49 protein-coding genes are annotated in these 57,206 nt (G+C 71.8%); 31 read left to right on the plus strand and 18 right to left on the minus strand.

All coding sequences use genetic code 11. The features are described from left to right. Nucleotides 1-161: 161 nt before the first annotated feature. The 6 genes from AC507J_RS25285 to AC507J_RS25310 form a co-directional block, all read right to left on the minus strand. Nucleotides 162-2,009, minus strand: coding sequence for a thiamine pyrophosphate-requiring protein (locus AC507J_RS25285; protein ID WP_496291696.1), 1,848 nt, complete (start codon nucleotides 2,007-2,009; stop codon nucleotides 162-164). A gap of 96 nt (nucleotides 2,010-2,105) precedes the next feature. Further along, on the minus strand, nucleotides 2,106-2,939 hold the full coding sequence (locus tag AC507J_RS25290) for an IclR family transcriptional regulator (protein ID WP_496291697.1): 834 nt from the start codon (nucleotides 2,937-2,939) through the stop codon (nucleotides 2,106-2,108). Nucleotides 2,940-2,967: 28 nt separating this feature from the next. Further along, entirely contained in the window at nucleotides 2,968-3,456 is a 489-nt protein-coding gene (locus AC507J_RS25295) for a RidA family protein (protein WP_496291698.1), read from the minus strand. Next, the gene (locus AC507J_RS25300) at nucleotides 3,453-4,289 is read right to left on the minus strand and encodes a creatininase family protein (protein ID WP_496291699.1); all 837 of its coding nucleotides are present in this window, start codon (nucleotides 4,287-4,289) and stop codon (nucleotides 3,453-3,455) included. The genes AC507J_RS25295 and AC507J_RS25300 overlap by 4 nt, the downstream gene beginning before the upstream one ends. Beyond that, nucleotides 4,286-5,350, minus strand: a complete 1,065-nt coding sequence (locus AC507J_RS25305; RefSeq protein WP_496291700.1) for a pyridoxal-phosphate dependent enzyme — start codon at nucleotides 5,348-5,350, stop codon at nucleotides 4,286-4,288. The genes AC507J_RS25300 and AC507J_RS25305 overlap by 4 nt, the downstream gene beginning before the upstream one ends. A 1-nt stretch (nucleotide 5,351) precedes the next feature. Further along, nucleotides 5,352-6,008, minus strand: coding sequence for an RraA family protein (locus AC507J_RS25310; protein WP_496291702.1), 657 nt, complete (start codon nucleotides 6,006-6,008; stop codon nucleotides 5,352-5,354). A gap of 220 nt (nucleotides 6,009-6,228) precedes the next feature. On the opposite strand from AC507J_RS25310, the gene AC507J_RS25315 reads away from it, so the two are divergent. From AC507J_RS25315 to AC507J_RS25370, 12 genes are all read left to right on the plus strand, one after another. Then, nucleotides 6,229-7,218: a Gfo/Idh/MocA family protein gene (locus AC507J_RS25315; protein ID WP_496291704.1), complete on the plus strand. Its 990-nt coding sequence runs from the start codon at nucleotides 6,229-6,231 to the stop codon at nucleotides 7,216-7,218. After that, complete coding sequence (locus tag AC507J_RS25320; RefSeq protein ID WP_496291706.1) at nucleotides 7,215-8,651, plus strand: aldehyde dehydrogenase family protein; 1,437 nt, start codon at nucleotides 7,215-7,217, stop codon at nucleotides 8,649-8,651. Before AC507J_RS25315 ends, AC507J_RS25320 begins: the two co-directional genes overlap by 4 nt. Nucleotides 8,652-8,685: 34 nt before the next feature. Beyond that, nucleotides 8,686-9,609 carry a nickel ABC transporter permease gene (nikB, locus tag AC507J_RS25325; protein ID WP_496291708.1) on the plus strand — a complete coding sequence of 308 codons (924 nt, stop codon included), beginning with the start codon at nucleotides 8,686-8,688 and terminating at the stop codon, nucleotides 9,607-9,609. Continuing rightward, entirely contained in the window at nucleotides 9,609-10,487 is an 879-nt protein-coding gene (locus tag AC507J_RS25330; RefSeq protein WP_496291710.1) for an ABC transporter permease, read from the plus strand. Before nikB ends, AC507J_RS25330 begins: the two co-directional genes overlap by 1 nt. 42 nt (nucleotides 10,488-10,529) lie before the next feature. After that, on the plus strand, nucleotides 10,530-12,047 hold the full coding sequence (locus tag AC507J_RS25335) for an ABC transporter substrate-binding protein (protein WP_496291712.1): 1,518 nt from the start codon (nucleotides 10,530-10,532) through the stop codon (nucleotides 12,045-12,047). 39 nt (nucleotides 12,048-12,086) lie between these two features. After that, on the plus strand, nucleotides 12,087-13,076 hold the full coding sequence (locus AC507J_RS25340; RefSeq protein WP_496291715.1) for an ABC transporter ATP-binding protein: 990 nt from the start codon (nucleotides 12,087-12,089) through the stop codon (nucleotides 13,074-13,076). Beyond that, nucleotides 13,069-14,070, plus strand: a complete 1,002-nt coding sequence (locus tag AC507J_RS25345; RefSeq protein WP_496291717.1) for an ABC transporter ATP-binding protein — start codon at nucleotides 13,069-13,071, stop codon at nucleotides 14,068-14,070. Before AC507J_RS25340 ends, AC507J_RS25345 begins: the two co-directional genes overlap by 8 nt. Further along, the gene (locus AC507J_RS25350) at nucleotides 14,067-14,840 is read left to right on the plus strand and encodes an SDR family NAD(P)-dependent oxidoreductase (protein WP_496291719.1); all 774 of its coding nucleotides are present in this window, start codon (nucleotides 14,067-14,069) and stop codon (nucleotides 14,838-14,840) included. Before AC507J_RS25345 ends, AC507J_RS25350 begins: the two co-directional genes overlap by 4 nt. Further along, nucleotides 14,840-15,646, plus strand: coding sequence for an SMP-30/gluconolactonase/LRE family protein (locus tag AC507J_RS25355; RefSeq protein WP_496291721.1), 807 nt, complete (start codon nucleotides 14,840-14,842; stop codon nucleotides 15,644-15,646). Before AC507J_RS25350 ends, AC507J_RS25355 begins: the two co-directional genes overlap by 1 nt. 100 nt (nucleotides 15,647-15,746) lie before the next feature. Then, a complete protein-coding gene (locus tag AC507J_RS25360; RefSeq protein ID WP_496291723.1) occupies nucleotides 15,747-15,923 on the plus strand; it encodes a hypothetical protein in 177 nt (58 codons plus the stop codon). Between the two features lie 108 nt (nucleotides 15,924-16,031). After that, complete coding sequence (sigJ, locus tag AC507J_RS25365; RefSeq protein ID WP_496291725.1) at nucleotides 16,032-16,973, plus strand: RNA polymerase sigma factor SigJ; 942 nt, start codon at nucleotides 16,032-16,034, stop codon at nucleotides 16,971-16,973. An 82-nt stretch (nucleotides 16,974-17,055) separates the two neighbouring features. Further along, nucleotides 17,056-18,261: an NAD(P)/FAD-dependent oxidoreductase gene (locus AC507J_RS25370; RefSeq protein ID WP_496291727.1), complete on the plus strand. Its 1,206-nt coding sequence runs from the start codon at nucleotides 17,056-17,058 to the stop codon at nucleotides 18,259-18,261. 30 nt (nucleotides 18,262-18,291) lie between these two features. Here the strand turns inward: AC507J_RS25370 and AC507J_RS25375 are convergent, their stop codons facing one another. After that, the gene (locus AC507J_RS25375; RefSeq protein ID WP_496291729.1) at nucleotides 18,292-18,672 is read right to left on the minus strand and encodes a DoxX family protein; all 381 of its coding nucleotides are present in this window, start codon (nucleotides 18,670-18,672) and stop codon (nucleotides 18,292-18,294) included. A 77-nt stretch (nucleotides 18,673-18,749) separates the two neighbouring features. On the opposite strand from AC507J_RS25375, the gene AC507J_RS25380 reads away from it, so the two are divergent. The 4 genes from AC507J_RS25380 (at nucleotide 18,750) to AC507J_RS25395 (ending at nucleotide 24,074) form a co-directional block, all read left to right on the plus strand. Then, the gene (locus tag AC507J_RS25380) at nucleotides 18,750-19,625 is read left to right on the plus strand and encodes a sigma-70 family RNA polymerase sigma factor (RefSeq protein WP_496291731.1); all 876 of its coding nucleotides are present in this window, start codon (nucleotides 18,750-18,752) and stop codon (nucleotides 19,623-19,625) included. A 349-nt stretch (nucleotides 19,626-19,974) separates the two neighbouring features. Next, nucleotides 19,975-21,327 carry a CE1 family esterase gene (locus AC507J_RS25385; RefSeq protein WP_496291733.1) on the plus strand — a complete coding sequence of 451 codons (1,353 nt, stop codon included), beginning with the start codon at nucleotides 19,975-19,977 and terminating at the stop codon, nucleotides 21,325-21,327. 160 nt (nucleotides 21,328-21,487) lie between these two features. Further along, complete coding sequence (locus tag AC507J_RS25390; protein ID WP_496291736.1) at nucleotides 21,488-22,297, plus strand: TrmH family RNA methyltransferase; 810 nt, start codon at nucleotides 21,488-21,490, stop codon at nucleotides 22,295-22,297. Nucleotides 22,298-22,358: 61 nt separating this feature from the next. Further along, a complete protein-coding gene (locus AC507J_RS25395) occupies nucleotides 22,359-24,074 on the plus strand; it encodes a PucR family transcriptional regulator (RefSeq protein ID WP_496291738.1) in 1,716 nt (571 codons plus the stop codon). Between the two features lie 111 nt (nucleotides 24,075-24,185). Here the strand turns inward: AC507J_RS25395 and AC507J_RS25400 are convergent, their stop codons facing one another. Beyond that, nucleotides 24,186-25,538, minus strand: a complete 1,353-nt coding sequence (locus AC507J_RS25400; protein ID WP_496291739.1) for a MurL-like N-terminal domain-containing — start codon at nucleotides 25,536-25,538, stop codon at nucleotides 24,186-24,188. Between the two features lie 120 nt (nucleotides 25,539-25,658). On the opposite strand from AC507J_RS25400, the gene murD reads away from it, so the two are divergent. Continuing rightward, a complete protein-coding gene (gene murD, locus AC507J_RS25405) occupies nucleotides 25,659-27,008 on the plus strand; it encodes a UDP-N-acetylmuramoyl-L-alanine--D-glutamate ligase (RefSeq protein WP_496291741.1) in 1,350 nt (449 codons plus the stop codon). 56 nt (nucleotides 27,009-27,064) lie between these two features. Here murD and AC507J_RS25410 read toward each other — a convergent pair whose 3' ends face one another. Genes AC507J_RS25410 through AC507J_RS25420 form a run of 3 tightly spaced genes read right to left on the minus strand, consistent with a single transcriptional unit; the run spans nucleotide 27,065 to nucleotide 29,820 of the window. Continuing rightward, complete coding sequence (locus AC507J_RS25410; protein ID WP_496291744.1) at nucleotides 27,065-28,654, minus strand: MDR family MFS transporter; 1,590 nt, start codon at nucleotides 28,652-28,654, stop codon at nucleotides 27,065-27,067. Between the two features lie 21 nt (nucleotides 28,655-28,675). Beyond that, nucleotides 28,676-29,272: a TetR family transcriptional regulator gene (locus AC507J_RS25415; RefSeq protein ID WP_496291746.1), complete on the minus strand. Its 597-nt coding sequence runs from the start codon at nucleotides 29,270-29,272 to the stop codon at nucleotides 28,676-28,678. Between the two features lie 53 nt (nucleotides 29,273-29,325). Then, nucleotides 29,326-29,820: a MarR family winged helix-turn-helix transcriptional regulator gene (locus AC507J_RS25420; RefSeq protein WP_496291748.1), complete on the minus strand. Its 495-nt coding sequence runs from the start codon at nucleotides 29,818-29,820 to the stop codon at nucleotides 29,326-29,328. Nucleotides 29,821-29,928: 108 nt separating this feature from the next. On the opposite strand from AC507J_RS25420, the gene AC507J_RS25425 reads away from it, so the two are divergent. The 5 genes from AC507J_RS25425 to AC507J_RS25445 all read left to right on the plus strand — a co-directional run bounded on the left by AC507J_RS25425 (nucleotide 29,929) and on the right by AC507J_RS25445 (nucleotide 35,289). Beyond that, nucleotides 29,929-30,576: a ferredoxin--NADP reductase gene (locus AC507J_RS25425; protein WP_496291750.1), complete on the plus strand. Its 648-nt coding sequence runs from the start codon at nucleotides 29,929-29,931 to the stop codon at nucleotides 30,574-30,576. Nucleotides 30,577-30,721: 145 nt separating this feature from the next. Further along, nucleotides 30,722-31,579, plus strand: coding sequence for a hypothetical protein (locus AC507J_RS25430; protein WP_496291752.1), 858 nt, complete (start codon nucleotides 30,722-30,724; stop codon nucleotides 31,577-31,579). Between the two features lie 9 nt (nucleotides 31,580-31,588). Further along, a complete protein-coding gene (locus tag AC507J_RS25435; protein ID WP_496291754.1) occupies nucleotides 31,589-32,392 on the plus strand; it encodes a hypothetical protein in 804 nt (267 codons plus the stop codon). Between the two features lie 105 nt (nucleotides 32,393-32,497). Then, entirely contained in the window at nucleotides 32,498-33,802 is a 1,305-nt protein-coding gene (locus tag AC507J_RS25440; protein ID WP_496291756.1) for an aspartate aminotransferase family protein, read from the plus strand. After that, complete coding sequence (locus AC507J_RS25445) at nucleotides 33,799-35,289, plus strand: CoA-acylating methylmalonate-semialdehyde dehydrogenase (RefSeq protein WP_496291758.1); 1,491 nt, start codon at nucleotides 33,799-33,801, stop codon at nucleotides 35,287-35,289. Before AC507J_RS25440 ends, AC507J_RS25445 begins: the two co-directional genes overlap by 4 nt. On the opposite strand, the gene AC507J_RS25450 is transcribed toward AC507J_RS25445, so the two are convergent. From AC507J_RS25450 to AC507J_RS25465, 4 genes are read right to left on the minus strand one after another with little or no spacing between them, the layout of a single operon-like run. Then, nucleotides 35,261-36,694, minus strand: a complete 1,434-nt coding sequence (locus AC507J_RS25450; RefSeq protein ID WP_496291760.1) for an acyltransferase family protein — start codon at nucleotides 36,692-36,694, stop codon at nucleotides 35,261-35,263. The genes AC507J_RS25445 and AC507J_RS25450 overlap by 29 nt on opposite strands. Beyond that, nucleotides 36,648-40,697, minus strand: a complete 4,050-nt coding sequence (locus AC507J_RS25455; protein ID WP_496291762.1) for a S1 family serine peptidase — start codon at nucleotides 40,695-40,697, stop codon at nucleotides 36,648-36,650. The genes AC507J_RS25450 and AC507J_RS25455 overlap by 47 nt, the downstream gene beginning before the upstream one ends. Next, on the minus strand, nucleotides 40,694-41,563 hold the full coding sequence (locus AC507J_RS25460) for a pentapeptide repeat-containing protein (RefSeq protein WP_496291764.1): 870 nt from the start codon (nucleotides 41,561-41,563) through the stop codon (nucleotides 40,694-40,696). Before AC507J_RS25460 ends, AC507J_RS25455 begins: the two co-directional genes overlap by 4 nt. Beyond that, a complete protein-coding gene (locus AC507J_RS25465; protein ID WP_496291766.1) occupies nucleotides 41,553-41,921 on the minus strand; it encodes a hypothetical protein in 369 nt (122 codons plus the stop codon). Before AC507J_RS25465 ends, AC507J_RS25460 begins: the two co-directional genes overlap by 11 nt. Before the next feature lie 347 nt (nucleotides 41,922-42,268). Here AC507J_RS25465 and AC507J_RS25470 point away from each other — a divergent pair, with 347 nt between their 5' ends. The 7 genes from AC507J_RS25470 (at nucleotide 42,269) to AC507J_RS25500 (ending at nucleotide 51,313) form a co-directional block, all read left to right on the plus strand. Continuing rightward, the gene (locus tag AC507J_RS25470) at nucleotides 42,269-43,231 is read left to right on the plus strand and encodes a MurR/RpiR family transcriptional regulator (RefSeq protein ID WP_496291768.1); all 963 of its coding nucleotides are present in this window, start codon (nucleotides 42,269-42,271) and stop codon (nucleotides 43,229-43,231) included. Beyond that, nucleotides 43,228-43,977, plus strand: coding sequence for a sugar isomerase domain-containing protein (locus tag AC507J_RS25475; RefSeq protein ID WP_496291770.1), 750 nt, complete (start codon nucleotides 43,228-43,230; stop codon nucleotides 43,975-43,977). The genes AC507J_RS25470 and AC507J_RS25475 overlap by 4 nt, the downstream gene beginning before the upstream one ends. 25 nt (nucleotides 43,978-44,002) lie before the next feature. Next, nucleotides 44,003-45,436: an N-acetylglucosamine/diacetylchitobiose ABC transporter substrate-binding protein gene (gene ngcE, locus AC507J_RS25480; protein ID WP_496291772.1), complete on the plus strand. Its 1,434-nt coding sequence runs from the start codon at nucleotides 44,003-44,005 to the stop codon at nucleotides 45,434-45,436. A gap of 29 nt (nucleotides 45,437-45,465) precedes the next feature. Next, nucleotides 45,466-46,377 carry a carbohydrate ABC transporter permease gene (locus tag AC507J_RS25485; protein WP_496291774.1) on the plus strand — a complete coding sequence of 304 codons (912 nt, stop codon included), beginning with the start codon at nucleotides 45,466-45,468 and terminating at the stop codon, nucleotides 46,375-46,377. A 13-nt stretch (nucleotides 46,378-46,390) separates the two neighbouring features. After that, complete coding sequence (locus AC507J_RS25490) at nucleotides 46,391-47,323, plus strand: carbohydrate ABC transporter permease (RefSeq protein WP_496291776.1); 933 nt, start codon at nucleotides 46,391-46,393, stop codon at nucleotides 47,321-47,323. Between the two features lie 123 nt (nucleotides 47,324-47,446). Next, entirely contained in the window at nucleotides 47,447-49,120 is a 1,674-nt protein-coding gene (locus AC507J_RS25495; protein ID WP_496291778.1) for a bifunctional 3'-5' exonuclease/DNA polymerase, read from the plus strand. A gap of 105 nt (nucleotides 49,121-49,225) precedes the next feature. Continuing rightward, nucleotides 49,226-51,313 (plus strand): xanthine dehydrogenase family protein molybdopterin-binding subunit, encoded by a 2,088-nt coding sequence (locus AC507J_RS25500; protein ID WP_496291780.1) that lies wholly within the window; start codon nucleotides 49,226-49,228, stop codon nucleotides 51,311-51,313. A gap of 162 nt (nucleotides 51,314-51,475) precedes the next feature. Here AC507J_RS25500 and AC507J_RS25505 read toward each other — a convergent pair whose 3' ends face one another. The 3 genes from AC507J_RS25505 to AC507J_RS25515 are packed head-to-tail and all read right to left on the minus strand — an operon-like array spanning nucleotide 51,476 to nucleotide 55,130. Next, nucleotides 51,476-53,578 carry a xanthine dehydrogenase family protein molybdopterin-binding subunit gene (locus AC507J_RS25505; protein WP_496291782.1) on the minus strand — a complete coding sequence of 701 codons (2,103 nt, stop codon included), beginning with the start codon at nucleotides 53,576-53,578 and terminating at the stop codon, nucleotides 51,476-51,478. Continuing rightward, nucleotides 53,575-54,561, minus strand: a complete 987-nt coding sequence (locus AC507J_RS25510) for an FAD binding domain-containing protein (RefSeq protein WP_496291784.1) — start codon at nucleotides 54,559-54,561, stop codon at nucleotides 53,575-53,577. Before AC507J_RS25510 ends, AC507J_RS25505 begins: the two co-directional genes overlap by 4 nt. Further along, nucleotides 54,558-55,130 carry a (2Fe-2S)-binding protein gene (locus AC507J_RS25515; protein WP_496291785.1) on the minus strand — a complete coding sequence of 191 codons (573 nt, stop codon included), beginning with the start codon at nucleotides 55,128-55,130 and terminating at the stop codon, nucleotides 54,558-54,560. Before AC507J_RS25515 ends, AC507J_RS25510 begins: the two co-directional genes overlap by 4 nt. Nucleotides 55,131-55,253: 123 nt before the next feature. On the opposite strand from AC507J_RS25515, the gene AC507J_RS25520 reads away from it, so the two are divergent. Continuing rightward, nucleotides 55,254-56,249, plus strand: a complete 996-nt coding sequence (locus AC507J_RS25520) for an XdhC family protein (RefSeq protein ID WP_496291787.1) — start codon at nucleotides 55,254-55,256, stop codon at nucleotides 56,247-56,249. A gap of 134 nt (nucleotides 56,250-56,383) precedes the next feature. After that, entirely contained in the window at nucleotides 56,384-57,121 is a 738-nt protein-coding gene (locus AC507J_RS25525; protein WP_496291789.1) for a polysaccharide deacetylase family protein, read from the plus strand. Nucleotides 57,122-57,206 lie beyond the last annotated feature (85 nt).

Consider the following 57,206-nt stretch of genomic DNA (forward strand, 5'->3'; position numbering starts at 1 on the left):
CCTCACCACCTACCGCCCCCGCCGCTAACCACCCACTCACCCCCGCCCCCCTACTTCCGCCGATCTTGCACTTTTCGTCGTCTCATATCGGGCTTATCGCCCGAATCAGCGACCGAAAGTGCAAGATCGCCGGTGGGTGGGGTGGGTGGGTGGGTGGGTGGTTAGCGGCGGGGGCGGTAGGTGGTGAGGGCGGTGGGGAGGCCGCGGCGGATGATGCCGGCCCAGTCGGTGTCGCCGCGCAGTACCGCGGCGGCGGTCTTGCGGGCCTGGTCGGCGGTGAAGTGGGGCGGCATCATCAGCTCGGCGGGATCCACCAGGGCGTTGATCACCGTGGGGCGATCGGCGCTCAGCGCCCGGTCCCAGGCCTCGGGCACCTGATCCGGGTGGTCGACCAGTTCGCCGCGTAGCCCGAGCACCTCGGCCCAACGGTGGTAGCCGATGTCGGGCAGCTGCTGGCTGTCCGGGAACATCGGCGTGCCCTCGGTGGAGCGCTGCTCCCAGCTGACGAACGCCAGGTCCCGGTTGTTGAGCACCAGCACCACGAAGCGCGGGTCGCGCCAGCCCTGCCAGTACTTCGCCACCGTGATCAGCTCGTTGACCCCGTTCATCTGCATCGCCCCGTCGCCGATCAGGGCCACCAGCGGGCGGTCCGGGTGGGCGAACTTCGCGGCCAGCGCGTACGGCATGGCGCCGCCCATGGAGAGCAGGGTGCCCGAGAGGCTGGCCAGCATCCCCGGGCGGACCTTGATGTGCCGGGAGTACCAGGCGGTGGTGGTGCCGCAGTCGACGGTGAGCATGACGTCGTCGGGCAGCCGCTCGCTGAGGCTGGCGAAGAGCAGTTGCGGGTTGACCGGGTCGGCGGCCTGCTCGGCCAGCTCCCGCTGCGACTGCCGCCAGGCGGCGGTGGCCCCGGCGATGGTCTGCCGCCAGCGGGTCGGTCCCGGCCCCGGTCCCAGCTCGGCGAGCAGGGCGCGCAGGGTGGGCGCGGCGTCGCCGGTCAGGTTCACCTCGGTCGGGTAGCGCAGGCCCAGTTGGGTGCCGTCGTGGTCGATCTGCACCGCCCGCGCCTGGCCGGGCGGCGGATAGAACTCCGAGTACGGCATGTTGCTGCCCACGATGAGCAGCCGGTCGCACTGCTTCATCAGCTGCCAGCTGGGGCGGGTGCCGAGCAGGCCGATGGCGCCGGTGACCCAGGGCTCCCGGTGGTCCACGACGGTGAAGCCGAGCAGCGCGGTGGCCACCCCCGCGCCGAGCCGGTGGGCGATCTCGCGTACCTCCGTCTCGGCGCCGAGCGCGCCCTGGCCGACAAGCATGGCCACCCGCTCACCGCCGCGCAGCACTTCGGCGGCGTGCCGGACGTCGGCTGCCGGCGGCACGGTCGGTCCACTGCTCGGCACGGTGCTGGTGTGGTAGAAGCCGTGCGCGTGTGGCGGGTTGGGCATCGCGTCGAGGTCCTGCACGTCCAGCGGAAGGACCAGCGCGGTGACGGTACGCCGGGCCAGCGCGGTCCGGCAGGCCCGGTCGACCAGGTGTCCGACCTGGGCGGGGTGGTCGAGCTGGGCCAGGAACGCCGCCGCGACGTCCTTGTAGAGGGCGAGCAGGTCCACCTCCTGGTAGTAGCCGCCACCCTCGGCGGTGAGTGCGGTGTGCCCGACCAGCGCGACCACCGGCTGATGGTCCAGTTTTGCGTCGTAGAGCCCGTTGAGCGCGTGGATGGCCCCGGGCCCGCTGGTCACCAGGACAGCGCCGATCGGCCCGCCGCCGTACTTCACGTGCGCCGACGCGGCGAAGCCGGCGGTCTCCTCGTGCCGGACCTGGATGAACTGCGCCCGTTCGTGGGTACGTTGCAGCGCGGAGGTCATGCCGTTGATGCCGTCGCCCGGGTAGCCGAAGTATCGGCTGACGCCCCAGCAGGCCAGCCGTTGCACGATGTGGTCCGCGACGGTGGCGTTGCGGGGCAGGGGCCACGGGTCGACTGGCACGGAGCTGCCGGCGGGATTTGTGCTCACCTGATTCGCCTTCCGGGCTGCCAAACGAGGTGGCCCGGCATTCCCGCCCCGCACCGGACAAAACCACGCATCCGGCCCGCCGGCCGGGTGGGGTGGTCAGCGCTGGGTGAGGATGGCGCGGGCGGGGCCGTGGTGCCCGAGCGCGACGCTCACCGCGTCGGCTGCCTCGATGACCGCGGTGGAGAGTTCCGCCTCCCGGACCGCCAGGTTGATCGCGGAGAGCGGACCGGAGACGGAGAGGGCGGCCACGATCTCGCCGGCGGCGTTGCGGATGGGCGCGGCGAGGCAGGCCCGGCCGAGGGCGAGTTCCTCCACCTCGGTCGAGTAGCCCCGGGCCGCGCTCAGCGTCAGCTCGGCGTCGAGCCGCTCGTGGTCGGTGATGGTCCGGTTGGTGAACCCGACCAGGGCGGTACCCAGCAGTTGCCGGCGCTGCTGCGGCTCAACCCCGAGCAGCAGCGCTTTGCCCAGGCCGGTGGCGTGCAGCGGGATCGACTGGCCGATCAGGGTGAACGCGCGGGGAGCGAAGCGGCCCTCGAAGTTGCCCAGGTAGAACCCGTGCTCGGCGCGACGGACGGCGAGGTTCACCCCGAGGTTGAGTTCCGCGGCGAGATTCTGGGCGGTCTGCCGGGCGGCGCGGTAGACCGGGGACTGGTTCAGGGCCACTCCGCCGAGGGTCACCGTCTTGAGGCCCAACCGGTAGAGGTTGGAGATCGGATCGCGCTCCACCAGGCCGAGGGACTCCAGCGTGCTCAGCAGGCGGGAGGCGGTGGAGGCGCCGAGGCCGGTCTGCCGCGCCACGTCGGTCACCCGCAACTCCGGGCGCCCGAGCAGGAAGGCGTCCAGGATCGCCACTGCTCGCAGAATGCTCTGGTTTGATCCGTTGTCGGAAGTCACGTGCGTCCTCTGAATATCGCGTTGCGGTACCGACACTCTAGCGCTCAGTGCGCAGATCTCGGTTTCAGCCCTCGGTGCCTTTTGTCCGTATCCGGGCAGTCAGCTGGACGGAGACCGGAACGTCGAACGGCAGTGACGAGTGGCCCACCGCCGACCGGGCGTGCCGGCCCCGCTCGCCGAACACGTCCCGGAGCAGCTCCGAACCGGCGTCGGCGACCACCACGTGCTCGGTGAAGCCGGCGGTGGCGTTGATAGCCACGGTGAGGACCAGCAGGTGCTCCACCTCGTCGAGGGAGCCGGCGGCGGCCCGCAGGCTGGCGAGCAGGTTCAGCACGGACTGCCGTACCGCCGCTCTGCCCTGCTCGACGGTCAGCCCGGCACCGAGCTTTCCGGTCGGAAGCGGCGCTCCGGGCCGGGCCGGGCCGTGTCCGGAGAGCACGGCCAGGTCACCACTGACCACAATGGTGTCGTACGCGCCCGAGGCCGTTCGGGGCGGCGGAAGGGTGATCCCGAGGTCGGCGAGCCGCTGCTCGGGGGAGCGGTCGAGGCTCATCCGCGCCGCCCCCAGTCCGGCGTGATCGCGGCGGCCCGCTCGGCACCGGTAGCACCGGCGGTCGGCGCCTGGGCGAGGTGCTCGATCAGGGTCACCGTCCGGTCCCGGACCGCCTCGAAGAGTTGGCGGCCCTTCGCCACGTCGTGCCGGGCCGGATCGCCCAGCGCGCCGTTGGTGCTGAACTCGGCCAGCGACCGGGGCGTGAACCCGCCGACCGCGCGATCCGGAATGGCCTGACCCCGCAGCAGCTCGTGGGCCGAGTCGAGCAGCGGAGCGGGCCCGCCCAGCTCCTCGCTTACCACCACGTCCGGTACCAGGTGCAGGGCCAGGCTCGTCTCCACCTCGCAGGCGTGTCCGTACAGCTCGGACTGGGCGATGTCCACCACCACGTCGCGCCCCATCATGGACCAGTGCACGACCGCCACGGTGTGCCCGGTGCGCTGCCGGTACTCGGTCAGGAACGCGGGCAGGAAGGCGAGGTTGCCGCCGTGGCCGTTCATGATGACGAACCGTTCCAGGCCGTGTTGGCTCAGGCTGCCCAGGTAGTCCTCCAGCAGGGCGCAGAGGGTGCTCACCCGGGCGGTGAGGGTGCCGGGGAAGTCCATGTGGTGGGGGGAGAAGCCGACCGCGATCGGTGGCGTCATCAGCGCCGTGCCGCCGGCGGCGGCGACCACCTCTTCGGCCAGCCGTTCCGCGATCCGGTAGTCGATGCCGGCCTTGAGCGCGGGGCCGTGCTGCTCGGTGGCGCCGAACGGGATGACGCCGACCCGGGCCCTGGTCAACGCCTGCTGGACCTGCGGCCAGGTCATGTGATGCAGCCGGTACTCGCTCATCGTGGTGCTCCTTCGTCGGGGTACGGGCGGGAGGGGCCGTCGGCCGAGGGTGGAAACGAATGCGGGGCGAAGACGTTGGGTGAGCCGCCGGTGTGCAGGAACAGCCACGAACCGGGGCGCTCGTCGGCGAGCAGTGCCGCCATCGCCTTGCTGTTGTAGGTCAGGTCGAGAAAGGAGCCGCTGGCTCGCGCGGTGGCCCGTTGGGCGGCCACGGCCGCCCGGGTGGGCACCCCGTGACCGCCGCCGAGTTGCTGGTCGGTGACCTCCAGCGGGACCTGGTCGATCAGGTCGGTGGCGAGACCGGCCCGGTCCAGGGCTGCTGCGGCGCGGTCCCGGACCAACGACCGCAGCCGGGCCGCCGGGGCGAGCGCGGAGGCGACGACGAGGCCGACCGTGGCGCGGCGGGCGGCCAGCGCGGCCAGTACGCCACCGGCGGTGTTGCCGGCGCCGCCGGCCAGCATGATCCGGTCCGGTGCCGTGCCGCCGAGGGCGTCGGCGAGTTCGTCCACGACGGCGGTGGTGGCCAGCGCGCAGAGGGTGCTGCCGGGCGCGGTCCGGACGTCGACTACGGCGGCCCTCCGCCCGCTGGCCCCGACCTCGTCGGCGATGGCGGCCATGGTCCGGCCCTGCTCGGGATCGAACGCGTCGGTGGTGGCGAGCCAGTGCAGCCGGGCCGCGGTGAGTTCGTAGAGCACCTGGTTGCGGCTCGGTTCGGTGGGTGGCGCACCGCGCAGTACGAGGTGCACGTCGAGGCCGGCGGCGCGGGCGGCGGCGGCCACCACCCGGCAGAGGTTGGAATGCGGCCCGGCCGAGGTGATGACGGTGTCCGCGCCGGCGGAACGGGCCTCGCCGAGCAGCACGTCGACCTGGCGCACCTTGTTGCCGCCGAAGGCGAACCCACCGTGCTCCTCGGCGATCACCACCCGGTTGCCGGCCGGATGCAGGGTGGGTGCCGGCCAGCAGGTCACCGGCCAGCGGTGGATCCCGACCCGGGGCAGCGCCCGTACGGTGTCGGTGAGCCCAGGCTCCGGGCGTCCCCAGTCTGCTGCGCTCCGGACCATGTCAGAACCGGTCGTACTGCTGATAGAGGGCGCCCACCGACTCGCCGGCGCGGACCCGCTGCCGGATCTCCGTCTCGGTGCGGACCGTCGCCTCGGCCTCGACGAGCACGTCCAGGGCGATCTCGCGGGGCACGACGACCACGCCGTCGCTGTCGCCGACGATGATGTCGCCCGGATGCACCCGCACGCCCCCGCAGACCACCGGGGACTGCATGTCGACGACGTTCCAGCGGCCCTTGGCGTCCCGGGCGCTGCGGAACCGGTTGAAGACCGGGAACTTCAGCGACAGGATCGCGCCGGTGTCGCGTACGCCGCCGTCGATGACCGCGCCGAGCGCACCGCGCGCCATGGCGCCGTTGGTCAGCAACTCGCCCCAGTGGCCGACCGTGCGGTCACCGGCGCAGTCGAGGACCGCGACCTCACCCGCGGAGAGTTCGTCGATCATCCGGGCACCCAGCCGTACGGAACGGTCGGTGCTGCGCTCGGGACGGCCGAGCGCGGTGAAGGCCACGCCCGCGACGGTCATGTCCAGCGTCATAGGCAGCACATCGGTCATCACCTGGTGCCAGAGGCCGGCATCGTCCAGCGCGTCGGCGATCGCCGCCACGTAGAGCTTGCCGAAGCGGCGGCAGATCTCGTCGACCGGCGGGGTTTCCATCGAACTCCATTCATAGATTGGAAGATGATTGCAGTGACAGTACATCAGGTTCCAATGGCAGAACATCCCTTGCAGCCAGTGGAATGTGCTGGTAGGAATCCCTGCAACAGGTTGCGCGGGCTGCATCGAAGTCGAGCCGAGAGACCGGCACCAGCCGGGACGGGTCCGGCACCGGCGCGCGTGGTCGGCCCGGGAGGACCGCGAGAGGACAGGAGAGGCGATGCTCAGAGCGGCAGTCGTGGGAATGGGCTGGATGGGCCAGCTGCACGCCGGGATCTACCACCAGCATCCGGGCGTCGACCTGGTCGGTCTGGTCGAGCCGGATCCCGCCGCGGAGCAGGGGCTCCGCGACCGGTTCGGGGTGCCCGTCCACCGCGACGTCGACGAGCTGCTCGACCGGGTCGACGTGGTGAGCGTCTGTACCCCGGACCACCTGCATCCGCAGACCACCATCCCGTTCCTGCGGGCCGGTGCGCGGGTGCTGGTCGAGAAGCCGCTGGCGACCAGCTCCACCGACGCCCAACTGATCCTCGACGCCCGCCCCGACCCGCAGGCGCTCTCGGTGGGCCACATCCTGCGTTTCGATCCCCGGGTGATCCGCGCCCGCGAACTGGTCCGCTCCGGCGAACTCGGTCCGCTGTGGCATGTGGACGTCTGGCGCGACACCACCCGGACGGTCGCCGTACGACCCTCGGAGCGCACCAGCGTGGCCTGGTTCCTCGGCATCCACGACGCCGACCTGGTCCGCTTCGTCACCGGGCTGACCGCGATCCGGGTGTCCGCCCTCGGCCGGGCCGTGCTCTCGGCACACCCCGACGCGGTCTACGCCACCGTCCGCTACGACGGTGACGTCATCGGCTCGATGGAGAACAACTGGACCCTGCCGGACGGGCGGCCCAACCGGGCCCTGGCCGGCCTGCGCGTGGTCGGCGAGCACGGCTCCGTCGAGATCGACCTTGGGCACGTGGACCTGCTGCACGCCACCGCGGGGAGCGCGGTCAACGGCGACACCCGCAACTGGCCCAGCCGCACAGCCACCGGCGTGTCAAACATCCGTACCGAGGTCGAGGAGTTCGTCCGGGCCGCCGCCGACGGTGCGCCGGCACCGGTGCCCGGCGAGGAGGGACTCGCCGCGGTCCGGGTGGTCGAGATGATCCACGCCTCGCTCGCGGCGGACGGTGCGCCGGTCGGCGCCGGAGCCGTTCGGTGACCGGGGCCGTCCGCTCCTGGCTCGGCGACCGGCACGCCGAACCGACCGACTCGCGCTACCTGGTGCGCAGCCCGGTCGACGGTGACGTCGTCGCCGAGGTGCACCGCGCCACACCGGCCACCGTGGACGCCGCCGTCCAGGCAGCCACCGCCGCCGTCGCCGCCGATCGGCGCAGCAGCCCCTACGAGCGACGGGACCGGTGCCGGGCGATCGCCGATCGGCTGGTCGCCCGGCGGGCGGAGATCGCCACCCTGGTCACCGCCGAGACCGGCCGCACCTACCAGGGCACCCTGGCCGAGGTGGAGAAGGCCGCCGACGGCTTCCGGCTCGCCGGTGAGGAGGCAATACGGCTCGCCGGCACCACCCCGCCGGTCGCCGCCACCGAGAAGCTGGTGCTGACCCGCTGGCGGCCGACCGGGGTCTGGGCGGTCGTCACGCCCTGGAACTTCCCGGTGAACATCCCGGTCGAGTACCTCGGCCCGCTGGTCGCCACCGGCAACGCCGCCGTCTGGAAGCCGGCACCCACCACGGTCGCCTCCGCCAGTGTCGTGCTGGAGTGCCTGGTCGAGGCGGGCCTGCCCGACGGGCAGGTGACCCTGGTCGCCACGGACGACAACGAGGTCGCCGGTCACCTGGTCGGCCACCCGGGGGTGGTGGGCGTCGGGCTGACCGGCAGCACCGCCACCGGCCGGGCGGTCAGCCGGCTGGCGGCCGGCAAGCGACTCCTGCTCGAACTCGGCGGCAACGGCCCGATCATCGTGTACGCCGACGCCGACCTGGCGCACGCCGCGGACGCGGTGGCCCAGTCCTGCTTCACCGCGTCCGGGCAGATCTGTAGCGCGGGCGGACGGATCCTGGCCGAACCGGCCATCGCCGGCCCGCTCGCCGAGGCGGTGGCGGCCCGGGCCGCGCAGTACCCCACCGGTGACCCGTACCAGCCGGCCACCGTGCTCGGACCGGTCCACCTGGCCGAGCTGGCCACCCGGTTCGAGGAGCAGATCGCGGCGGCGACCCGGGGCGGCGGGCGGGTGCTCACCGGCGGGCGTCACCTGCCCGGCTTTCCCACCGGGCAGTACCTTCCGGCCACAGTGGTCGGTGACGTCGCGGTCGAGGCCGCGCTGAGCCGGCAGGAATCCTTCGCCCCCGTCGCCCCGATCGTGCCGCTGCCCGCGACCGAGCTGGTGAACGAGGCGAACCGGGGTGGCTACGGGCTCTCCACCGCCGTGTTCACCGCCGACCTGGGTCGTGCCCTCGACGCCGTCGCCGATCTCGAATTCGGCAGCGTCGTGGTCAACGACCGCTCCACCTACTGGGAGCTGCACCTGCCCTTCGGCGGCTGGGAGGGGAAGGAGTCCGGCACCGGGCGGGTGGGCGTACCGGCGGTCGTCCGCGCCGTCTGCCAGCAACAGACCCTCTCCCTGGCCCGCCCGTGAGCCCGCCCCGACAGAGCCGGAAGGTGGTGCTGAATTGATCAACTACACGGTACGCAGACTGCTGCTCGCGGTGGTCATCCTCTGGGGCGCGCTCACCCTGGTCTTCGCGGTGGTCCGGCTGGTGCCGGGCGACCCGGTCAGCGTCATCCTCGGCCCCGACGCCACCGCCGACGAGGTCGCCGAGGCGCGCCGGGAACTGGGCCTTGAACGCAACATCCTGGTCCAGTACGCCGGCTTCCTGGCCCGGGTGGTGCAGTTCGACTTCGGCCGCTCCTTCCGGCACAACAGCGACGCCTTCCAGATGGTCATCGACCGGCTGCCCGCCACCGTCACGCTGGCACTCACCGCGATCTGCATCGCGCTGGTGGCCAGCTTCCTGCTCGGCATCGCCGCGGCGCTGCGTCCGCGCGGCATCGCGGACCGGGCGATCTCGGTGCTCTCGCTCGTCGGCCAGTCGCTGCCCAACTTCTGGGTCGGCATCATCCTGCTGCTGATCTTCGCCCGGCACCTGAACTGGCTGCCCAGCGCCGGGAACAGCAGCCCGCAGCACCTGATCCTGCCGGCGGTGACGCTGGCGCTTCCCTTCACCAGCATCCTGGTCCGGCTGATCCGTTCCGGGCTGCTGGAGGTCCTCGGCGAGGGCTACATCCAGACCGCCCGGGCCAAGGGCCTGCGGGAGAGCGTCGTGCTCTTCCGGCACGCCCTGCGCAACATGTTGATCCCGGTGGTCACGGTCGCCGGGTTGCAACTCGGTGCGCTGCTCGGTGGCACGGTCGTGGTCGAGGAGGTCTTCTCCTGGCCCGGCCTGGGCCGGTTGCTCGTGGACGCGATCGGCAACCGGGACTACACGGTGATCCAGGCGAGCATCGCCTTCATCACCACCGCCTTCGTCCTGGTGAACCTCGTCGTGGACCTGCTCTACGCGTACATCGACCCTCGCGTGCGGGTGGTGAACTGATGGCCGACGCCACCTCGACCACGGCCCTGCGGACCCGGGCCCGGCGCCGGCCACCGGCCCTGCTGTTCCGGTTCTGCCTGGGCATCATCGGCCTGGCTGTGCTGGCCGGCGTGATCGGACCGTTCCTGGTTCCGTTCGACATCACCGAGACCAACATCGCCGACCGGTTGCAGCCGCCAGGTGCCGTGCTCTCCGACGGCTCCCGCGCCTGGTTCGGCACGGACGACGTCGGGCGCGGCATGCTCGGCCAGATCTTCATCGGCGCCCGGGTCTCCCTGCTGGTGGGGCTGGCGACCCTGCTGCTCTCCGGACTCTTCGGCACCGCCGTCGGCGTGGTCGCCGGCTTCGTCGGCGGCTGGGTGGACGGCCTGCTCATGCGGTTGGCCGACATCCAGCTCGCCTTCCCCTCCATCCTGTTGGCCATCCTCATCGCGGCGCTGCTCGGGCCAAGCCTGATCAACGTCATCGCGGTGCTGGCGGTGACCATCTGGGTGGTCTTCGCCCGGGTGGCCAGGGCACAGACCCTGGCCGTACGCAACCGGGAGTACGTCGACGCGAGCCGGGTGCTGGGCGCCCGGCCGCTCTTCCTGATCTGGCGGTGCATCCTGCCCGCCTGTGCCGCGCCGCTGCTGGTGGTCGCCACCGTGGAACTCGGCATGGTGATCATCACCGAGGCCGCGTTGAGCTTCCTCGGGCTCGGCACTCCGACCGCGACCCCGAGCTGGGGACTGACCATCGCCAACGGCCGGGGCTACGTGGCCGACGCCTGGTGGATCTCGACCCTGCCCGGAATTGCACTCTCCCTGCTCGTCGTCGCCTGCGGGGTGGTCGGCGACGAACTCCGCGACCGGCTCGATCCGCACCTGAAGCACCGGTGAGTTCGCGGCCGACCGTCCTGAGTCGAATGATGGAGGAGACACATGACATGGATAGGCAGAGCACGCCGGCGGTTGCTTGCCGGCCTGCTCGCGATGACCGTCGTCGGTTCGGCCGCCGCCTGCGGTGGCGGCTCCGCTGACGCCGAACAGGACCCGGTGCTGCGGGTCGGCATGCCGCTGCGGATGCTCTCGGTCGACCCGCACGGCACCGCCATCTCCGACCGCAGCACCCTGACCCTGGCGCTGCACCTGTTCGATCCGCTGGTCGCCTCCTCGGGCGGCGAGATCACCGGCCGGCTCGCCGAGAGCTGGGAGAACGTCGACGACACGACCATCCGGTTCACCCTGCGCGAGGGGGTCACCTTCCACGACGGGTCGCCGCTGACCAGCGCCGACGTCAAAGCCTCGTTCGACCGGCTCTTCGCGGCGAGCACCGCCCTCGCGCCGCTGTGGGCCACCATCGAGCAGGTGAACGCCCCCGACGACCGCACCGTCGAGATCGTCACGAGTCGGGCGACCGGTTCGCTGCTGACCAACCTGTCGATGGCGTACGTCGGCAGCAAGGCCCAGATCGACTCGGGCGAGATCGAGAGCGCACCGGTCGGCACCGGAGCCTTCAAGCTGGAGGAGTTCCGGTCCGGAGAACGGGCCGTCATGGTCGCCAACGAGTCCTACTGGGACGGTGCGCCGCAGTACGAGCGGCTGGAGTTCCAGGAGATCTCCGAGGACGCCGCCCGGCTGACCGCCCTGCGTACCGGCGAGATCGACGTCACCTACGCCCTGCCGCCGGACCAGCTCGACCAGGTGCGCGGCTTCGACGGGGTGACCGTGGAGAGCGGCCCGAGCGCCACGTTCTACGTCATCTGGGTCAACAACGCCCGCAAGCCGATGGACGACCCAAGGGTCCGGCAGGCGCTCTGGCACGCCGTGGACTTCGCCTCCATCCAGGAGAACCTCTTCGGCGAGAGCGCCGTGCTGGCCCGGGCGCCGGTGCCGCAACCGGTCTTCGGCGCGGCCGAACTGCCCGGCTACACGTACGACCAGCAGCGGGCCCGGGAGCTGTTGGCGCAGGCCGGCTACCCGGACGGCTTCAACACCAGCATCCAGTGGAGTGCGAACTGCTGCGCCAACATCCGGCCGCTGGTCCAGGCGATCCTGAGCGCCTGGAAGGAGATCGGGGTGACCGTCGAGATGCAGGAGAAGGAGGCCGGGCAGTGGCTCGACGACCTGCTCGCCCTCGACTGGGACATGAACATCCAGGACGGCGTGGTGGTGACCCAGGACGCCGAGTTCGTCCTCGGCCGGCTCTACACCTGCGCGGCCAAGCGGCTCGGCTACTGCAACGAGGAGTACGACCGGGTGATCGCCGACGCCTCGGCGGAACTGGACCCGCAGGAGCGGGAACGCAAGCTCCAGCGGGCGCAGGAGATCCTCTGGGCCGACGCGCCCGGGGCGTGGCCGTTCGAGCTGACCGCCTCGGCCGCCTGGCGGGACCGGGTCAGTGGCTTCGGTCCGCCGCCGACAAACGTGCCCGACTTCCGTGGCGTGACGCTGAACTGACCTGACGGCCGGGTGCGCCGGCCGACGAGGAGGCACCTGATGTCCCTGCTGTCCCTGCGTGACGTCGTCGTGGAGTTCGACTCCCGGGTTGGTCCGGTGCGGGCTCTGGACGGGGTCAGCCTGGACGTCGCCGAGGGGGAGACGCTCGCGTTGCTTGGTGAGTCCGGCAGCGGCAAGAGCGTCACCGCGCAGGCCATCCTCGGCCTGCTGCCCCGGCCCGCGGGCCGGCTCGCCGGCGGCCGGATCACCTTCGACGGTACGGAGCTGACCACCGCGTCGGCCCGGCGGATGCGGGCCGTCCGTGGCGGGGAGATCAGCATGGTCTTCCAGGATCCGCTCTCCTCGCTCAACCCGGTGCACCCGATCGGTCGGCAGATCGGTGAGACGCTGCGGGTGCACCGTGGTCTCTCCAAGGCCAAGGCCCGCGCCGAAGCACTGGATCTGATGCGCCGGGTCGGTATCCCCGACCCGGCGCGCCGGATCGACGACTACCCGCACCAGCTCTCCGGCGGAATGCGACAGCGGATCATGATCGCCATCGCGATCGCCCTGAGCCCGCGGTTGATCATCGCCGACGAGCCGACCACCGCCCTGGACGTCACCGTCCAGGCGCAGATCCTGCAACTCCTGGCCGACCTGCAACGCGACTACCGGATGGCGCTCATCCTGATCAGTCATGACCTGGGCGTCGTCGCCGCGCACGCCAGCCGGATCGCGGTCATGTACGCGGGCCGCATCGTGGAGACCGGCCCGCTGCGTCAGGTGTACGAGAATCCGGCCCACCCGTACACCCGCAGTCTGCTGCGGTCGGTGCCGACGCTCACCGCGCCGACCGCGCGGCTCACCCCGATCCCGGGCGTACCGCCCTCGCCGGAGGCCCTGCCCAGCGGCTGCCCGTTCCACCCCCGGTGCTCGTGGCGCGTCGACCGGTGCACCGAGCAGCGGCCGGCGTTGGCAGCCCTGCCGGTCGTCGAAGGTCCCGGTCGGGCCGCCGCCTGCCACCGGTCCGAGGAGGTACGCGATGCCTGAGTCCACCGCACCGGCGCTGCTTGAGGTCGACGACCTGCGGGTGCACTACCCGATCCGGTCAAGCGTGCTGCGCCGGACGGTCGGCCACGTCCGCGCCGTCGACGGGCTCTCCTTCCGGATCGGCGCTGGCCAGACGCTCGCCCTGGTCGGCGAGTCGGGGTGTGGGAAGACCTCGACCGCCCGGGCCCTGATCGGGCTGGAACGCGCCACCGGCGGCAGCATCCGGTTCAACGGCGAGGACCTGCGCGGGCTCAGTGCGGCCGAGCGTCGGCAGCTCACCCGGCAGGTGCAGTACGTCTTCCAGGACCCGTACGCCTCGCTGAACCCGCGGCTGACGGTCCGGGAGATCCTCCGCGAGGGCTGGCTGATCCACCGGGACCTGGTGCCGCGCCGAGAGCAGACCGACGAGGTGGTCCGGCTGCTGGAGCAGGTGGGGCTGACCGCCGCCCACGCCGACCGCTACCCGCACCAGTTCTCCGGCGGGCAGCGGCAGCGCATCGGCATCGCCCGGGCGTTGTCGATGCGACCGCAACTGATCATCTGCGACGAGCCGGTCTCCGCGCTGGACGTCTCGATCCAGGCGCAGATCCTCAACCTGCTCGCCGACCTGCGGGCCGAACTCGGACTCTCCTACCTGTTCATCTCGCACGACCTGCACGTGGTGCGGCACGTCAGTGACCAGGTGGCGGTGATGTACCTGGGCACCATCGTGGAGCAGGGGCCGGTGAGCGAGGTGTTCGAACGACCGGCTCACCCGTACACCCGGGCGTTGCTCTCGGCGGCACCGGACCCGTTCCCGTGGCGGCAGCAGGGGCCGGAGCCGATCGTGCTCACCGGCGACCTGCCCTCCCCGGCGGACCCGCCGTCCGGCTGTCCCTTCCGGACCCGGTGCTGGCTGGCCCGACCCAAGTGCGCCGAGCACCGCCCGGAGCTGCTCGGGACGGAACACCTGTGGGCCTGCCCGGTCGTGGCCGGGCCGGTGGCGCGGCGATGAGCCGGCGGGTCCTGGTCACCGGCGCCGCCGGAGCGATCGGCGGTGCCCTGGTCACCGCCTTCCGCGCCCGGGGCTGGCGGGTCGCCGGGCTCGACCGGCGACCGCCCGTCTCGCCGGCCACGCCGGAACTGATCTGGCTGGCCGCCGACCTGACCGACGAGCCGGCGGTCGACGCCGCGGTCGACCGGGTCCGGTCCGCGTGGGGCGGGCTGGACGTCCTGGTCAACAACGCCGCGGTCGGCCCACCCCGGGCACCGGTACGCCGCGAGACGGTGGACCATCTGCGGTCCGTGCTCGAGGTGAACCTGGTAGCCCCGCTCGGCCTGGTCCAGGCGGCGCTGCCCCTGCTCGCCGCCGGGGACGCGCCCGCGATCGTGCAGCTCTCCTCGATCGGTGCGACCAGGGCGTTCCGGGGCAACGCCGGATACGTGGCGAGCAAGGGCGCGATCGAGGCGTTGACCCGGGCCCTCGCGCTGGACCTGGCGGGACGCGGCATCCGGGTCAACGCGGTCGCCCCCGCGATGGTCCAGACGCCGGGCTGGGACAGCGCCGGCCCGGCCGAGTCGGACCGCCGGCGCGGCCTGGTGCCGCTCGGTCGTCCGGGGACCCTGGCGGAGGTCGCCGCCGTGGTGACCTTCCTCGCCGGCCCGGAGTCCAGCTACGTCACCGGCGTGGTACTGCCGGTCGACGGCGGGTTGGGCGCCCAGGCGTACAGCCCGGTCGAGGAGCCCGGCGTCGCCGCCACGATCGATCCATCAACGGGGGACTGATGCGGGTCAGCACGCTCGCCCGGATGCTGCCCCACCCCGAGACGGTCTGTGTCGGGGCGGACGGTTTCCTCTACGCCGGACTCGCCCTCGACAGCCCGCAGGGGCGGGGCCCGGTGGTCCGGATCGACCCGGAGAACGGGTCGGCGCGGTGGTTCACCGACACGGGCGGGCGGGTGCTCGGGCTCTGCCGGGCCGGTGACGGCCTCGTGGGCTGCGACGTGGCGCGGGCGGAACTGGTCCGGATAGGTCCCGACGGTGCGGTGACGGCGCGGATCGGCGCGGCCGGCGGCCGACCCCTGCAACGCCCGAACGGTTGCGTCGTCGACGCGGCTGGCGGGGTCTGGTTCACCGACTCCGGCACCGCCACCGCCGGGGAGCCGACCGGGTCGGTCTGCTATGTCGGCCCGGGGGAGGACGCCGGCTGCCGGGTCGCCGCAGCCGGCCTGGTCTATCCGAACGGGATCGGGGTCAGCCCGGACGGGTCGGTGCTGTACGTCTCCCTGACCCGGGACAACGCGCTGATCGCCTTCGACGTCGTGGGACCGGGCCGGTTGGCGGGCCGTCGGTTGGTCGCCGACGACCTGGCCGACGGGCCGGACGGGCTCTCGGTCGCCCCGGACGGCAGCTGCTATCTGGCGGTGACCCGACGCAGCCGGATACTCCGGATCACCCCGGACGGGCGGGTCGGCACCCTGATCGAGGCCCCGGAGCTGCTGCGGATGCCCTCCCACGCGGCGCTGCACGGTCACCGCATCCTGGTTCCCTCCCTGTTCGGCGACACCATCACCGCCATCGATCTGGACTAGATTTTCCGGCGCCGAGGGGACCCGCGAGCCGCGTTGGGTACGTCTGTTGTCGCCCGAGCGACGACAGACGTACCCAGAGAGCTTTTTGCGGGAGGCCGACGTGCGTGTTCCGTGGTTCCAGTGCCCGACGGCGGTGCGGCCGGTGCTGCCCCGCCGCGAACCCGGTGCGCACCTGCCGGACTGGCTGCGGCGGCCGACCCGGCCGGCGCCCCGGCGCTGGGCGGTCGGCTGGCTGACGCCGGGGCAGCAGTGGCGGGCCGGCGGCGGACGCTGCTGACCAGGCACCCGACCGGTCCGGACGCTGCCGATCCGCCCGGTCGGCACCCGGCCGGTCCGGACGGGCCTGGTCGGTGTGCGGCTTTCGCCTGTGGACGACACTCGAACCATGGCGCTCAGTCCGCACGACGTCGACCTGTTCGAGCAAGCCCGGCCCCGGCTGGAGGCGGTGGCCTACCGCCTGCTGGGCTCTGCCAGCGACGCCGAGGACGCGGTCCAGGACACGTTCCTGCGCTGGCAGGCAGCCGACCGGGTACGCGTCGAGAAGCCCGTGGCCTGGCTGACGAGGGTGCTCACCAACCTGTGCCTGAACCAGCTCACCTCGGCACGCGCCAGGCGGGAGAGCTACGTGGGCGTGTGGCTGCCCGAGCCGCTGCTCGCCGGGGACCGGATGCTCGGCCCGGTCGACACCGCCGAGCAGCGGGAATCGGTCTCGACCGCGGTGCTCACCCTGCTGGAACGACTCTCCGCCCACGAGCGCGCGGTGTACGTGCTGCGCGCGGCCTTCGGCTACTCGCACGCCGAGATCGCGGAGATCCTCGACCTCACCGAGTCGAACTGCCAGCAGCTCTACCGGCGCGCCAAGCAGCACGTCAGCACGGACCGCGCGCGGGTTCAGGTCGACGCGGCCGCCGCGCGCGCGATCGCCGAGGAGTTCCTCGCGGCGGCCACCAGCGGGGAGACCCGCCGGCTGGTCGAACTGCTCACCGACGACGCGCTGAGCGCCGGCGACGGTGGCGGCAAGGTCCCGGCCCGGACCACCCCGACCATCGGCGCGCTGGCGGTGGCGAGGTTCCTCCAGAGCGTCTTCCGGCCCACCGACGTCAAGCGCGAGTTGCTTGGCGGCCGCGCCGACCTCTACGCCGAGGTCGTGAACGGCGAGCCGGCCGTGGTGGTCGTCGTCGGCGACCGGGTCGTCGGCGTGATGTCGCTGGAGGTCACCGCCGAGGGCCTGGCGGCCGTCCGTACCCAGGCCAATCCCGACAAGCTCGCCCGCGCCACCCGGCAATGGGCCGCGTCGGCGCACGGCAGGCCCGTCGCCGGCTGGTGACCCAGGTCATAGCCGTCTCCTGTCAGCAATCGCGGCGCTGTCCGGTTCAGGTAACGAACGCCACCGAGACAGGAGTGGGATCATGAGGCATCGCATCGTCGTCCTCGGAGCCGGGTACGCCGGAGCCACCGCCGCCGGACGCCTCGCCCGGCGGCTGCACCCCGAGCACACCGAGATCACCATCGTCAACGCCGAACCGGATTTCGTCGAGCGGGTCCGCATGCACCAGCTCGCCGCCGGCCAGCAGCTCAAGCCGCGCAGGCTGAGTGACATCTACGCGGGCACCGGCGTGCGGGTACGCGTGGCCCGGGTGACCGCCGTCGACGCCGACCGTCGGGTCGTGACGCTCGACGACGGGCAGGGCCTCGACGAGATCGGCTACGACACGCTCGTCTACGCCCTCGGCAGCACCTCCGCCGACCACGGTGTACCCGGCGTCGCCGAGCACGCCTACGACGTGGCCGGTAGGCGGTCCGCGCTGCGGTTGCGCGCGCGCCTGCACGAGCTCACCGCGGGCGAAACCCTGCTGGTCGTCGGCGGGGGCCTCACCGGGCTCGAAGCGGCCACCGAGCTCGCCGAGGCCCGGCCCGACCTCGACGTCGCGATCGCCACCCGTGGCGGTCTCGGCGACTGGCTCGACGAGCGGGCCCAGCGGTACCTGCGGAAGGCCTTCGACCGGCTCGGCATCACCGTTCACGAGCACGCCGACGTCGCCCGCGTCGAGCAGACGGGTGCCGCCACCGCCGACGGTCGCGTCATCCCCGCGCGGGTGACCGTCTGGACGGCCGGTTTCGCCGTCCATCCCATCGCCGCGGCCACTACCCTGGCGGTCGCGCCGACCGGGCAGATCGTCGTGGACGCGACGATGCGCTCCATCTCGCATCCCGACGTGTACGCGGTCGGCGACGCCGCCCTCGCCGACGGCCCGGGCGGCCGGCCGCTGCGGATGTCCTGTGCGACCGGCGCGCCGATGGCCTGGCAGGCCGCCGACGCCATCGCCGCGCGGCTGAGGGGCCGACCGATCCCCAGGGCCCCGCTGCGCTACTTCAACCAGTGCATAAGCCTCGGCCGGCGCGACGGCATCATCCAGTACGTGACCGCCGACGACCGGGCCAGGTCGTTCCATCTCACCGGCGGGCTGGCGGCCCGCTACAAGGAGCTGGTCTGCCGAAGCGCGGCCTGGAGCATCTCCCACCCGACGCTCATGCTCCCGTCCCGTCGCCGCCGCATCACCGTGCCGCGACCGGCGATGCTCAGCGGGGGTGCGCGGCAGAGAATCGCCAGATGAGATCGGTGGCCGCGACGCCGCAGCGTCGACCTACAGCGGATGCAGGTCGAACCGCCCCCAGGCGAGGAAGGCGAACAGGCTCAGGTAGAGCAGGTCACCGGCAAGGAACTTCCACTCCCCGCGGCGGAATCGCGTGGTCCCGGCGCCGGCCATGAACAGCATCATCCCGCATGCCGCGAGCGGGGTCAGGACCGGCGCGACATTGAACGCCGCCGGCAGGATCAGCCCCAGACAGCCGATGATCTTGATCGTGCCGATGATTTTGAGCTGCGCGTCACCGAAGTCGTCGACCCAGTGTTGGCTGGATCCGAGGGCGCGGTACTTCTCCCTCGGTAACAGCAGCAGGCTGGTGCCTCCGACGGTGAACGCGAGGGCGAGGGCGCCGGCGAGGATCCACAGGGTGAGGTTCATGGTTGCTCCTTCGGTGTCACAAGGGCCCGCTCGGGGGCGTCGTGTGGATGACGAACCGGAGCGAGAAGAGGTAACCGATGAACGCGGCGACGTCCTTGGTCGAGGAGTTCCAGGCACATCGCGAACGCCTGATGGCGATCGCCACGCGCGTTCTCGGTAACCGGAGCGACGCCGAGGATGTCGTGCAGGAGGCCTGGCTGCGCCTGGCCCGCCAGGAGCCCGCCTCCGTGGACAACCTGGCTGGCTGGCTCACCACAGTGGTGGGCAGATTGAGCATCGATGTGCTGCGGGTGCGGACGGCCAAGGGCGAGGTGCCGTTCGACACCCGTGAGCTTGTCGTGACCGAGGACGACCCCGGTAACGACCCGGCGGACCAGGCGCTGAAGGTCGAGTCGCTCGGTCTGGCGCTGCTGGTCGTGCTGGACTCCCTGCAATCCGACGAGCGGTTGGCGTTCGTGCTGCATGACATGTTCGCCATGCCGTTCGCCGAGATCGGGGCGATCATCGACAAATCGGCCGACGCCGCGAAGATGGCCGCGAGCAGGGCGCGTCGCAAAGTGCACGGCGCCGCCCGCCCCACCGCCCGCCTTCGCCAGCAGCGCCAGGTGGTCGATGCGTTCCTGTCCGCAGCACGCGACGGAGACTTCGAGGCGCTGCTATCGGTCCTTGACCCGGAGCTGACCTGGGAGGTGACGGGCGCGCGGGACGTCGTGGTGCGGCGTGGCCGCGCCGAACTCGCCCGCGCGGTAGTGCGCGGTGGCGGGTTGGGTTTCACGGTTCGTCGCGTCCTGGTCGACGGGCAGCCCGGGATCCTCGTCTGGGGACCGGCCGGTCACCCGGTGGGCCTGATGGCCTGCACCGTCGAGAACGGCCGCATGACCAGGATCGTCTCCATCGCCGACCGGGCCCGGCTGGGCCGGCTCGACCTGCCGGCTCCGGCCCGCGCAGCCTGACCGACGGCCGAGCGGCTCCACGGGCGGGTTGTGCCCGACGCGGCGGTCCGGTCGTGCTCAGCATCGACGCCACCGGCATGCATGCCAGTGGCCGTACCTTCTATCGGGCCGCCAACGGCGTCTGGCTGACCCACCAGGTGCCGCCGCGGTGGATCGCCCTGCCCGGGTGACGGTGGCTCGCCACGATATTCACATACCTTGATATGTTATCGCTCACACGATACGTTGCAAGGTGGAGCCAGGGGCGCGCTCGTTTGTCGTGGTTTGGATCTGGGGCCCAGCACGACACCACCACCACGGTGCATCGCACCACCCTGCGCGTCGTCAGTGGCGCGGAACGGAGTACACGATGGTGAAAAACAGATCGCTCTTCACCCCCGCCGCACTCGCGGCACTGCTCGTCCTGGTCGCCGGTGCCGTGGGTCTGGCCGGCACCACCGGCGCCACCGCTTCGACGCCGAAAGCCGCCGCCGTCACGGCCGGGCAGGTCGGCACCCTTGCGGCGTCGGCGGGCTGTGGTCGGTCGCCGGGCTTGAACAGCGGCACGCACACGATTCAGAGCAACGGTAAGAGCCGTAGCTTCATCCTGCGGGTGCCGGCCAACTACAACCAGAACAATCCGTACCGGCTGATCTTCGGGTTCCACTGGCGCGGTGGTACCGCCGTGGACGTGGACACCGGGCAGACGGTGCTGCGGGACGTGTGGTCGTACTACGGGCTGCGGCAGTTGGCGAACAACACCGCGATCTTCGTGGCGCCGCAGGGTCTGAACAACGGCTGGGCCAACTCTGGCGGCGAGGACGTGACCTTCGTCGATGACATGTTGCGGCAGATCGAGGCGAACCTCTGCGTGGAGACGACGCTGCGGTTCGCGCTCGGGTTCAGCTTCGGCGGCGGAATGAGCTACGCGCTGGCGTGCGCGCGGCCGGACGTGTTCCGGGCGGTCGCGGTGTACGCGGGCGGGCAGATCAGCGGATGCAGCGGCGGCACCGGCCGGATCGCGTACCTGGGTGCCCACGGGGTCAGCGACGGCGTCCTGGGCATCGCCGGTGGCCGGTCGCTGCGGGACCGGTTCGTGACGAACAACGGGTGTACGCGGCAGAACGCGCCGGAGCCGGCGGTGAACAGCCGCACCCACATCACCACCAACTACTCCGGCTGCGCGGCCGGCTACCCGGTGCGGTGGATCGCCTTCGACGGCGGGCACGACGCCAGCCCGGCCGACGGCGCCAACCGCGACGCACCGCCGGACGTCAAGGGCCGCACCACGTACCTGCCGGCCGAGACCTGGAACTTCTTCACCCAGTTCGGTGGCGGCACCACCCCGCCGCCGAATCCCACCACGCCGCCGCCGAACCCGACCACCCCGCCGCCCGGCGGCACCGGTGCCTGCCGGGTCGCGGTCACGGTCAACGCCTGGAACAGCGGCCTGACCGAGGACATCACCATCACCAACACCGGTAACAGCGCGATCAACGGCTGGTCGCTGGTCTTCACGCTGCCGGGTGGGCAGACCATCACCGGCGGCTGGAACGCCAGCTACTCGCCCAACTCCGGCCAGGTGACGGCGCGCAACGTGTCGTACAACGGCACCATCGCCGCCGGCGCGTCGGTAAGCATCGGCTTCCAGGCCACCCACACCGGCAACAGCGGCAGACCGGGCTCGTTCGCGCTCAACGGATCCACCTGCACCATCGCCTGATCGGCTACGGGCGCACCGTCGCCCGTAGCCGCTACGGCGTACGGCGCCGGACGCCGTCGAGACGTCCCCGGGCGGAAGCTGCCCGGGGACGTCTCCCGCTGACAAGGGAGCCCTGCACCGCCGCAGGCATTGACAAGGCGCCCCTCCTTACACTCGGCGGGTGGGTGTTGAGTTGATCACCGAGCCGGACGACGAGCGGATCGGCGACTACCGGGCGTTGACGGACGTGGAGTTGCGGACCCGGTGGGAACCACCGCACGGGCTGTTCATCGCCGAGGGAGAGCTGGTGCTGCGGCGGGCGCTACGGGCCGGCTATCCGGCCCGGTCGTACCTCGTCGACGCCAAGCGGGTCGACCAGCTCGCCGACCTGGACACCGGCGACACCCCGGTCTACGCCGCAACGCAGGACGTGCTGCGGGCGGCCACCGGCTTCCACGTGCATCGGGGGGTGCTCGCGTCGTTCCGGCGCAAGGCGTTGCCGGCCGCCGCCGAGGTGCTCGCCACCGCCCGCCGCGTGGTGATCCTCGAGGACGTCAACAACCACACCAATCTGGGGGCGATCTTCCGGGCGGTCGCCGCGCTCGGCGTGGACGCGGTGCTGCTCTCGCCGTCCTGCGCCGACCCGCTCTACCGGCGCAGCGTACGGGTCAGCATGGGCGAGGTCTTCGCTGTGCCGTACGCGAAACTGGAGCCCTGGCCGGCGGCGCTGGCGCAGGTGCGGGAGGCCGGCTTCACCGTGCTGGCGATGACCCCGGCACCGGACGCGGTGCCGATCCAACGGCTGACGGCGGACCAGCGGGCCCGGGCCGCGCTGCTGCTCGGTGCCGAGGGGGCCGGGCTGACCGACGCCGCGATGGCGGCCAGCGACGTACGGGTGGTCATCCCGATGCGTCGCGGCGTCGACTCGCTGAACGTCGCTGCCGCGAGCGCGGTGGCCTGCTGGGAGTTGGGTCGCGACGACCCCGTCTGAGCGGTACGGCCGCTGGCCAGCGGCTACCGGGACCCGCGTCACGGACGGTAGCGTGTCGCGCGTGTTCCCTACCGTGCGTGAGGTCCTGGCGTTGAATCCGGTCCGCCACGGCGCGCCGCGCCTGGTCGCGGGCCACGCCGGGGTGGATCGGCCGGTGCGCTGGGTGCACGTGGCCGAGGTGCCGGACATCGCCACCCTGCTCGGCGGTGGCGAACTGGTGCTCACCACCGGTATCGGGCTGCCGGCCGACGACGTAGGTCTGCGGGCCTTCATCGGTGACCTGGCTGGCGTCGGCGTCTCCGGACTGGTGGTCGAGCTTGGCCGCCGCTACCTCTCCGGGGTGCCGAGGGTGATGGTCGCCGCCGCCCAGCGGCACGGCCTGCCGCTTGTGGAACTGCGCCGGGCCACCCCGTTCGTCCGGATCACCGAGGCGGTGCACGCGCTGATCGTCGACGCGCAGCTCACTGAGCTGCGCGCCACCGAGGAGATCCATCAGCGGTTCACCGAACTGTCGGTGGAGGGCGCCGACCCGGAGGAGGTGATCCGGCAGGCCGCCGAGCTGTCCGGCTGCCCGGTGGTGCTGGAGAACCTCTCCCGCCAGGTGCTCGCGTACGACCCGGCGGGGGAGCAGGCGGAACTGCTGCTCGACGGGTGGGAGCAGCACTCGCGACGGATCCGGCCGGCCGGACGTACGGCGTACGACCCGGACAGTGGCTGGCTGGTGACAATGGTCGGCGCCCGGGGCGAGGACTGGGGCCGGCTGCTGCTGCGCTGGCCGGGTGGTGACCTGGGTGGGTCGGTTGGCGCGGTGCGCGCCGCGGCCACGCCGCCGACGCGGCTGACCATTCTGGTGGAACGGGCCGCCTCGGCGCTGGCGTTGGGGCGGCTGATCCGGCGCGACGCCGAGGGGCTGGAACGGCAGGTCCATCGCACCCTGCTCACCGCGTTGCTGGACCGTACCCGGCCGGTGGACGAGGTGAGCCTGCGAGCCCGAGGGCTGGGGCTGGTGCTGGAGCGTCGGCACCTGGTCGGCGTGGTGGTCCGGCACCGGGGCGACGAGCCGGGGGGAGAGGCCGGTCCGGCCGCCGACCCTGTCGTCTCCGACGTCGATTGGGCGTTGCCGGGTGGCGATCCTGGGCCGGCCCGGCTGCGGGACCTCGCCGAGACGGTGGGGCAGGCGCTGCGCGAGGCGCACCTGACCGCGTTGACCAGCGTGGTGGACGATCAGGCCGTCGGTGCGCTGCTGGCCCTGCCCGACCTGGCGGCGGAGGAACGGGCGCTGGCCGCCTTCGCCGCCGCGCTGCGCCGCAACCGCCCTCGGGTCTCCGGCGATCTGATCATCGCGGCCGGTTCCGGGGTGGGTAGCCTGCGCGAGGCGGGACGGTCGCTCACCGAGGCCCGGCAGGTCGCCGAGGCGGCTCGGCGGGACCGGCGGGACCTGCCGATCTTCCGGTTGCCGCACGTCGGGCTCGCCGGGCTGCTGCACCTGCTGCGCGACGAGCCGCGGCTACAGACGTTCGTCGAGCGCGAGCTGGGCGCCCTGCTGACGTACGATGCCCGGCACCCGCGTGAGCAACTGCTCGGCACCCTGCGGGCGTACCTGGAACAGGGGCGGAACAAGTCGGCGGCGGCCGGGGCGACACATTTGTCCCGGCCGGCGTTCTACGAGCGGCTGGCCCGCATCGGCCGGATCCTCGACGTCGACCTCGACTCCGTCGACACCTGCCTCTCCCTGCACGTGGCCCTGCTCGCCCTCGACGCCGTCCGCGCTCCCTGACCCCTACCCTCGCCGATCTTGCACCTTCGGTCGGCGCTTCGCGCCTTTTTTGGGCTTTTGCGCCGACGGGAAGTGCAAGATCGCGGGGCAGGGGAGAGGGCGGGGAGGTAGTTAGGGGGTTAGGGCGTTTAGGGCTTTCAGGTAGGTGGGGGGGATGTGGTTGGGGGCGGCGGGGGTGAAGGTGTCGGAGGTGGCGGCCGTGGTCCACGCGGTGTCCGGCACGGCGGCCACCAGGGCGCGTACGACCGGGGCGTCGCGCCAGTCGGGCTGCTGGGCCAGCAGGCTCAGCGCGACCACCGACTCCTCCACCTCGCCGACGCACTCGAAGGGCTTGTGCCCGTCCACGCCGAGCAGTTCCCGGTAGCCCGGCAGTTGGGTCTCGTCGGCGAGCAGGTCGCCGCCGAAGATGTGGACGATCCGTTCGCGGGACATGAAGGGCGCCAGGGCGAGGAAGACGAACCGGCACTTGGGGCAGTTGCGGCACCAGCGTTCGCTGGCGTCGCGCAGCTTGAACGCGGCGTTGCAGCTGGTCACCACGTCGTCGTAGCGGTCGATGGTGGCGAACAGCCGGGCGATGTGCAGCTCCGACAGGGGACGTAGCAGGGAGAAGTACGGTTCGACGAGCCCGGCGTGTTCGGCAAGTGCCACCCGGAGCAGCCCCTCGGCCTCCGCCCCCTTGGACCACTGGTGGTTGATCTCGTGGCCGTTCCAGATCAGGTTCGGGTCCGACGCGGAGCGTTCGTTGGACATCACCACCGGGCCGAGCCCGTGCAGCACCGCGGTGGCGACCGCGATCAGCGAGTTGATCGCGGTGACCGGGATGTGTCCGTTGCGGGCACCTGCCGCGTTCAGCTCGAACAGCACCGGATCGATGCGCCGCCGGGCGGCAAGGGGGGCGAGCCCGGACGCCGCGTTCACGGAGTTGATCACGTGGTTCGGGTTGACCGAGAAGGGCACGGGGTCGAGCCCGGCGCGGCGCAGCGCCTCCAGGCTGACGATCGAGTCCTTGCCGCCGCCGACCGCCGAGAGCGGGCGCCGGTCGGAGTTGTCGTACTCGGCCGCCGGCCGTACCCGGCCGTCCGGCACCACCGGTGCCAGTTCGAGCACGTGCGGCAACGCGTTGCGGTACGCGTACTCGGCGAGGCCCTTGGTGTAGACGGCGGTGACGAACTCGGCGGCGGCCGGGCCGAGCGGCGCCGGCAGCACCAGCTGCCCCGGCGCGGCGGTCTTGTAGTAGCTGACCCCGGCCACCACGTGCAGCAGCTCCAGCACCCGGCCGAGCGCGGCCACGGCGGCGTCCGACGGTGACTGCTCGGGCACCGGAAGCGTGATCGCCTCGGTGAATCGCTGCTCGCCGTCGGGGCCGGTCAGGGCGTAGTCGAACAACGCCTCCCCGGTGGAGAGGTCGATCGAGTAGGACGGGAAGGTGAAGGCGTCCATCCGCGCCAGCTGCGTATTGGGCACACGCCATACTAGGCCCTGGTTCGTCCGGCCGTGCCCGGCTCCGCCGTGAACCCGACGCGAGTGCGGGGTCGGCGACGCCGGAGCGCGCCCGTGTCATGCCGTCGAATCCGAGGAGAGCTTGTGCGCCTGTCTGAGCTGCGCGGACGTACCGTCGCCGTCTGGGGGGCCGGTCGGGAGGGGCGGGCCGCGGTGACGGCGATCGCCGCCCACGGCCCGGCGGACCTGGTCGCCGTGGACGACAGCGCCAACTTTCTCGCGTTGCCGTGGGACGGGCCGCTGGCGGAGGCCGCCCCGCTGGTCACCGGCGAGGAGGGCTTCGCCCGGTTGGCCGCCGCCGACGTGGTGGTCCGCTCACCGGGCGTACCGCAAACCCATCCGTGGCTGGTGGAGCTGCGCCGCCGGGGCGCGACCGTCACCCAGGGCACCGCGCTCTGGATGGCCGATCACGGCGAGCGCACCGTCGGGGTGACCGGCAGCAAGGGCAAGAGCACCACGTCGAGCCTGATCAACCACCTGCTGACCGCCGTGGACCGGCCGAACGTCTTCGGTGGCAACATCGGCGTACCCACGCTCGACCTGCCGGAGGCGGAGCTGTACGTGCTGGAGCTGTCCAGCTACCAGTGCAGCGACCTGACCGACTCGCCCCGGGTGGCGGTGGTCACCGCGCTCTTTCCCGAGCACCTGGACGCGCACGGCGGCGAGCGGGAGTACTACCGGGACAAGCTCAACCTGCTGGCGTACGGACCGCGCACGGTGGTGGTCAACGGCACCGATCCCCGGCTGCTTGTCGAGTTGGGCGACCGCGCGGCGGTGCGCGCCGCCACGGCCGACTCGGTGAACGTCGCCGCCGGGCCGGACGGGCGCCCCTGGTTCCACCTGGTCGACCGGCCGCTCTTTCCCCGGGCGGTGCTGCCGCTGGTCGGGCGGCACAACGAGGGCAACCTCTGCGTGGCGCTTGCCGTGCTCGACGCGCTCGGAGTGGACCTGGTCGACCGCAAGGACACCCTGGCCGTGGCGGTGGCCGAGTTCCAGGGGCTGGCCCACCGGCTCACCGAGATCGCCGACCCGTCGGGCCTGACCTTCGTCGACGACACCCTGGCCACCAGCCCGTACGCGGCCATGCACGCCATCGACGCGTACGACGGACGGCCGTTGACCGTGATCGTCGGCGGCAACGACCGGGGGGTCGACTACACCCCGCTGCGCGACCATCTGGCCGAGCGGGAGCTTACCGTGATCGGCATGCCGGACAGCGGCCCGCGCATCGTCGAGGCGCTCGACGGGCTGCCGAAGGTACGTACCGAACTGGTCGAGGATCTGGCCGAGGCGGTGCGGGTGGCCCGGCAGGTAACTCCGGCCGGCGGGGTGGTGCTGCTCTCGCCGGCCGCCCCGAGCTATGGCCGGTTCCGCAACTTCGAACACCGCTCCGAGGTCTTCGCCGAGGCAGTGCGGGCCACCGCGCCAGCCTGACCGTCCGCCGTGCCCCCACCGCCGTCTCGGCGATGGGGGCACGGTTGACCATTCGCTCAGACCGGCAAGGCGGCCGCGGGTGGTGCGGTGTGGCCCGGGCCGGTGGTGGTGTCGGCACCCATCTCGGCGTGGGTGCTGGCCAGCTTCTTCTCGGGCAGCAGCAGCGCCAGCACCAGACCGGCGGCGAACAGGGGCACCAGGTAACCGAAGACCGGCGTCAACGCATGCTGGTAGGCGGCTACCACGGCGTCCTGCACCGCGGTCGGCAGCGCGTGCACGGCTGCCGGGGTCAGCGAGTCGGTGTTGCCGATCGCGCCGGCCGCGTCGCCGGAGAACCGGCTGGCGAGTTGGTCGGTGAGCCGGCTGGTGAAGATCGCACCGACGGCGGCACTGCCGAGTGTGGCCCCGATCTCGCGGAAGAAGTTGTTCGACGAGGTGGCGGTGCCGACCGCGGCGGCGGGGAAGTCGTTCTGCACGGCGAGGACGACGTTCTGCATGATCAGGCCGAGGCCGGCGCCGAACAGGAGGATGTAGGCGCCGACCACCCAGAGGGAGGTGCCCACGCTGAGGGTGGAGAGCAGCAGGGCCGCCGCGCCCAGAAAGATCGTGCCGATGACCGGGTAGATCTTGTAGCGCCCGCTCCGGCTGATCAACTGCCCGGAGGGTAGGGCGGTGCCCATCATGCCGACGATCATCGGAATGAGTAGCAGGCCGGATTCGGTGGCGCTCACTCCGTAGACCATCTGCAGGTAGGTCGGCAGGTACCCGATGACGGCGAACATGCCGACCCCGACAGTGATCAGGCTGAGCAGGGTGGCCAGGTTGAAGATCCGGCTGCGGAACAGCCACAGCGGGATGATCGGCTCGGCGGCCCGGCGCTGCGAGAGGAAGAACAGCACCCAGCCGAGCGCGGCGCCGATGGCCAGGCTCAGGATCAGCGGATCGGTCCAGGCGTACTCCGTGCCACCCCAGACAGCAACCAGTACGGTGGCGCTGACCGAGGCGGCCATCAGGGTGATGCCGACGTAGTCGATGGAGACCTTGTTGCGCTTGCGCGGCAGGCGCAACGCGAACGCGCAGACCAGCAGCGCGACGATGCCGACCGGCAGGTTGATCCAGAAGGCCCAACGCCAGTCGGCGTGGTCGGTGAAGTAGCCGCCGAGCAGGGGGCCGATCACGGCGGAAAGCCCGAAGACCGCGCCGATCGGAGCCATGTAACGGGCGCGCTGCCGGGGCGGGACGAGGTCGGCGATGATCGCCTGGGAGGTGATCATCAGTCCGCCGCCGCCGAGTCCCTGCACCGCCCGGCCGATGATGAGCATGGTCATGCTGGAGGCCGCACCGGCGATCACGGAGCCGACGAGGAAGATGCCGATGCCGCTGAGGAACAGGGTCTTGCGGCCGATCAGGTCGCCGAAGCGACCGTACAGCGGCATGCCGATGGTGGCGGCGAGGATGTACGCGGTGGTCACCCACGCCATGTGGCTGACGCCGTTGAGCTCACCGACGACCGTGGGTAGCGCGGTCGACACGATGGTCTGGTCGAGCGAGGCGAGCAGCATGGTGGCCATCAGGCCGGCGAAGATCAAACCGAAGTGTGGCGGGAGGGTGAACGAGTCACGCTCCCGGGTCGCGGTGTCGGTCATCGGGAGGTCTCCTGGGTCGGCTCAGCGGCCGAGTAGGGCGCGCAGTGTGGTCACGGCGCGTTCGACGTACGGGACGGGGTTGTCGTCGTCGCCGGAGGTGAAGTTCTCCAGGCTGGTCCGGATGGCGGCCATCGTGAGACTCGCGATCAGGCGTGGCATCTCGTCCTGCGGCTGCTCCCCGGTGCGCGCGGCGACGGTCGCGGCCAGCTGCCGTTGGAAGGTCTCGAAACCGGCGAGCATGGCGGCGAGGACCGCGGGATGGTCCTGGCTCAGGGCGAACATGCCGTGCAGCGCATCGCGGCGGGGTGGGTGGCGGGCCATGTCGCGCAGGAGCAGATCGATCAGATCCAGGAGCACGTCACTCGGTGCTGCGGGGCCGGCCGCGGCGAAGGCGGCGACGTCCTCGTCGGGCGGCATCGGCGGCATCGCGATGACCGCCGCTTCCTTGCTTGCGAAGTAGTTGAAGAAGGTCCGGGTGGAGACGCCCGCTCCGGCGCTGATCTCCTCCACTGTCACCTTGGCGAAGCCCCGCTCACCGGCGAGCCGCAGCGCGGTCTCGTGGATCTCGCGGTGCGTCTGACGGCGTCGTCGCTCGCGTAGCCCTTCGGTCTTGGCCATGGGGCCAATCTTGCACTCAGTGCAAAGAGTTCACCAACTGCATGTTGTGCATGTCACGAAGCGGCTGGACCGGTTGGCCCGCACGGCCGGTCCGGGCAGCCGGCCGTCGCGGCCGGGGAACCGGACGACATGACCGTCAAGATCCGATGCAGGTGGCCGCGGTCCGTGTCGCTCAGGGCTCCGAAGAGGGCGTCGCTCATCTCGTCGATCGACGCGTGGACCTCCGCGACCGCTGCCCTGCCGTGTTCCGAGAGGGTGACGATGTGCCGGCGGCGGTCGGCGGGGTCGCGATGGCGCTCGACCATGCCGTCGCCCTCAAGGTCGTTTAGCAGGCCCACCAGCGCGCTGGCGTCGACGTTGAGCCGCTCCAGCAGCTCCTGCTGCCCGGCTGCGCCGGTGCGCTCCAGGAAGAGCAGGACGTGCGCGTGCCGTGGTCGCAGTCGCGACGACGCGAGCTGGCGTTGCAGAAGCTCCCGTGCCCGTTCGCCGGCCTGCGAGAGCAGCACCGGCAGGGGGATGCCTGGATCCGGGGTTGCAGTGGAGGTCACCGTACAAAACTACCATTTCACTGATCATCGTTTATCCAGGATAGTTGGTGAACCAAAACTATCTGCTAGTTTTAACGAAAAGAGTCTCACCTCAACTCAGGAGAAGCCATGAGTCTGCTGTCGTCCACGCCGCTCGAGTTCGCTGACCGCTGGGAGGAGGATGGTGGCGTCGCGGTCTTCGCGTTCACCGCCACCAAGCCCTTCCGGCACATCGCCGGACAGCACGGCATCTTCACCATCAAGGGTGGGGGGACCAGGCCGTTCTCCCTGGCGTCGGCGCCCGGGGACGAACAGGTGGTGATCGCCACCAAGCTGGACTCCGGCAGCAAGTACAAGAAGGCGCTGGCGGCGCTGCGACCAGGCGACCGCATCACGATGCGCGGTCCGATCATGAAGTTCATCCTGGACGGGGCCGGCGACGAGGTCGTCTTCCTCGCCCAGGGGGTGGGCATCACCCCGTTCCGCTCCCTGCTGCGCCACATCGACGCGGCGGGCCTCAGCGTGCGCAGCACGCTGCTGCACATCGGGGACGGGCACGCGTTCAAGGCCGAGACGGAGCAAATCGCCAGCGACGCCCGCTACCACCGGGACCGCGAGGACTTCGCTGTCGACCTCAAGCAGGTCGCCACGAACGCCCCGAACGCGACCTACTACATCTCCGGAATGCCGAAGTTCATCGCCGAGACCAGCGCCGTGCTGAAGGACCTCGGCATCAGCCGCAAGCAGATCCGCAAGGACAACTTCCGCGGCTACTGACGCTCCCTGCTGGCGAACCGGGTCGGGTCGGCCTACCAGGCACTTCCCGTTGGGCGTCCGGCGGCACCGGTGGTGCCGAAACTCGCCGGCCGGCCAGTGGACGGCGAGCCCTACCCTGGTCGCAGCGGCAGGCTGGAGGCGATCGATGTCCCGTTGGGCGCGGCGGCAGCGGATCACACCATATCCGTACGCGGTGGGCATCGCCCGACTGATGGCGCACACCGATCCGATCGCCCTGACCGGCATCGCGTTGTCGATCGCGCTCTCCGTCACGCTCGACCTGACCGGCGCCGCCTCGGGTGTGGAGTCCCTGCTGGCCGGTCTCATGGGCATCACCATCTCGCTGCTGGTGGACTCGCTGGCCCGCGCCGAGCGTCGGTTTCACCTGCGTACGTTGCTGGTTGGCCCGCCCTGGCTGGTGCGGGCGGTGCCGGAACTCGCCACCGCCGCCCGGGAGGCCGTGGAGCGCCATCGAGACACCCGTGTCGCCGAGGAGACCCAGCGCCGGTTCGCGCGGTTCCAGGAGGATCTCGGACAGCTGCGACAGGGGCGCATCATCCGGCCCGGCACCGACTATCAGGACATGCTCGGCGCCACCCGGGACTGCGTCCGGGAGTTGGAGGCGCTGACCAACGTGCTGCCCCGACTCGCCTGGTGGAGCAGCGACATCGGCCGACGGTACTGGTCGGAGAACCTAGCGGCGTTGGCCCGTGGTGTGCGGATCACCCGCATCTTCACCTATCCCGAGTTCTCTGACGAGTTGGCGGAACTGGTGGCCACGCAGCGTCGGGCCGGCGTACGGGTGGGGCTGCTGAGGGCCGAGGCGGTTCCAGCCGACCTGCACGTCAACCTGATCCGCTGGGATGGTGAGGCGTGCTGGACGGCCGGCATGAGCGCACACGGCGAGATCACCGAGAACCGGTTCTCGGTGAACGTCTCAGACGTGGCCCGGGCCGGCGAGACGTTCCGGTCCTGCGTCGCCCGGGCCACCTTCGATTCGTAAGCCAGGCCCATGACCATCCAAGGCGTACTGCTGGTGGCCGTGGTGGTCTGGGCGGTGAACCTGATCCGTTCGCTCCGGTGGCGGGCCTTCGTCGCCAGCCTGCCGTTGCCCATGTCGGCGGCGCAGCTGGCCACCGGCCACCACATCGACGGGGCGCAACTCGTCGGCGTGGTCGGGCTGACCATGTTCTTCGGCATCGTGGCGGTGACACATCATCGGCTCCGCTGGCCGATCCTGCTGGCCGACGCGGCGGGTGTCGGCGGCTACCTCGCGCTTGCGGCGGCGCTGCGTCCGCTCGCCCTGCCGTTCGGGCCGACGCTTGCCGGCGTCGTGCTGCTCTGGCTGCTTGCCACCCTGCTGCTGCGTCACCGCGCGACCGCCACGCCAGAGCGGGCATCGGCAGAGGGCCGGGACGACCTGGCGGGGGAGGGCGGGCGGCTGGCCGCCCCGGCCCGGCTGGTGCTGATCCTCGGTGGCGCGACGCTGACCGGGCTGCTCGGGCAGCTCCTGCGCGGGCTGGTGGTCACCTTCCCGTACGCCGGCGTGCTGGTGGCGGTCGAGGTGCGCCGGGACCTACCGGCCTTCTGCTGGCACTTCACCCGCAACAGCCTCGCGCTCGTCGGTTTCCTCACCGGGGTTCACCTGGGCCAGGACGCTTCCGGGGCGATCGCGCTCGGCCTCGGCTGGCTGGGTTTCGGGGTGGTCGCGGCAGCGCTGCACCTTCCCGCCTACTGGTTCGGAATCCGCAGACGAACGGGCATCAGTGCCACGGTAAGCGTGACCAACGGTTGGGACGGCGACGGAAAACGTTGACGTGTTGTCAACGGCCGTGGGTCGCTGCGCGACACTTTGGCACTTGCCGGGGCCGCGAGGGTGATGGAAGCGTGCGGTAACTGCCGCGATCCGAAGGGTGCGACCGTGACCTCCGACGACCTGCTGGCCCGGCACCGGGCCGTGCTCCCGTCCTGGATGCCGCTCTACTACGCCGAGCCGATCGAGCTGGTCTCCGGCGCAGGGCGTCGGGTCACCGACGCGCAGGGTCGCAGCTACCTGGACTTCTTCGGCGGCGTGCTGACCAACATGATCGGCTATGACATCCCGGAGATCCGGGAGGCCGTGCAGCGGCAGCTGGGCACCGGCATCGTGCACAGCTCCACGCTCTACCTGATTCGTCAGCAGGTGGAGTTGGCCGAGAAGATCGCCCGGGTCTCCGGCATTCCGGACGCCCGGGTCTTCTTCACCACCTCCGGCACGGAGGCGAACGAGGCGGCGCTGCTGGTCGCCACCAATCACCGCCGCTCGCACCAGATCCTGGCCGTCCGCAACAGCTACCACGGCCGGTCGTACGCGGCGATGGGCGTGACCGGTAACCGGGGCTGGTCGGCGAGCGCACTCAACCCGCTCCAGGTGGCCTGGCTGCACTCCGGTGAGCGGCTGCGCGGCCTGCTGGCCCGTCTCGACCCGGCGGATCGGCTGGACGCGGCGGTGGAGGACCTGCGCGAGGTGCTCGCCACCCAGACCGCGGGCGACGTGGCCTGCCTGATCGCCGAGCCGATCCAGGGCGTCGGCGGCTTTGTGCACGGCCCGGACGGGCTCTTCGCGGCGTGGAAGAAGGTCCTCGACGAACACGGCATCCTGCTCATCTCCGACGAGGTGCAGACCGGCTGGGGGCGTACCGGGGAGCACTTCTGGGGTTACCAGGCGCACGGCGTCACCCCGGACCTGCTCACCTTCGCCAAGGGCATCGGCAACGGCTTCGCCCTGGCCGGCGTGGTGGGCCGGGCCGAGGTGCTGGAGGCGGTGCCGGCGATCAGCTTCTCCACCTTCGGCGGCAACCCGGTCTCCACCGCCGCCGGCAACGCGGTCCTGGACTATCTGCTCGACCACGACCTCCAGGCCAACGCCGCGCGGGTCGGCGCGATCCTCGGCGACGGGTTGCGCGCCGCCGTGGGCGAGCTGCCCTGCGTCGCGGAGGTACGCGGCAAGGGGCTGATGCTCGCGGTCGAGTTCGTCCGGCCGGGTGGCAGCGAACCGGACCCGGCGCTTGCCACCCGGGTCTTCGAGTCCTGCCGCGAGGGCGGCCTGTTGGTCGGCAAGGGCGGACTGTACGGCAACGTGGTCCGGATGGGACCGCCGCTGACGCTGACCGAGGAGGAGGCCCGGGAGGGCCTGGCCATCCTCGTCGAGGCGATCCGGACCAGCGTCGGGCAGGTGGCCGCGTGAACCTCATCGGACACTTCATCGACGGCAAGCGGGTCAGCGGCGACTCCGCGCGGCGTGGCGACGTCTTCGACCCGGCCACCGGGACGCGTACCGCTCAGGTGGAGTTGGCCTGCGCCGCGGACGTCGCGGTCGCGGTCGACGCCGCCGCGCGTGCGGCGCGGGCCTGGCGGGACGCGTCGCTGGCGAAGCGGACGGCTGTGCTGTTCGCCTTCCGGGAGCTGGTGCACGCCCGCCGCGACCGACTCGCCGAGGTGATCACCGCCGAGCACGGCAAGGTGCTCGCCGACGCCGCCGGCGAGGTGCAGCGCGGGCTGGAGGTCATCGAGTACGCCTGCGGCATCCCGTCGGCGCTGCGCGGCGGCTTCAGCGCGAACGTCTCCACCGAGGTCGACTCGTACAGCCTGCGGCAGCCGCTCGGGGTGGTGGCGGTGATCAGCCCGTTCAACTTCCCGGTGATGGTGCCGCTCTGGTTCGTCCCGGTGGCGGTGGCGGCCGGCAACGCGGTGGTGCTCAAGCCGAGCGAGAAGGACCCGAGCGCGGCCCTGCTGCTGGCCGAGTGGTTCGCCGAGGCCGGCCTGCCCGACGGGGTGCTCAACGTGGTGAACGGCGACAAGGAGGCGGTCGACGCGCTGCTGGCGCACCCGACGGTGAAGGCGGTCTCGTTCGTCGGCTCCACCCCCGTCGCCCGGTACGTCTACCAGCACGGCACCGCCGCCGGTAAGCGGGTGCAGGCGCTCGGCGGGGCGAAGAACCACATGGTGGTGCTCCCCGACGCCGACCTGGACCTGGCCGCCGACGCGGCGGTCAACGCCGGGTTCGGCTCGGCTGGGGAGCGGTGCATGGCGATCTCCGCACTGGTCGCCGTGGAGCCGGTCGCCGACGAACTGGTGGCCCGGATCGCGCGGCGGATCGCCGGGCTGCGTACCGGTGACGGCCGGCGCGGCTGCGACATGGGACCGCTGGTCACCGCCGCGCACGCGGCCCGGGTGCGGTCGTACGTCGAGGCGGGGGTACGCGCCGGCGCGGTGCCGGTGGTGGACGGGCGGAACGTGCGACCCGACGGCGATCCGGGCGGCTTCTGGCTCGGCCCGACCCTGTTCGATCAGGTCACGCCGGAGATGTCGATCTACACGGATGAGATCTTCGGTCCGGTCCTGTCGGTGCTGCGGGTCGGCTCGTACGACGAGGCGGTGGCGCTTGTGAACGCCAGCCCGTACGGCAACGGCACGGCGATCTTCACCAACGACGGCGGAGCCGCCCGGCGCTACCAGCACGAGGTGGAGGTCGGCATGGTCGGCGTCAACGTGCCGATCCCGGTGCCGATGGCGTACTACTCCTTCGGCGGCTGGAAGTCCTCGCTCTTCGGCGACCTGCATGCGCACGGCGCCGACGGGGTCGCCTTCTTCACCCGGGGCAAGGTGGTCACCAGCCGCTGGCTGGACCCCCGCCACGGCGGCGTCAACCTCGGCTTCCCCACCCAGACCTGAGCAGGCGCAGGGTCCCCGCCCCGGCCAGGTAGGCCAGCAGCGCGGTGACGGGCAGCCCGAGCGGCTCGGCGGCGGCCTTGGCGGTCACGCTGTTGGCCACCAGGGCGTAGCCGACGGCGGCGAATCCGGCGACGGTGAGCAGGTCCCGGGCGCGGCGTCGGGCCGGCTGGCCGTCTCCCTGCGGCCGGCCGGTCCCGCCGGCCCGGTCGGCACCGGTGGCCGGTGGGTGGCTCGCGCCGCTCCGGCCGGTGCGGGCCTCGATCGGGCCGAAGACCGCGACCAGCATGGCGAGCACCCCGGCCAACATCAGCACCCATGGCAGCCGCCAGGCGAACCAGGCGGCCGAGCCGGCCGGCGGGGTGGGCAGCAGGCCGAGCCCGTGCAGCGCCCCCACCAGCAGCACCACCGCGCTCAGGTGCCACAGGAAGACGGTGAGCACGACCGCGTTTACGGCGATCACCGCCTGCCACGGGCGGCTGCGGTGCAGCCAACGTTCGGCCCGCTCGCGCAGCAGCAGGATCAGCCCGAGCTGGGCGGTTGCCACGGCCAGCAGGGCCACGCTGGGCGGCGCGGCGTTGGCCATCCGCTCACCCGGCGCGTTGATCATGCTGACCGGGTACGGTCCGACGGCGGTGAGCAGCACCGCGACGACCAGCCCGCCCGCGAGCAGCACCAGGGCGGCCCGGGGTGACATGGGCAGGCACCGGGTGCGCAGCCCGACCTGCCGTCCCCCGGCCGGCCGGCAGTTGCCCCGGCGGGCGTCGTACCAGGCGAAACCGAGCTGGTGGATGGCGAGCCAGCCGAGCAGGTAGTTGGCCAGGGCCAGGTTGGCCGGACCGAGCGCGCGACCAAGATCGCCGAGGGCCACCAGCAGCGCCAGGACCGCCGGCACGGCCAGCCCGAAGCGGCGGTGCAGCGCGTACATCAGCGGGGTCAACGGCACCACCGCCAGGTAGGCGGCGAGGAACCAGAGCGGGATGGTGGCGAACCAGACGACGGTGCGGACCATGCTCGGCTCGGCACCGGCCAACCGCGCGAGCACCGAGCCACCGGCGAGCACAAGCACCAGCGCGGTGGTCGGGCGCAGCAGCCGGGCGCTGCGGCCCAGCAGCCAACCGCCCCAGTCACCACCCCGGCCCCGGTGCGCCGCGAGCGAGGCGGCGTTGGCGTACCCGCCGACCAGGAAGAACACGGGCATGACCTGGACCGCCCAGGTCAGCGGGTACGCCCAGGGGATCGCCGGCAGGGCCGAGTGGCCGTCGGGCTGGCCGTGCCGGTCGTAGTAGATGCTGGCGATCGTCCAGTGGCCGAGGACGACCAGCAGGATCGCCAGCGCCCGGAGCAGGTCGAGGTAGCGCTCACGGTCGGCCGGGGTCCGGGCGGCGAGGCGGGCCAGACGGCGCATCACCTGAGGTTATGTCAGCCGCGGCGGCGCCGGGGCCGCAGCCGTGACCTGCTGCGACGGCGAGCGGGTCCGCCGGCTGACGCGGCAGGCGTGCGGGTGGCCGGTCGGGCGGGTTCCGCTCCGACGTGCGCCGCAGTTCCGCGAGCAACTCCGTCACGTCCCTGCGGGACGCCTCGCGCAGGGGGAGTTGCAGCTCGGTGGGCTGCCAGTGCGGGATCCAGGCGTGCAGCCGGGACAGCGCGGCGACCGCGCCCTGGTGGGAGAAGCGACCGGCGTGTACCAGTGACCGGACCCGGCTTGCCGTCTCGCTGAACTGGATGCCTTTCGGGCATCTCGGATTCAACGCGGCCGGATGGACCAGCCAGCGGAGGATGATGTCGTCGACGCGGGCCCCGGAGAGTCCGCAACGCAACGTCCTCGGCCGGCAGAGGGACTGGATGAGACTGTCCAGCTCGCCGTGCCGGTTCACCTCCGCCTGCTCGCCCTCGATGCCGTCCAGGTAGTTCTCGACGGACCGCAACAGTCGGCCGGCCAGCGTCGGGAAGCGGTCGATGGCGGTGGCGACCCCGATCACCCGCCAGGGGATGTCGGCGTCCTGCGGGTTGTCGGCGGCCCACTGGAGGAGCACGTCGGCGGTGATCTCGGTCAGGGCGTTCTGCCGGGCGAGATGCTTGCTGACGAAGACGAAATCCGGTCCCGACCGGTGCCGCTCCGTCCAGGAATCGATGAGCGAAGGCAGCCACTCCGGTAGCTCGACCAGCTTGCGTACGGCCAGCAGCCGCGGCAGGACGTATCCCGCGTCGTCGGTGTCGCCGTACTTCCGTAGCCAGCCGAGAGCGGCATCGATGGCCCGATCCACGGCCTCAGCCGGCAGATCGGTACGGGCCAGCAACGCGGGCAGCACGAAGCCGGCTTCGATGAGATCGCCGTGTTGGTGCAGCCAGCGTTGGGCGGCGTCGATTGTGGATCGGGTGGCTTCGGGGGTGAGGTCGGTTCGGTTGAGCAGGGGCGGCAGCACGAAGCCGGCCTGGGTGCGGTCGCGGTGTTGGTGCAGCCAGTGCAGGGCGATGGTGATCGCCTGTTGCGCGTCGTCTGTGGTGAGGTCGGTGCGGCGCAGTAGGGGATCGAGTACGAAGCCGGCTTCGGTGCGGTCGCCGTGTTGGTGCAGCCAGCGTTGGGCGGCGTTGATTGTGGATCGGGTGGCTTCGGGGGTGAGGTCGGTTCGGTTGAGCAGGGGCGGCAGCACGAAGCCGGCTTCGGTGCGGTCGCGGTGTTGGTGCAGCCAGTGCAGGGCGATGGTGATCGCCTGTTGCGCGTCGTCTGTGGTGAGGTCGGTGCGGCGCAGCAGGGGATCGAGTACGAAGCCGTCTTCGGTGAGGTCGCGATGGTGGCCGAGCCAGTGCAGGGCGGTGGTGAGCGCGTACCGGGCGTCGTCTGGGGTGAGGTCGGTCCGACCCAGCAGGGGATCCAGCACGAAGCGGGCTTCGGTGAGGTCGCGATGGTGGCCGAGCCAGTGCAGGGCGGTGGTGAGCGCGCGTCGGACGTGGTCGCGGGTGAGGTCGGTCCGACCCAGCAACGGGTGCAGCACGAACTGGGCTTCGGCGAGGTCGCGGTGCCGGTCGAGCCAGATCTGGGCGGCGTCGATCGCGGCTTGTGCGGCCTCGGAGGTGAGGTCGGTTCGGCTCAGCAGGGGATGCAGTACGAAGCGGGCTTCGGTGAGCTCGCCGTGCCGGCCGAGCCAGTGCAGCGCGGCGTCGATCCCGTGACCGGCGTCCTGCTGCGGCAGGTCGGTCCGGCCCAGCAACGGTGCGATGACGAAGCTGGCTTCCAGCGCTGGTCGGTGCAGCGCCAGCCAGCCGGTTGCCACGCCGATCAGATGTCCCGCCTGCGCCGAGGCGACCGTCCGCAGCCCCTTGTACAGGATGTGTCGCGCGGGCAGGGACGCACCGTGCGTGCTCAGCCAGGGTGCGCCGAGCTGCGACCAGTGCTGGAAGAGCGCCTGCGCCCAGGGCGTGTTGTCAAGCACCGCGCCGAGGGCGTAGGCGCCCTCGTCCTGCTGACTGGAGAGCAACACCCCGGCGGCTGTCGCGTTGCCGGCCAGCCACCCCGTGCAGTGCGCGGCGAGCGGGCCGTCGCGCTGCTGAAGCGCCAGGTCGCGCAGCAGCCGGTCGAGATTCATGGCGTACCGGCCGATGGTGCGGGCACTGGTCAGGCTGGCGTCGAGGATTCGGTCGGCGACCGTGGTGCGGACCGTGTTGAGCCCGGCGCGGACGGCGCAGTGCTCCAGCAGTTGGTCGACCACGATGTCGTGCACCGGCGCCAACCCGTCCGGCGTCGTGATCATCCAGCCCATCGCGAGGAGGACGTCGAGCAGGTGCTCGGCCCGGGCGTGGTCGTGGTCCGCGACGCGGCCGCCGCAGGCGATCAGGGCGGGGCGGGGTTGCGGGGTGGCGGCGGCCATCGCGGCGTAGATCTGTAACCGGAGGTCCGGATCACGCTCGTCGTCCAGCCGCTCGGCCTGGTGCAGCAGATCGTCCTCGTTGAGCCGGCGGACCAGCCAGTCGAGCAGGTGCTCCGGTCGCAGGTCGCCGGTGGCCGTGGCGAGGCGGCCCCGCACCGCCTGGGCCTGGGCCTCGGCGGCGATGAGGGTCGCGATGACGGGGCGCCGACCACACAGGTGCGCCAGCCGCTTCTCGCCCAGGATCGTTCGCGCGGTGGGCGCCAACGCGGTGACGATCTGGTCGCGGATCCGGTCGAGGTGCTCGTCCTCGGGTCGCAGCTCGACGGGCTTGAAGACCTGGGTGAGGGGGCTGTTGTCCTTATGGTGGAACCAGCCGGGCCGGGCCGAACCGAGCATGGCCAGCCGGATGCCGCGGGCCCGTGCGGTGGGCAGCAGCCGGTGCCGGATCGCGGGGTAGTCCAGGCCGCTCAGGTTCAGGTAGTCGACGATGATCAGCAGGCGTTCGTCGGTGGCGCCGGCCACCACGTCGAGGAGCTGCTCGGTGGTGACAAGCGGTTCACCGGGACGTACGTGCAGCACCCGCCAGCCGGCGTTGACCGCCCAGTCGCCGACCTCGAAGCAGGTGCGGGTCTTGCCGATGCCCGCCTGACCGACCAGGAGCAGGCCGCAGGTGCCGGCCAGTTCGTCGAGGCGGTCCAGCAGGCGTCCGGGGTGGGTCGCCGCGCGGGCGTCGGCGGGCAGGACGTAGGGCAGCAGGTCGCCGCGGAGGTGGTCCGCCAGCTCGGTCAGTGCCTCGTGATGCTCGACGATCCCGGTCGGCAGCAGTTGCGCCGGTACCCGTTCGATCTGGTCGAGCGAGGTGCCGAGCAGGCCCGCGAAGGTCGGGTCGGTAAGCAACCGGCTGATGCGTACCGCGTCGAGTCGGCCGGGACCGTAGCGGGACGGCACCGCCAGCATGACGCCGACCAGGAGTTGGCGATCGCCGGTGGTCAGCAGCGGCGCGCCGGAGTAGCCGCTGTGCGGGTGCGGTTCCAGCACCGGCGTGCCGGCCTCGTCGCGCACCACCGCACCGGTCGCGTCCCGTTGGGGTTGCGGTGGGTTCGGCGCGATCCTGGTGGAGTCCAGCGCGTACCGGTGATCCTCGAAGCCGAGACTGGGCATGACCTGGCCGGGCAGCTCGTCGAGGCGGCGACGGCCGTCGCGGGTGACCTGGACCCATGGATATCCGACGGTCAGGCACGGCACCGGCTGGTGCCCGCGCAGCTCGCCGTAGCGGGTGTGGGTCTCCTCGACCGTCCAGAGGGGCACGTCCAGCCGGAGCAGGGCCGCGTCGGTGCCGATGTCATCGCCCCGCCAGATCACCGTCGCCCGGTGCTCCGGCGTGGTGGGACTCTCGCTGCGGGAGACCCAGACGGCGTCCCCACGGGCACCGACGACGTGACCGGCGGTCAGGACCAGATCCACTCCGACGGCGTACCCGGAGCCGAGCAGCGTGCCGCGGACCTTCACCACCCGTCGGACGTGCGGCTCGGGCCCGGTCACGACAGGTGACCCGCGCAGGTGTGGCCGTTCTCGTCGCTGTTGCTGCCGTCGGGGCAGATGGTGTTGCGCCAGGTGACCCCGTTGATCGACGCGCCGGTCAGGTCCGCGCCGGTCAGGTCGGCGTTGGTGAGATCGGCGTGGTCCAGCCTGGCGTTGCGCAGGTCGGCGTCGCGCAGGTAGGCGTCGACCAGGCGCGCGTTGCGCAGGTCCGCGGCGGGTTGGTGGGCCGGGGGGTTGGCCGCCCAGGCGAAGGCCACGATGCCGACCGCGCCGACGACGGTGGCCAGCATCAGCTTGTGCAGGGCGCGCTTGAACTGGTCCTTCAGCGCCTCGTGGGTGGCCGTGTCCTCGATCGCGGTGATCCGCTCGTCGATATCGGCGATCCGGGTCGTCAGCTGCATCCGCACGTCGTCTCCGGTGGACGGGTCGCGCTGCGCGGCGATCAGTTCCTCGCGTGCGCTGATCACCTCGGCCGGGGCGGAGAACCCCTGCAGATACTTCGGATTGCGGCGGAAATGGTCGGCCACCGGTGCCAGCTCGGAGCGTCGCTGCGTCCACGCCGCGTCAAGATCGCTGATCAGCACCAACTTCGGCAGCAGGATCTGGACCGCGGTCCAGATGGCGTACACCACGGCGGCGAGTCCGGCGACGGCGCCGAGCACGGCCACCCAGAGCCGGGCGTGCGCCACCGAGTCGGGTACGCCGAGGGGCAGTTCGCCGATGCTCGACAGCTGACTGCCGGCCAGCATCGCGGCGCCGACCGCTGCGGCGCTGGCGACCAGCCACTTCGCCGCGTCGCGGATCCGGTCGTTACCGCGCTGGAGGGGATCGGTTTCGGCGCCGTCGCCGGACTCGTCAGTCGGCATCGCGCTCGACGTCCACGCCGGGCTTGGGTCGGACGATCGGCGGCAGATGCGCGCTGCCGACGCGGTTCGGGTCGAGGCCGACCTGGGTCTCGTCGGCGCCGGGGTAGCTGGGGTAGCCGGGGTAGTCGGTCCGGACGGGAGGGACCTGCCACGGCTGCCGCCACGGATACACGGTGAACCGGATCCGTTGCGCCCCGGCGTCCCCGGGTGTGGCGAGGTGCCATCGGATCCGGCCGCGATCCTCGTGCGCCACCAGGCTCAGTTCCACCTCCACGCCGTCGCCGGGGTTGCCGGACGGCAACCGGCGAAGGTCCTCGATAAGCGCGGCCAGTGCATCGCTCAGGGGGATATCCGGCACCACATCTCCAAGATGGACTACGGCCAGCCAGCAAGTCGAGCCTGAACGTTAACCGACCCGCCATCCGGCCGAATCCCCCGCCAGGGTGGGCTTCACACCCGTGGGCGGACGAGGTGGGCGTACCGCCCAACGTCGAGGCCGACCACGACGGCGCCAGCCATCGACCATCTCCTTATTGATCAATGTTCATGCTGGTCGCGGCGGCCTTCGAAGGCAGGCGATGGATCGTCTCCGGGGGTATGCGCCAGGTAACAGTTTGAAAACTTCGCCCACGGTCTTGACATGGAGGTGGCTTTAGTAAGAACTTTTACCACTAACAGTAAACAGTCTTTTCGGAAAGGTGTCCCATGGTTGATCACGAGGCGGACACCCCCGCGGGCACCGCGGTGGCCGATGCCGAGGGGGTCGACCGGCGGGGCGCCCTGGGCGTCGCCTCCGACGGGACACTGGCCCGGGTGCGTACCGGCGCCGCCGAGCTGACCGGCGCGCTGCGCCGGGTCGCCGAGCACGTGCTCAGCGACCCCGAGGCGGCGGCCCGGGCCACCATCGTGGAGCTGGCCGAGCGCAGCGGCACCTCACCGGCCACGGTCACCCGCTTCTGCCGGGCGATGGGCTTCGACGGCTACGCCGACCTGCGGCTGGGCATCGCCGCCGAGACCGGCCGGGCCCGCTCGGCCGGCTGGACCGTCGACATCGGACGCGAGATCCAGCCCGGTGACCCGCTGGAGCGGGTGCTCGAACAGATCATCGCCGCCGACACCCGGGCCATGCACGACACCGCCGCGCTGCTCGACCTCGCCGAGGTGGAACGGGCCGCGGTCGCCATCGCCGGGGCCAGCCGGGTGAACATCTTCGGCGCCAGCGGCAGCGCCCTGGTCGGTGAGGAGATGCAGTTCAGCCTGCACCGCATCGGTGTGGCCGCGTGGGCGTGGAACGACGTGCACTCCGGGCTCGCCGCCGCCGCGCTGCTGCGCCCGGGCGACGTGGCGCTTGGCATCTCGCACAGCGGCCAGACCCGGGAGGCAATCGAGATGCTCGCCGAGGGCGGCAGCCGGGGCGCGACCACCATCGCACTTACCGGCTTCCGTCGCTCGCCGCTGGCCGAGCTGGCCGACATCGTGCTGCTCACCGCCAGCCAGGCCACCACGTTCCGGCCGGACGCGCTCTCGGCCCGGCATCCGCAGCTGGTGGTGCTCGACCTGCTCTACATCGCGGTCGCCCAGCGCACCCACGACCGCGCCCACGCGGCCTTCCGGCGTACCGCCCAGGCCGTCGACGGGCACAAGGCCGCGAGAGGAGCCACCGCATGATCAGCGCCCGCGGGTACGCCGAAGCGGTCCGGCCGGTGCTCGACCGCGTGGTCGAGCGGGGCGCCGAGTCGCTCGGCCGGGCTGCCGACCTGATCGCCGGCAGCCTGCGCGACGGCGGGGTGCTCCAGGCCTTCGGTGCCGGGCACTCCGAGGCGTTCGCCGCCGAGCTGGTCGCCCGGGCCGGCGGGTTGGTCCCCGCCAACCGGCTCGCCCTGCACGACCTGGTGCTGCACGGCGACGCCCCGCCCGGCCTGCTCACCGACCCGAAGCTGGAGCGCGACCCGGCCATCGCGCACCAGCTCTACGAGATCGCCGCACCCCAGCCGCGGGACGTGTTCGTGGTGGCGTCCCAGTCCGGCATCAACGGCTCGGTGGTCGAACTGGCCCTGCTGGCCACCGGCCGCGGTCACCCGTTGATCGCGGTCACCTCGGTCGAGCACACCGGACGGGTGACCCCGCGCCACCCGTCCGGCCGGCGGCTCGTCGATCTCGCCGACGTCGTGCTGGACAACGGCGCGCCGTACGGCGACGCACTGCTGCCGCTCGAGGGCGGCGGCGCGGTCTGTGCGGTCTCCTCAGTCACCTCGGCGCTGCTGGCGCAGTTGCTGACCGCGGAGGTCGTACGACGGTTCCACCAGGCCGGAGAGGTGCCCCCTATCTATCTCTCCGCCAACGTCCCCGGTGGGGACGAGCACAACCTCGCCCTCGAGTCGCGGTACGCCGGGCGTCTCCGGCGCACCGCCTGACCCGACACCACAAGGAGAGTTCCAGATGTCTGTTTCCCCCGAGAATTCGGCCGATCTGACCCGGCGGACGGTGCTGCGTCGGGCCGCCGCGGTGGGTCTGCTGGCCACCCCGGCCGCGGGTCTGCTCAGCGGTTGCGTGACCGGCGGCAGCGACGAGCCGACCGAGCAGGCCGAGGGCGACAAGTCGGCGGAGAACCCGCTGGGCGTCAAGGCCGACGCCCCGCTGGAGGTGGTCATCTTCAATGGTGGCCTGGGCACCAAGTACGCCACCGACGTGCACATCCCCTCGTACAACCAGAAGTTCCCGGACTCCAAGGTGGAGTTCTCCTCGACCGAGGAGATCGGCACCGTCCTGCAGCCCCGGTTCGCCAGCAACACCCCGCCGGACATGATCAACAACGCCGGCTCGAAGTTCCTCGACCAGGGCGCGCTGGTGCAGGCCGGCCAGGTGCAGGACCTCACCGAGCTGTTCGACGCGCCGTCGCTTGACGACCCGTCGAAGAAGGTGCGCGACCTGCTCATCCCGGGCACCGTCGAGCAGGGCACCTACAACGGCAAGCCGTACGTGCTCAACTACGCCTTCACCGTCTTCGGGCTCTGGTACGACAGCGCCCTGTTCGAGAAGAACGGGTGGACCGCCCCGACCACCTGGGCCGACTTCACCGCCCTCTGCGACAAGATCAAGGCGGCCGGCATCACGCCGTACTCGTACGCCGGGGCGAACGCCGCGTACTACCAGTACCTTGTGCTGCTGACCAGCGCTGCCAAGATCGGCGGCCCGGACGTGCTGAAGAACATCGACAACCTGGCGGACGGTGCCTGGCAGGCCGAGCCGGTGCGCAAGGCGGCCGAGGCGTGGGCCGAGATCGGTGCCAAGTACGGCAACAAGGCGCACCTGGGCCTGAAGCACACCGAGATCCAGCTCCAGCAGAACCAGGGCAAGGTGGCCTTCTACCCCAGCGGTTCCTGGCTGGAGAACGAGCAGGCCAAGGACACCCCGCCCACCTTCAAGTACGCCGTCATGCCGGTGCCGAGCGTGACCACCTCGGACGCGCTGCCGGCCTCCGCGATCTACGCCGCGGCCGGTGAGATGTACTTCGTCGCGTCGAAGGGCAAGAACCCGCGCGGCGGCATGGAGTACCTGCGGCACATGCTCTCCAAGGCGGGCGCCAAGGGCTTCACCGAGCTGACCAAGGTGCTCACCGTGGTCCAGGGAGCGGTCGACGGTGTGGAGATCTCGCCCGGCCTGACCAGCGGCAACAAGATGCTGGCCGCGGCCGGCAGCGACTACTTCAGCTACCGCTTCGACACCTGGTACAAGAAGCTCGACGACGAGGCCCGCGCCGCGACCAACGAGCTGATGTTCTCCGGCGGCACCGCCCAGAAGTTCTGTGACCGGATGCAGAAGGTCGCCGACGCGGTGAAGAGCGACTCCTCCATCGAGAAGTTCAGCCGCTGAGTCGAGCGTAGGACGAGCGGAGAGAACACATGCGGCACGGCAGGTACCCGTTCATCGTCGGCTTTCTGGCCGTACCGGTCGCGATCTACGTGACCTTCGTCATCGGGCCGTACGCCCAGGCCTTCTACCTCGCCACCACCAACTGGCGGGGGGTGAGCGCCAACCCGACGTTCATCGGCCTGGAGAATTTCGAGCGGCTGCTGGCCGACGACGTGTTCTGGAAGGCGGTCCGGCACCACGGGCTCCTGCTGCTCGCCCTGCCGCTGCTCACCATCGCGATCGCCCTCTTCTTCGCCTTCATGCTCAACGTGGGCGGTGGCGGCCGGGGCGGGGTGATGACCGGGGTCTGGGGGTCGAAGTTCTACCGCCTGGTGTTCTTCTTCCCCCAGGTCCTGGCGGTGGTCATCGTCGGCGTGATCTTCAGCCGGGTGTACGCCCCGGACGACAGCGGCCTGATCAACGGTGCGCTCGGCGCCGTCGGCATCGAGCCGGTGCTGTTCATGGCCGACCCGAAGATCGCCCTCTGGTCGATCATCGCGGTGCTGGTCTGGCAGGCCGTCGGCTTCTACGTGGTGCTCTTCTCCGCCGGCATGGCCTCGGTGCCGAAGGACATCTACGAGGCGGCCGTTATCGACGGGGCGGGTCGGGTGGCCATGTTCTTCCGGGTCACCCTGCCGCTGCTGTGGAACACCCTCCAGGTGGCCTGGGTCTACCTCGGCATCGCCGCGTTCGACGCGTTCGCCATCGTCCAGGTGCTCTCCGTCGACCAGGGCGGCCCGGACGGTGCCACCACCGTGCTGGGCATGGAGATCTACCGCAACGCGTTCAGCTACTCCCAGTTCGGCTACGCCTCGGCGATGGGCGTGGCGCTGTTCTTCCTGACGATCACGTTCGCGGCGCTCACCCTGCGCGTCAGCCGGCGTGAAACGATCGAGCTGTAAGGCGGGACCCGCAATGACGACCGACATCGCGCCCAGCGCCCCCGCCGCCCCGGCCGCCGATCCACCCGGTCCGGGACGGGCCCGGCTCGGCCGCGGGGGCCGCGACTCCGAGGTGGGCGTGCTCAGCGGCCTCGGCCACCTGGCCCTGCTGGTCTGGGCGATCCTGGTGATCGCGCCGCTGCTCTGGACCATCCTCGCCTCGTTCAAGACCAACACCGAGATCTTCCTCGGCAACCCGTTCGCCCTGCCCGGGACCTTCAACTTCGACAGCTACGCCCGGGCGTGGAGCGAGGCGAACGTCGGCCGGTACTTCCTGAACAGCGTCTTCGTGGTGACGCTGAGCACCGCCGGCACCATGCTGTTCGGGGCGATGGCCGCGTACGTGCTGTCGCGCTATCCGTTCCCGGGCAACCGGGTGGTCTACTACCTGTTCGTCTCCGGGCTGGCCTTCCCGGTCTTCCTCGCCCTGGTGCCGCTCTTCCTGGTGGTCAACAACCTGGGCCTGCTCAACACCTACACCGGCCTGATCCTGGTCTACATCGCGTACTCGCTGCCGTTCACCGTCTTCTTCCTGGCCGCGTTCTTCAAGACGCTGCCGCACTCGGTGGCCGAGGCCGCGATGATCGACGGCGCCTCGCACACCCGGCTGTTCTTCTCGATCATGATGCCGATGGCGCGACCCGCCCTGGTCAGCATCGGGATCTTCAACGTCATCGGGCAGTGGAACCAGTACCTGTTGCCGGTGGCGCTCATGCAGGGTCAGGGCGCCGAACAGAAGTGGGTGCTCACCCAGGGCATCGCCAGCATCTCCACCTCGGCCGGCTACGAGGCGGACTGGGCGGCCCTGTTCGCCGCCCTCACCCTCTCCATCCTGCCGATGATCGTGGTGTACGCCTTCTTCCAGCGCCAGATCCAGTCCGGCCTCACCGCCGGCGCGGTCAAGTAGCGCCTCGCCTGGTCACCGGTCCTTATGGGTATCTATCAATGTTGCTGGGTTGGGTGGAGGGCGAACTGACCTGGGCCGGCCGTGGCGCGGCAGCATGTCGGTGGGTGGGGGCAGGATGAGGGTGTGCTGGTCGCGGTGGTGGCGGGGGAGGGCGGTGCGGGCGTGCTCTGCCCGCTGCGCCCGGACGGGCAACGCGCCGGTCCGCCCGAGCCCACCACCGACCTCGCCGCCGCCGTCGCCGCGCGGGAGGCCGCCGGCCGGCCCCGCTGGGTCTGGGCCTCCGGCGCGGCCCTCTATCCCAGGCTGCTGCGCGCTGGAGTTCGGGTCGAGCGCTGTCATGATGTCGAGCTGACCGAGTCGCTGCTGCTCGGTCACGCCGGCCGCTGGGGCGAGCCGCGTTCGCTGGCGGCGGCCTGGGCCCGGCTCACCGGCGTGCCGGTGCCGCCCGATCCACCGCCTCGCCCGGCCGCGCCGCCGGGTGCCGGCCAGGGCGCGTTGTTCGACGCGCCGTCCGGCCCGCCCGGTCCGGGTCTGGCGGCGTTGACAAGCGTGTACGCCGACCAACTCGGCCGGATCGCGGGGACCGGCGACCCCGGTCGGTTCCGGCTGCTGGTGGCCGCCGAGTCGGCCGGTGCGCTGGTCGCGGCGGAGATGGGTGCGGCGGGCCTGCCGTGGCGCGCCGACGTGCACGACGCGGTGCTTACCGAGTTGCTCGGCGAGCCGTCCCCGGTGGGCGGGCCACCCCGGCGGCTGGCTGAACTGGCCGCCCGGATCGCCGAGGCTTTCGGCCTGCGTCAGTTGCACGCCGACTCCCCGGCCGAGCTGCTGCGGGCCTTCGCCCGCGCCGGCATCGACCTGCCCAACACCCGGTCCTGGGTGCTGCGCGGGGTGGACCATCCGGCGGTGCCGCTGGTCCTGGAGTACAAGGAGCTGTACCGGATCTGGACGGCGCACGGCTGGGCCTGGCGGGACGCCTGGGTCCACGACGGCCGGTTCCGTCCCGAGTACGTCCCCGGCGGGGTGGTCTCCGGCCGGTGGGCGACCCGGGGCGGCGGCGCGTTGCAGATCCCGAAGGTGATCCGCCGGGCGGCGGTGGCCGACCCGGGCTGGCGCTTCGTGGTGGCCGACGCCGGTCAGTTGGAACCCCGGGTGCTGGCGGCGGTCTCCGGCGACGCCCGGCTGGCTCGGGCGGGCGCGACCGGTGACCTGTACGAAGCGTTGGCCCGGGACGCGTTCGGCGGTGACCGGGGCCGGGCCAAGCTGGCCCTGCTCGGGGCGATGTACGGGCAGACCGGTGGCGAGGCGGTGCCGGCCCTTGCGGTGTTGCGGCGCAACTACCCGACGGCGTTCGGCTACGTCGAGGCGGCGGCGCGCACCGGCGAGGCCGGTGGGTTGGTGCGCTCGTGGCTGGGGCGTACCTGCCCGCCAGGGACGGCGGGTTTCGCCGCGGGCGAGGGTGTCGAACCGGAGCCGGCCGACGATCCGCGCTCGCCCCGGGCCCGGGCGGCCCGTTCCCGGGGGCGGTTCACCCGCAACTTCGTCATCCAGGCCACCGCCGCCGAATGGGCGTCGACGCTGCTGGCGGTGCTCCGGGGCGAGCTGGCCGGCACCGGTGCCGAGCTGGTCTTCTTCCAGCACGACGAGGTGATCGTGCACTGCCCGGCCGAGCAGGCCGAGCGGGTCGCCGAGGCGGTCGAGCGGGCCGGGCATCGGGCTACCGCGCTGCTCTTCGGCGCCACTGCGGTGCGCTTCCCGCTGGACCTGTCGGTCGTGCGGTGCTACGCCGACGCCGCCTGAGGCGTGCCCGCCCGGAAATCGGAGCGGGCCACTGCGGCGGGCAAGCCACATTATTATGAGTCCTATGCCGATTTCTCCATATTCATCCGTGTTCGGGGTGCGGTGGTGAGCCCCACCGGCGTGGTGGGCCGCCGACAGTCCCGTCTGGAGGGCCCCGCAAAGGTGACCGGCACGGCACCGTACGCGGTGGAGTACCCGGTGCGCCGCGTCGCGTACGCCCAGGTCGTGCAGGCCACGATCGTGCGGGGCACGATCACGGGGCTGGCCGCGGCGGCGGCGCTTGCGGTCGACGGGGTGCTGGCGGTGCTGCACCACGGCAACGCCCTCCGGCTGGCCCCGGGCGTGGACGCGGAGCTGTTCCGCCTCCAGGATCCGGCCGTGCACCACCGCGGTCAGATCGTCGCGGTCGTGGTGGCGGAGAGCATCGAGGCGGCCCGGGAGGCGGCCACGCTGATCCGCCTCGACTACGCCGAGCAGCCGCACCGCACCCGGTTGTCCGCCGAGGATCCGGCCCGCTACCGACCTGACCGGGTCAACCCGAGCTACCCGGCCGACGTGCTGGCCGGTGACTTCGACGCCGGGTACGCCGCCGCCGAGATCCGGCTGGACCTCACCTACCGGACGCCGTCGTACCACAACTGTCCGATGGAGCCGCACGCGACGACCGCGCAGTGGCGCGACGGGCGACTGCTGGTGCACGACTCCACCCAGGGTTCCGCGGCGGTCCAGGAGATCCTGGCCCGGTTGTTCGAGCTGCCGCCCGAGGCGGTACGGGTGGTGAACGAGCACGTCGGCGGGGGCTTCGGCGGCAAGATCTACGGCAAGGTGCAGACGGTGCTCGCCGCGATGGCGGCCCGGCACGTCGACCGACCGGTCCGGCTGGCGCTGACCCGTCAGCAGCTGTTCGGCCCGGTCGGATACCGCACCCCGACGATCCAACGGGTCCGGCTCGGCGCCGGCCGGGACGGGCAGCTCGTCGCGATCGCCCACGACGCGGTCAGCCAGACCTCGACCGTCACCGAGTTCGCCGAACAGACCGCGGTCTACACCCGCAACATGTACGCCGCAGCCAACCGGCGCACGACGCACCGGCTGGTCGCCCTCGACGTGCCCACCCCGTTCTGGATGCGGGCACCGGGGCACACCCCGGGTTCCTTCGCGCTTGAGTCCGCGTTGGACGAGTTGGCGCTGGCCTGCCAGCTCGACCCGGTCGAGCTGCGGCTGCACAACGACACCGCGATCGATCCGGAGAGCGGGCACCCGTTCACCAGCCGCAACCTGGCGGCCTGCCTGCGGGACGGGGCCCGGCGCTTCGGCTGGGCGGGGCGGGACGCGACGCCGCGCGCCCGCCGCGACGGCCGCTGGCTGCTCGGCACCGGAATGGCCGGCTCCAGCTATCCCGCCCGGACCCGGCCCGCCACCGCGTCGGCCGCCGCCCGCCCGGACGGCACCTTCGACGTCCGGATCAACGCGGCCGACATCGGCACGGGCGCCCGGACCGCGCTGTGGCAGGTGGCCGTCGACGCGTTGGGCGCGCCGCCGGAGCGGGTACGGCTGGAGTTGGGCGACACCGCCCTGCCCGTGGCCGATGTGGCCGGTGGTTCGACGGGTCTGCCCTCGTGGAGTTGGGCGGTGGTCCGGGCCTGCGAACAACTCTGCGACCGGATCGCCGAGCTGCACGGCAACGTGCCCGCCGAGGGGCTGCTCGTCGAGGCGAGCATCGACGACGAGTTGGCCGGCCAGGCCACCCTGCCGAGGTACGCGTACGGGGCCCAGTTCGCCGAGGTGCGGGTGGACGCGGAGACCGGCGAGGTCCGGGTCTGCCGGCTGCTGGGCGTCTTCGCCGTCGGCCGGGTGGTGAACCCGACGACCCTGCGCAGTCAGCTGATCGGCGGAATGACCATGGGCCTGTCGATGGCGTTGCACGAGGCCGGGGTCTTCGACGACCGGTACGGCACCTGGGCCAATCGCGACCTGGCCAGCTACCACATCAGCAGCAACGCCGACGTGCCGGCGGTGCAGGCGTACTGGGTCGACGACCACGACACCCAACTCAACCCGCTCGGGATCAAGGGCGCCGGCGAGATCGGCATCGTCGGTGCGGCGGCGGCGATCGCCAACGCGGTGCACCACGCGACCGGGGTCCGCGTCCGTGAGCTGCCCATCACCCTGGACAAACTCTTGACCGCCTGACCCGCCTGACCGCGCACGGGGCTCCTGACCGTGCACAGGTCTCCCTGACCGCGCACGGGGCTCCCCTGACCGCGCACGGGGCTCCCCTGACCGCGCACGGGGCTCCCTGACCGCGCACGGGGCGGTGTCGGGCGCTGGCGAGGCGCACCAACACCGCCGTCGTCACACCGCCGGGAGCAGCTTGTCGAGCGTGATCGGCAGTTCGCGGATCCGTACGCCGGTGGCGTGGTGCACCGCGTTCGCGATGGCCGCCGCCGCGCCCACGATGCCGATCTCCCCGATGCCCTTGGTGCCCATCGGGTTGACGTACGGGTCGTCCTCGGAGATCCAGTACGCCTCGACGCTGCCCACGTCGGCGTTGCTGCTGATGTGGTAGCTGGCCAGGTCGTGGTTGACCACGTGCCCGTAGCGCGGATCCAGCACGCTCGCCTCGTGCAGCGCCATCGACAGGCCCATGGTCATCCCGCCGATCAGCTGGGAGCGGGCGGTCTTCGGGTTCACCACCCGGCCGACCGCGTACACCCCGAGCTGGCGGAGCACCCGGATCTCGCCGGTCTCCTCGTGCACCCGCACCTCGGCGAACTGGGCGCCGAAGCTGTGCATCGCGTACTGCCCGAGGTAGGGATTCTCCGGCATGTCGACGGTGACCTCCAGACCCTCGGCCGGCACCGTCCCGCCGTGGTCGGCGAGCCGGCGGCGCAGCTCGTCGGCGCCGGCGCAGATGGTGGCGCCCCAGCTGGTGATGCCGGCCGAGCCGCCCTCCTGGGCGGCGGGTGGGTACGCCGTGTCACCGAGGCGCAGCTCGACCCGGGCCAGGTCGATCCGTAACGCGTCGGCGGCGACCTGGGCCAGGGCGGTACGGGTGCCGGTGCCGATGTCCACCGCCGCCATCTCGACGGTGTGCCGGCCGTCGGGTGTGACCCGGATGGTGACCTGCGAGCCGGGCAGCCGCATCACCGGGTAGGTCGCCGACGCCACGCCGGTGCCCACCAGCCAGCCGTGCTCCCGCCGGGCCCGCAGCGCGGGGTCACGCGACGACCAGCCGAACCGGCGCGCCCCCTCCCGCAGGCAGCCGGCCAGGTTCCGGCTGGAGAAGGGCAGCCCTTCCCGGGGATGCACGTCCGGCTCGTTGCGGATGCGTAGCTCGATCGGGTCCAGGCCGCAGGCGTGGGCGAGTTCGTCCATCGCCGATTCCAGGGCGAACAGGCCGGTCGACTCGCCCGGCGCCCGCATGATCGTCGGCGTCGGCAGGTCCAGCGCGGCCAGGTGCTGTCGGGTCCGCAGGTTCGGCGTGGCGTACATGCTGGGGGTGGCCCGGGTGGCGTGCTCGGCGAAGTCCTTGAGCCGGGAGGTCTGCTCGACCGATTCGTGGGCGACGGCGGTCAGCCGCCCGTCGCGCTCGGCACCGAGACGTACCCGCTGGATGGTCGGTGACCGGTAGCCGGTCTGCGAGAACATCTGCTGCCGGGTGAGCGCGAAGCGCACCGGTCGCCCCGGGACGAGCTGGGCGGCCATCACGGCGAGGATGAGGTCCGAGTGCCGGGGCAGTTTCGCGCCGAACCCGCCGCCGACGTGCGGCGAGAGCACCCGGACCCGGTGTGGTTCGAGCCGGAACGCGGTGGCCACGGTGTTCTGCACCCCCGCCAGGTACTGGGTGGAGACGTGGAGCGTGACGCCGTCGGAGGTCCAGCAGGCGATGGTGGTGTGCGGCTCCAGCGGATTGTGGTTGTACCACGGGGTGCGGTAACTCCGGTCCACCTGGATCGGGGCTGCGGCGAGCGCCGACTCGACGTCACCCTTGTCGGTCTCGATCGGGAACATCGGCCAGATCTGCCCAGGTACCCGTAGCTCACCCCGCTCGCGGCTGGACTCCAGCTCGACCTCGGGTGGCCGGACCCGGTAGTCCATCCGTACCAGTCCGGCGGCGTGCCGGGCGATCTCCGAGGTCTCGGCGATCACCGCCCCGACGAACTGGCCACGGAACGCGACGTCGTCGGATTGCAGGATGCGCAGTTCGCCGTCGTCGATGGCGACCCGGGGCGCGTTCACTTGGGTGAGCACCGCCAGTACCCCCGGCTGCGCGCTGGCCTGGCTGCAGTCGATGCCGACGAGCTGGCCGGCCGCGACGGTGCTCCGGATCGCGGCGACGTACGCCGGGTCCGGCACCGGATGCTCGAAGGCGTATGGCGCCAGCCCGCGTACCTTGTCGGCGGCCTCGACCCGGTCGAGTGCCTGGCCCATCGCGTGGGCCGCAATCCGGTTCATCGCGCCTCCACCAGGTCCAGCACGGTACGCACGATCGCGTTGCGGGCCAGGGGGATCTTGAAGGCGTTCTCCGACTGCGGCTGGGCGTCGGCGAGTTCGGCCTCGGCGGCCCGGCGCAGCCGCTCCTCGGTGGCCGGGCCACCCCGGAGCAGATCCTCGGCCCGGCTGGCCCGCCACGGTTTGTGCGCCACCCCGCCCAGCGCGATCCGGACGTCGCGGATCTCGTCGCCGGCCAGGTCGATCGCGGCGGCCACCGAGACCAGTGCGAAGGCGTACGAGGCCCGGTCCCGGATCTTGCGGTAGTACGAACGGGTGGCGAAGGCCAGCGGGGGCAGGTCGACGGCGGTGATCAGCTCGCCGTGTGTCAGCACGTTGTCGTGCTGGGGTTCGGTGCCGGGCAGCCGGTGCAGCTCGGTCAAGGGGATGGTGCGACCGCCGTCGGCCGCCACGGTCTGCACCGAGGCGTCCAGTGCGGCCAGCGCGACCGCCAGGTCCGACGGGTGGGTGGCGATGCACTCCGGGGAGGTGCCGAGGATGGCCAGGTCCCGGTTGCTGCCCTCGATAGCCGAGCAGCCGGTGCCGGGCGCGCGCTTGTTGCAGGCGGTGGTGATGTCCTGGAAGTACAGACACCGGGTGCGTTGCAGCAGGTTGCCGCCGACGGTGGCGAGGTTGCGCAGCTGGGTGGAGGCGCCGGCCAGCACGGCGTGGGCCACCACCGGATAGCGGCGCCGGATCAGCGGATCGGCGGCCAGGTCGCTGTTTGACACCCCGGCGCCGATGCGTACGCCGCCGTCGGGCAGTTCCTCGATCACGCGGGAGGTCACCCCCCGGACGTCGACCAGCAGATCGGGGCGGGCCACGTCGAGTTTCATCAGATCCACCAGGTTGGTGCCACCGCCGAGGAAGGCGGCCTGCGGTGACCGGGCGAGCAGGGCGACGGCGCTGGCCGGGTCGCTGGCGCGTTCGTACCGGAACGGCCTCATGGCCGGGCCACCTCCTGGATCGCGGGAACGATGTTCGCGTACGCGGCGCAGCGGCAGAGGTTGCCGCTCATCCGTTCGCGGATCTCGTCGGGATTGTCGGCGAGATCGACCGGCGGCACCCTGGTGTCGCCGCCGGTGCCGTGGAGCGTCCCGTCGGCCGGGTGAAGCGTTCCGTCGGCCGGCCGGAAGCTCACCGCGCTGGGCCAACCCGCCGCCGCCTCGTCGAGCATGGCGACCGCCGAGACGATCTGCCCCGGAGTGCAGTAGCCGCACTGGAAGGCGTCGTGCGCGATGAAGCTGCGCTGGAGCGGATGCAGCTGGCCGTCGGCGGCGAGCCCGGCGGCGGTGACGATCTCGGCACCGTCGTGGGCGACCGCCAGGGCGAGACAACTGTTGGCCCGCCGGCCGTCGAGCAGTACCGTGCATGCGCCGCACTGGCCGTGGTCGCAGCCCTTCTTGGGGCTGGTGTTGCCCAGCCGTTCGCGGAGCGCGTCGAGCAGGGTGGTCCGGGTGTCGACGGTGATTCGATGATCGGCGCCGTCCACCCGCAGGGTGATTTCGGTGTCCATGGTGTTCAGCTCCCCTGAGGATCGCGAGTCGTCGACCAACTTATAAGGATCAGACGGATCTAATCCGTAATATCTGCCAAAGTTGGAAAAACTTACACAAGTTCCAATCGGGGGTGTCGATAGATGTTGGCGGAGGTGTGGCCGTTCGTCGCCCAGCGGCGCGGTGCCGGGCAGCGGGTGGTGCTGGTGCGGTTGGTGGCCCGGGCCGGCCGCGGTTCCCGACCGCTGGGCGCCACCATGGCGGTGGCCTCGGATGGCGGCTGGGTCGGGTCGGTCTCCGGCGGCTGCGTGGAGTCCACACTGCTCGGCGAGGCCCGTGCGGTGCTCGACGGTGCCCACCCCCGGCTCACCGTGATCAACCCCGGTGCGGAGCTGCTGCCCTGGGAACCCGCACCGGCCTGCGCCGGTGACCTGACCGTGCTTATCTGTCCCGCGCCGACCGGTCGGGTCCACGCCGCCATCGGCGCGGCGCTGGCCGCCCGGCGTCCACTGGCTCTGGGCATCGAACTCCGGCCGCCGTTCCGCTGGTCGGCGGCGGCGAGCCGGGACGGGCTGCCCGGCGGCGACGAGCACTTCGTGGAGGAGTTGCCGGCCGGCGCGACGCTGCTGGTGGTCGGTGCGACGGATCTGGCCGCCGCGCTGGCCACCCTGGCGGTCCCGCTCGGGTACCGGGTGGTGGTGGTCGATCCGCGACCCGCGTACGCCCAGCCGGAGCGGGTGCCGGCGGCCGACGAGGTGATCTGTGCCTGGCCGGACGAGTGGCTGGCCGCTGCGGGCACCCTCGACGCCGGGGACGCGGTGCTGGTGGTGACCCACGACCCCCGGATCGACGACCGCGCGCTGCGGGCCGCGCTGGCCGGTCCCGCCGGCTACGTCGGGGCGCTCGGCAGCCGGGAGACCCACGCCCGGCGACTGGCCCGGTTGGCCGGCGCGGTGGGCCTGCACCGGCTGGCGGGTCCGGCCGGCCTGGATCTGGGCGCCTCGTCGGTGGCAAAGACCGCGTTGTCGATGCTCGCCGAGGTGGTGGCGGTCGGCAACCGGCGGTCCGGCGGCCGGCTGTGTGCCGCCCAGGGCCGCCTCCGGACGGTCGAGGCGGGATCACTGGATCCGGTGGCGTGACCGGCTGCGGCCGGTCGGGTCGCGGTGGGCTGGGATCGGGCCGGCCGTTGTGGGCACGGACGCCCGGCCTGATTTCATCGGGAGCGGGTAACCGGCGGCCGGTACTGCTCGGATCGGCAGGTGGGACGGCAGCCATGCGGCCACTGGTGCTGGGAACGGTCGTGGCCACCGCGCTGGGGGCGACGGCGCAGGCCGTGCCGGCGGTGACCGCGAGCGCTCCGCTCCGCCGCCGGTTCTGGCCACGGCTGGCGGGGATCGGTCCGGTCTCCCGGATCGCGTTGACCTTCGACGACGGCCCCGACCGCGCGTCGACCCCGCAGTTCCTGCGCCTGCTGGCACGGGCCCGGACACGGGCCACCTTCTTCCTGCTCGGCTCGATGCTGGACCGCGATCCGGGGCTCGGTCGGGACCTGGTCGCCGCCGGGCACGAGGTCGGGGTGCACGGTTGGGAGCACCGGAACCTGTTGTGGCGCTCACCGGCGGCCACCTACGCCGACATCGCGCGGGCCCGGGACCGGATCGCGGCGGTGACGGGTGAACTGCCGCGCTGGTACCGGCCCCCGTACGGGGTGCTGACGCCGGCCGCGTTGCTGGCGTGCCGGCGGCTGCACCTCACGCCGCGACTCTGGACCGCCTGGGGACGGGACTGGGAGGCCAGCCGGCCACCGGAGTCGATCTGGCAGACGTTGAGCCGGGACCTCGCCGGCGGCGGTACGGTGCTGCTGCACGACTCCGACTGCGCTGCCAGCCCGGGTGCCTGGCGCGGAGCGCTGGCGGCGCTGCCGCGTCTGATCGAGTGGGCGCAGGAGCGGAACGTGACGATCGGGACTCTCGGCGCGCACCGGGCCGACGCGGACGAGGTACCGCCCTAGCTCCGTCGGCGGCCGCAGCGGTGGGCATGGTGGCGGCCGGGGCGGGTAACCCCGGCCGGTGAACCAGCCGCGAAGGGTCACGCTC

It is taken from the genome of Micromonospora sp. PRAS1 (assembly GCF_059553435.1).

What these genes read in the sequence shown, in the direction of transcription:
- AC507J_RS25295 (WP_496291698.1), bottom strand. Translation starts at nt 3,456, where the DNA reads ATGAGCCTCGACCGCTCCCCCGAGCAGCGGCTCGCCGACCTCGGGATC.
- AC507J_RS25300 (WP_496291699.1), bottom strand. Translation starts at nt 4,289, where the DNA reads ATGAGCGAGTACCGGCTGCATCACATGACCTGGCCGCAGGTCCAGCAG.
- AC507J_RS25305 (WP_496291700.1), bottom strand. Translation starts at nt 5,350, where the DNA reads ATGGTCCGGAGCGCAGCAGACTGGGGACGCCCGGAGCCTGGGCTCACC.
- AC507J_RS25310 (WP_496291702.1), bottom strand. Translation starts at nt 6,008, where the DNA reads ATGGAAACCCCGCCGGTCGACGAGATCTGCCGCCGCTTCGGCAAGCTC.
- AC507J_RS25315 (WP_496291704.1), top strand. Translation starts at nt 6,229, where the DNA reads ATGCTCAGAGCGGCAGTCGTGGGAATGGGCTGGATGGGCCAGCTGCAC.
- AC507J_RS25330 (WP_496291710.1), top strand. Translation starts at nt 9,609, where the DNA reads ATGGCCGACGCCACCTCGACCACGGCCCTGCGGACCCGGGCCCGGCGC.
- AC507J_RS25335 (WP_496291712.1), top strand. Translation starts at nt 10,530, where the DNA reads ATGACATGGATAGGCAGAGCACGCCGGCGGTTGCTTGCCGGCCTGCTC.
- AC507J_RS25340 (WP_496291715.1), top strand. Translation starts at nt 12,087, where the DNA reads ATGTCCCTGCTGTCCCTGCGTGACGTCGTCGTGGAGTTCGACTCCCGG.
- AC507J_RS25345 (WP_496291717.1), top strand. Translation starts at nt 13,069, where the DNA reads ATGCCTGAGTCCACCGCACCGGCGCTGCTTGAGGTCGACGACCTGCGG.
- AC507J_RS25350 (WP_496291719.1), top strand. Translation starts at nt 14,067, where the DNA reads ATGAGCCGGCGGGTCCTGGTCACCGGCGCCGCCGGAGCGATCGGCGGT.
- AC507J_RS25355 (WP_496291721.1), top strand. Translation starts at nt 14,840, where the DNA reads ATGCGGGTCAGCACGCTCGCCCGGATGCTGCCCCACCCCGAGACGGTC.
- sigJ (WP_496291725.1), top strand. Translation starts at nt 16,032, where the DNA reads ATGGCGCTCAGTCCGCACGACGTCGACCTGTTCGAGCAAGCCCGGCCC.
- AC507J_RS25370 (WP_496291727.1), top strand. Translation starts at nt 17,056, where the DNA reads ATGAGGCATCGCATCGTCGTCCTCGGAGCCGGGTACGCCGGAGCCACC.
- AC507J_RS25375 (WP_496291729.1), bottom strand. Translation starts at nt 18,672, where the DNA reads ATGAACCTCACCCTGTGGATCCTCGCCGGCGCCCTCGCCCTCGCGTTC.
- AC507J_RS25380 (WP_496291731.1), top strand. Translation starts at nt 18,750, where the DNA reads ATGAACGCGGCGACGTCCTTGGTCGAGGAGTTCCAGGCACATCGCGAA.
- AC507J_RS25385 (WP_496291733.1), top strand. Translation starts at nt 19,975, where the DNA reads ATGGTGAAAAACAGATCGCTCTTCACCCCCGCCGCACTCGCGGCACTG.
- AC507J_RS25410 (WP_496291744.1), bottom strand. Translation starts at nt 28,654, where the DNA reads ATGACCGACACCGCGACCCGGGAGCGTGACTCGTTCACCCTCCCGCCA.
- AC507J_RS25415 (WP_496291746.1), bottom strand. Translation starts at nt 29,272, where the DNA reads ATGGCCAAGACCGAAGGGCTACGCGAGCGACGACGCCGTCAGACGCAC.
- AC507J_RS25425 (WP_496291750.1), top strand. Translation starts at nt 29,929, where the DNA reads ATGAGTCTGCTGTCGTCCACGCCGCTCGAGTTCGCTGACCGCTGGGAG.
- AC507J_RS25430 (WP_496291752.1), top strand. Translation starts at nt 30,722, where the DNA reads ATGTCCCGTTGGGCGCGGCGGCAGCGGATCACACCATATCCGTACGCG.
- AC507J_RS25435 (WP_496291754.1), top strand. Translation starts at nt 31,589, where the DNA reads ATGACCATCCAAGGCGTACTGCTGGTGGCCGTGGTGGTCTGGGCGGTG.
- AC507J_RS25450 (WP_496291760.1), bottom strand. Translation starts at nt 36,694, where the DNA reads ATGCGCCGTCTGGCCCGCCTCGCCGCCCGGACCCCGGCCGACCGTGAG.
- AC507J_RS25460 (WP_496291764.1), bottom strand. Translation starts at nt 41,563, where the DNA reads ATGCCGACTGACGAGTCCGGCGACGGCGCCGAAACCGATCCCCTCCAG.
- AC507J_RS25470 (WP_496291768.1), top strand. Translation starts at nt 42,269, where the DNA reads ATGGTTGATCACGAGGCGGACACCCCCGCGGGCACCGCGGTGGCCGAT.
- AC507J_RS25475 (WP_496291770.1), top strand. Translation starts at nt 43,228, where the DNA reads ATGATCAGCGCCCGCGGGTACGCCGAAGCGGTCCGGCCGGTGCTCGAC.
- ngcE (WP_496291772.1), top strand. Translation starts at nt 44,003, where the DNA reads ATGTCTGTTTCCCCCGAGAATTCGGCCGATCTGACCCGGCGGACGGTG.
- AC507J_RS25485 (WP_496291774.1), top strand. Translation starts at nt 45,466, where the DNA reads ATGCGGCACGGCAGGTACCCGTTCATCGTCGGCTTTCTGGCCGTACCG.
- AC507J_RS25490 (WP_496291776.1), top strand. Translation starts at nt 46,391, where the DNA reads ATGACGACCGACATCGCGCCCAGCGCCCCCGCCGCCCCGGCCGCCGAT.
- AC507J_RS25505 (WP_496291782.1), bottom strand. Translation starts at nt 53,578, where the DNA reads ATGAACCGGATTGCGGCCCACGCGATGGGCCAGGCACTCGACCGGGTC.
- AC507J_RS25510 (WP_496291784.1), bottom strand. Translation starts at nt 54,561, where the DNA reads ATGAGGCCGTTCCGGTACGAACGCGCCAGCGACCCGGCCAGCGCCGTC.
- AC507J_RS25515 (WP_496291785.1), bottom strand. Translation starts at nt 55,130, where the DNA reads ATGGACACCGAAATCACCCTGCGGGTGGACGGCGCCGATCATCGAATC.
- AC507J_RS25520 (WP_496291787.1), top strand. Translation starts at nt 55,254, where the DNA reads ATGTTGGCGGAGGTGTGGCCGTTCGTCGCCCAGCGGCGCGGTGCCGGG.
- AC507J_RS25525 (WP_496291789.1), top strand. Translation starts at nt 56,384, where the DNA reads ATGCGGCCACTGGTGCTGGGAACGGTCGTGGCCACCGCGCTGGGGGCG.